This window comes from Delftia acidovorans NBRC 14950 (genome assembly GCF_001598795.1).
Lineage (GTDB): Bacteria > Pseudomonadota > Gammaproteobacteria > Burkholderiales > Burkholderiaceae_C > Comamonas > Comamonas acidovorans.
Genome location: NZ_BCZP01000019.1, coordinates 55,010 through 105,697, shown reverse-complemented (window position 1 = coordinate 105,697; position 50,688 = coordinate 55,010). Strand labels below are relative to the sequence as shown.

The window sequence follows — 50,688 nt, the reverse complement described above, 5'->3', positions numbered from 1 at the left end:
TCCGCTGGCGCCGCTGCAGGAGGGGATTTTGTTCCACCACCTGCTGCAGTCCGAGGGCGATGCCTATGTCACCTCGCACACGCTGTGCTTCGACTCGCGCGAGCGGTTGCAGCGGTTTGCCGAGAGCTTTGACCAGGTGGTCGCGCGGCATGACATCCTGCGCACGGCCGTGTTCTGGGAGGGCCTGGCGACGCCCGTGCAGGTCGTCTGCCGGCAGGCCCGCCTGCCGCTGTCCTGGCTGGAGGAGGGCGGCACGGCGGCATCATCGCAGGACGCGCTGGCCCGGCTGGCCGCCTGCGCACAGGGCTACCGCATCGACCTGCGCAAGGCGCCGCTGATCCACCTGGTGGCAGCGCACGACGCGCCGGGCCAGCGCTGGCTGCTGCAGATCCTGGCCCACCACATGGTGGACGACAACACCACGCTCAAGCAGGTGATCGGCGAGATCGCGCTGATCCAGCAGGGCCGCTCCAGCGCGCTGCCTCGGCCGCTGCCGTTCCGCCGGTTTGTGGCCCAGGCGCGCTCGGGCGAGGGCACGGCCGGGCATGAGGCGTTCTTTCGCGCCATGCTGGGCGATGTGCAGGAGCCCACGGCGCCATTCGGGCTGCTGGATGTCCAGGGCGACGGAGCGCGCACGAACGAGGTCCGGCAGGTGCTTGACGGCGGCCTTGCCGCCCGGTTGCGGCAGCAGTCCCGACGCCACGGCGTCAGCGCCGCAGCGCTGTTCCACCTGGCCTGGGCCCTGGTGCTGGCCAGGACCAGCGGCAGGGACGACGTGGTGTTCGGCACCGTGCTGTTTGGCCGCATGCAGGCGCAGCAGGGTGCGGCCCGCGCGCTGGGCATGTTCATCAATACGCTGCCGCTGCGCGTTCGCCTGGCCGGTTGTGGCGTGGCCCAGGCCCTGCGCCAGACCCAGGCCGCGCTGACGGACCTGCTGCACCACGAGCATGCCAGCCTGTCGATGGCCCAGTCCTGCAGCTGCCTGGCCGGCGGGGCGCCGCTGTTCACGGCCCTGCTCAACTACCGGCACACGGCGCTGCAGGACGCGGACGCTGGCGATGCCTGGACCGGCGTGCAGATACTGCAAAGCCACGAGCGCACCAACTTCCCGTTCGGCCTGTCGGTCAACGACACGGGCGAGGGCTTCACGTTGATTGCGCATGTGATCGATGCGGTGAATGCCCACAGCATGTGCGGCTACATGCACGAGGCGCTGGACGGCCTGGCCGATGCCCTGGCGCGCGACCCCGGCCAGCCCGTGACCGCGATTGCGGTGCTGCCCGCGCATGAACGGGACAGGCTGCTGCAGTGGAGCCTCAATGGCAAGGCCCATCCTGAGGCCCTGCCCGTGCACCGGGAATTCGAGGCCCGCGTGCGGGAGCAGCCCGATGCCGTCTGCCTGGTCCATGGCGACGAGGCGCTGACCTCGGCCCAGCTTAACGCCCGTGCCAACCGGCTGGCCCACCGGCTGATGGCCCTGGGCGTGGGGCCGGACGTGCGCGTGGGCGTTGCGCTGGAGCGCTCGGTGGACATGGTGGCGGGACTGCTGGCGGTGCTCAAGGCCGGCGGCGCCTACGTGCCGCTGGACATGGAGTACCCGGTGGACCGCCTGGCCTACATTGCCCAGGACAGCGGCATTGCCCTGCTGCTGACCGAGCGCAAGGCACGCGAGCGCCTGCCGTTCGCGCAGGCGCTGAACGTGGTCGAGCTCGACGATCTGGACCTGGACGCAGGGCCTGACCACAATCCCGGCGTGGCGGTCCATGGCGACCATCTGGCCTATGTGATCTACACCTCGGGCTCCACCGGCCGGCCCAAGGGGGCGGCCAACCGGCATGCCGCGCTGTCCAATTGCATGGCCTGGATGCAGGACCACTACCGGCTCACGCGGGCCGACGCGGTGCTGCACAAGGCGGCCTTCGGCTTCGATGTCTCGGCCTGGGAAATCTTCTGGCCGCTGACGGCGGGCGTGCGCCTGGTGGTGGCCCGGCCCGGCGACCACCGCGATCCCGAGCGCATCGTCGCGCTGATCCGCCGCCACCAGATCACCACGCTGAACTTCGTGCCGGCCATGCTGCAGGCGTTTCTGGCCCATGAAGGCATCGAGGAGGAGACCCGCCTGCGCTATGTGATCTGCGGCGGCGAGGCCATGCCGGCCGAGACACAGCGCGAGGCCCTGCGCCGCCTGCACGGCGTCAGCCTGCAAAACCTCTACGGCCCGACCGAGGCCGCCATCCACGTGACGCACTGGACCTGCCGCGACGACGGCCGCAGCCCGGTCCCCATCGGCCGCCCCGTCAGTGCGACCAAGGCCCTGGTGCTGGGCCAGGATCTGGGACTGGTTCCCGCAGGCGTGGCCGGCGAACTCTATCTGGGCGGGCAGGCGCTGGCGCAGGGTTACCTGGGCCGGCCCGGCCTGAGCGCCGAGCGCTTCGTCGCCGACCCGTTCGACCAGGGCGGCGGCCGCCTGTACCGCACGGGCGACCTGGTGCGCTGGAACGATGAAGGCCAGCTGGAGTACCTGGGGCGCCTGGACCACCTGGTGAAGATCCGGGGCTTTCGCATCGAGCTGGGCGAGATCGAGGCCCGGCTGCTGGCCCAGCCCCAGGTGCGGGAGTCCGTGGTCGTGGCCCGCAAGGGCCCTGCCGGAATGCACCTGGCGGCCTATGTCTCGGCGCATGAAGGGCTGCAGGTCACGGCGGCCGAACTGCGCGAGCGCCTGGCCCTTGAACTGCCGGACTACATGGTGCCGGCCGCCATCATGGTGCTGGACCGCCTTCCCCTGAATGCCAACGGCAAGGTGGACAGGGCCGCCTTGCCCGAGCCAGAACTGCTGGCCAGCCTGCACTACGAGGCGCCCGTGGGCGACGGCGAGCAGCGTCTGGCCGCACTCTGGAGCGAGGTGCTGGGCGTGGAGCGCGTGGGGCGCCAGGACCATTTCTTTGAGCTGGGCGGGCACTCGCTGCTGGCCCTGAAGCTGCTGGAGCGCATGCGCGCCCAGGGCTGGGTGACGCAGGTGCGCACGCTGTTCCAGCACCCCCGGCTGGCGGATCTGGCGCTGGCGCTGCGCCGCGAGCAGGGCCTGCCCCGGCATGAGGTGCAGGTGCCGCCCAATGGCATCCCCGAAGGCTGCACGGCCATCACGCCCGCCATGCTGACGCTGGCGGCGCTGGACGCGCAGCAGATTGCGCGGGTGCAGGACGCCGTGCCCGGTGGCGCGGCCAACATCCAGGACATCTATCCGCTGGCGCCGCTGCAGGAAGGCATTCTGTTCCACCACACCCTGCACCAGCAGGGCGACGCCTACGCCACGCCCACGCTGCTGGGCTTCGACACGCGCGAGCGGCTGCTGGGCTTTGTGCAGCGGCTCAACCAGGTCATCGCACGCCACGACATCCTGCGCACGGCCGTGCTGTGGGAAGGGCTGGCCGAGCCCGTGCAGGTGGTCTGGCGGCAGGCACAGGTGCTGCTCGACTGGCTGGAGGAGAGCGAAAAGGAGAGTGAAGGGGAGAGCGAAGGGGAGGGTACGGATGTGGTCAGCCGTCTGCAGTCCGTGCTGGACCCGCGCGTGCAGCGCATCGATGTGCGCCGTGCACCCATGATCCGCGTCGTGGCGGCGCAGGATGCGCCCAACGGGCGCTGGCTGCTGCAGCTGCTGACGCATCACCTGGTGCTGGACCACACGACGCTGGAGCGCATCGTCGAGGAGATTGCGCTGATGGCCCAGGGCCGCGAGGCGGAGCTGCCCAGGCCCCTGCCGTTCAGGCGCTTCGTGGCCCAGGCCCGCCTGGGCGTGAGCACCAGCGAGCATGAGGACTTCTTCCGCGCCATGCTCGGCGATGTGGACGAGCCCACGGCGCCGTTTGGCCTGCTGGATGTACAGGGGGACGGCAGTGCGGTGCAAGAGGCCAGGCTGGCCTTGGACGAGCCCCTGGCGCGCAGTGTGCGCCGGCAGGCGCAGCGCCATGGGGTGAGTGCAGCCAGCCTGTTCCACCTGGCCTGGGCGCTGGTGCTGGGCAGGACCACGGGCAAGGATGACGTGGTGTTCGGCACCGTGCTCTTTGGCCGCATGCAGGGCGGGGAGGGCGCGCACAGCGCGCTGGGCATGTTCATCAACACGCTGCCGCTGCGCATACGGCTGGGCGGGCGCAGCGTGCAGGACTGCCTGCATGAGACGCATGCGGGGCTGACGGGGCTGATGCACCACGAGCACGCCACGCTGTCGCTGGCGCAGCGCTGCAGCGCTCTGGCGGGGGGGACGCCGCTGTTCTCGGCCCTGCTCAACTACCGCTACAGCGTGGCGCCGCAGGAGGGGGCCGCAGCGGGCGCGTGGGAGGGCATGACGGCCCTGGGCGGACAGGAGCGCACCAACTACCCCGTGACCGTGTCCATCGACGACCTGGGCGAAGGCTTTGGCATCGTGGCCCAGGCCGATGCTGCTTTGGGGGCTGAACGGCTGTGTGGATACATGGCGGCGGCCGTGGCCTCCCTGGTCCACGCGCTGGAAAGCGAGCCCGGCCTGGAGGCTGCGGCGCTGGACATGCTGGACGGCAAGGAATGGACGCAGCTGCAGGCCTGGAGCCTGGGCGCCCGAACCGAACCAGGGATGCAGCCCGTGCACCAACTGATGGAGCGCCAGGCCCAGGCACGGCCGGATGCCGTGGCGCTGGTCTTTGGCGATCAGGTGCTGAGCTACGACCAGCTCAACCGCCGCGCCAACCAGCTGGCCCACCGGCTGATGGCCCTGGGCGTGAGGCCGGAGACCCGGGTGGGCATCGCCATGGAGCGGTCCATCGAGATGGTGGTGGGCCTGCTGGCCATCATGAAGGCCGGTGGCGCCTATGTGCCCCTGGACCCCGATCACCCGCCCGAACGGCTGGCGCAGATGATCGAAGACGGCGCCGTGCGGCGCCTGCTCACCCACAGCGCGCTGCGCGAGCGCCTGCCCGCAGGCGAGGATCTGCAGTGGCTGGACATCGACCGCATCGATCTGGCCGGTGAATCGCAGCGCAACCCCGTGGTTGCCGTGCATGGGGAGCATCTGGCCTATGTGATTTTCACCTCGGGCTCCACGGGCCGCCCCAAGGGCGCGGCCAACCGGCATGCGGCCCTGCACAACCGGCTGGCCTGGATGCAGCAGGCCTATGCGCTCGATGCCTCGGACGCCGTGCTGCAAAAGACACCGTTCAGCTTCGATGTGTCGGTCTGGGAGTTCTTCTGGCCCCTGATGGTCGGCGCCCGGCTGGTGATGGCCGCGCCTGGCGATCACCGTGACCCCGCAAGGCTGGTGGCGCTGATCACGGGCCATGGCGTCACCACCGTGCACTTCGTGCCTTCCATGCTGCAGGCCTTTGTGGCGCACACGGGCGTTGCGGCATGCACGGGCCTTCGGCGCATCCTGTGCAGCGGCGAGGCCCTGCCGGCCGAGGCGCAGAACGCCGTCTTCAGGCTCCTGCCCGGGGCCGGTCTCTACAACCTCTATGGCCCGACCGAGGCGGCCATCGACGTCACCCATTGGCGCTGCCGCGACGACGGGCGGCGCCAGGTTCCCATCGGCCAGCCCATCAGCGGCATCCGCACCTATGTGCTGGACTGCGCCATGCGGCCGGCGCCACAGGGCGTGGCCGGCGAGCTGTACCTGGGCGGCATGGGTCTGGCGCGCGGCTATCTGAACCGCCCCGCACTGACGGCCGAGCGCTTTGTGGCCGACCCGCTGGACACGCAGGGCGGCCTGCTGTACCGCACGGGCGACCTGGTGCGCTGGAACGGCGAGGGCCAGATCGAGTACCTGGGCCGCCTGGACCACCAGGTGAAGATCCGCGGCCTGCGCATCGAGCTGGGCGAGATCGAGGCCCATCTGCTGGCCCAGCCCGGCGTGCGCGAGGCCGTGGTGGTCGCGGCGCAAGCCACGTCGGGCGCGGCGGGCGCACGCCTTGTCGCCTATGTGGCCGGTCCGGACGCCGATGCGGGGCTGGCCGAAACCTTGCGCCAGGCTTTGGCCGGGCGGCTGCCGGACTATATGCAGCCTTCGGCCATCGTCGTGCTGCCTGCGCTTGCGCTCAATGCCAACGGCAAGGTGGACCGCAAGGCCCTGCCGCAGCCCGAATGGGCACAGCGTGGATACGAGCCGCCGCACAACGGGGTCGAGCAGCAGCTGTCGGCGATATGGGCCGAGCTTCTGGGGCAGGACCGCGTGGGGCGGCGCGACAACTTCTTCGAGCTGGGCGGACACTCGCTGCTGGCCATGGGCATGCTGGAGCGCATGCGCGCGCATGGCCTGTCGGCCTCCGTGCGCAGCCTGTTCCAGCATCCGCAACTGGCGGATTTTGCGGCGCAGCTGATGCAGGCGGGCGTCGCCGCCCAGGTGCAGGTGCCGCCCAACGGCATCCCCGAAGGCTGCACGGCCATCACGCCCGCCATGCTGACGCTGGTGGCACTGGACGCGCAGGAGATTGCACGGGTCGAGGACACCGTGCCCGGTGGCGCGGCCAACATCCAGGACATCTATCCGCTGGCGCCGCTGCAGGAAGGCATTCTGTTCCACCACACCCTGCACCAGCAGGGCGATGCCTATGCCACGCCCACGCTGCTGGGCTTCGACACGCGCGAGCGGCTGCTGGGCTTTGTGCAGCGGCTCAACCAGGTCATCGCACGCCACGACATCCTGCGCACGGCCGTGCTGTGGGAAGGGCTGGCCGAGCCCGTGCAGGTGGTCTGGCGGCAGGCACAGGTGCTGGTCGACTGGCTGGAGCCTGGTGAAAGCGAGGGCGAAGATGATGTAGCCGCCGCGCTGCAGCAGCGGCTGGACCCGCGCGTGCAGCGCATCGATGTGCGCCGCGCGCCCATGATCCGCGCCGTGGCGGCGCAGGATGCGCCCAACGGGCGCTGGCTGCTGCAGCTGCTGACCCATCACCTGGTGCTGGACCACACGACGCTGGAGCGCATCGTCGAGGAGATTGCGCTGATGACACAGGGCCGCGAGGCGGAGCTGCCGAGGCCTTTGCCGTTCAGGCGCTTCGTGGCCCAGGCCCGGCTGGGCGTGAGCACCAGCGAGCATGAGGACTTCTTCCGCGCCATGCTCGGCGATGTGAATGAACCCACGGCGCCGTTTGGCCTGCTGGATGTGCAGGGAGACGGCAGTGCGGTGGAGGAGGCCAGGCTTGGGCTGGATGCACCGCTGTCGCGCGAGCTGCGGCGGCAGGCGCAGCGCCATGGGGTGAGTGCGGCCAGCCTGTTCCACCTGGCCTGGGCGCTGGTGCTGGGCAGGACCACGGGCAAGGATGACGTGGTGTTCGGCACCGTGCTCTTTGGCCGCATGCAGGGCGGGGAGGGCGCGTACAGCGCGCTGGGCATGTTCATCAACACGCTGCCGCTGCGCATACGGCTGGGCGGGCGCAGCGTGCAGGACTGCCTGCAAGAGACGCATGCGGGGCTGACGGGGCTGATGCACCACGAGCACGCCACGCTGTCGCTGGCGCAGCGCTGCAGCGCTCTGGCGGGGGGAACGCCGCTGTTCTCGGCCCTGCTCAACTACCGCTACACCGCAGCGCCGCAGGAGACGGAGGCAGCGGACGCAGCCTCGGGCGCGTGGGAGGGCATGACGGCCCTGGGCGGGGAGGAGCGCACCAACTACCCGGTGGACATGTCCATCGATGACCTGGGCCAGGGCTTCCGCCTGGTCGGGCAGGCCAGCAAGACCGTGGGCGCGCAGCGCCTGTGCGCCTACATGCTGGCCGCAGTGGAAGGCATTGTTGTGGCCCTGGCCGAAACGCCCGCGCTGCCGGCCTGCGATATCGAGCTGCTGGACCGGGATGAATGGGCGCAGCTGACGCAATGGGCGCAATCGGTGCAGTCTGGATGCAACCCGCAGAGCCGCGACGCCCAGCCCCTGGTGCACAGGCTGTTCGAGCACCAGGTGGACGAGCGGCCCCAGGCCACGGCCCTGGTCTTTGGCGACGAATGCATCAGCTATGCGCAGCTCAACCGGCGTGCCAACCGCCTTGCGCACCGCCTGATCGCCGAGGGTGTGGGCGCGGAGGTGCGCGTGGGCATTGCGGTGGAACGCTCGGTGGAGATGGTGGTTGCCGTGCTGGCTGTGCTCAAGTCGGGCGCGGCCTATGTGCCCCTGGACCCCGGCTATCCGGCCGAGCGCCTGGCCCACATGGTCGAGGACAGCGGCATGGCCTGCCTGCTCACGCAGTCTCGCCTGGGGCTGGAGGTGGCCGGTCGCGTGAAGGCGCTGGACCTCGATGCCATCGGCGCGATGCCGGGGCCCGACCACAACCCCGGCGCCGCCGTGCATGGCGAATGCCTGGCCTATGTGATCTACACCTCGGGCTCCACCGGCCGGCCCAAGGGCGTGGGCATTTCCCACCGCTGCCTGGCCGAACAGGCGCAGCTGGCTGTCGGCTTTGCCGCGCTGTCGCCGCAGGACCGCGTGCTGCAGTTCGCCACGCTGAATTTCGATGGCTGTATCGAGCAGCTGTTCGCACCGCTGGTGGCCGGCGCGGCCATGGTGCTGCGCGGGCCCGAACTCTGGGACAGTGCCACCTTCCACAGGGAACTCATGGCCAGGCAGATCAGCGTGGCCGATCTGACCACCGCCTACTGGCTGCTGCTGGTCCAGGATTTCGCGCGCCAGGGCCTGCGCGGGTATGGGCGGCTCAGGCAGGTGCATGTGGGCGGCGAGGCCATGCCGGGCGCCGGCCTGCAGGCCTGGCGCGATGCCGGGCTGGGCCATGTGAGGCTGCTCAATGCCTACGGCCCGACCGAGGCCACCGTCACGGCCTCCCTCTTCGACTGCACGGGCCTGGTGGAAGGCGCCGGCGCGGCGCCGCAGGCGCTGCCGCCACAGGACCTTCCCATAGGGCGGCCCCTGGCGGGCCGGCACATGTGGGTGGTGGACGACCGGATGCGCCCCGTGCCCCTGGGCGTGGCCGGCGAGCTGTGCATAGGCGGCCCCCTGCTGTCGCGTGGCTACCTGAACCGGGCGGGGCTCAGCGCAGAGCGCTTTGTCGCCGACCCCTTCGGCCGCGATGGCGCAAGACTCTATCGCACGGGCGACCTGGTGCGCTGGAATGCGCAGGGCCAGCTGGAGTACCTGGGGCGGGTGGACCACCAGGTCAAGATCCGCGGCCTGCGCATCGAGCTGGGCGAGGTTCAGGCGCAACTGCTGGCGCTGGACGATGTGCGCGAGGCCGTGGTCGTGGCAGGCGAGGGACCGGCGGGCACGCGGCTGCTGGCCTATGTGTCTGCCCGCAGCGGGCGGACCCTGGACGAGCAGGAGATGCGCGAGCGCCTGGCCACGGTACTGCCCGACTACATGGTGCCGGGCGCCATCATGGTGCTGGACCAGTTGCCGCAGAACGCCAACGGCAAGCTGGACCGGCAGGCCCTGCCCGCGTTCGGCATGCCAGCCGCCAGCCAGGCGCCCGAGGGCGAACTGGAGGCGCTGCTGGCCCGTGTCTGGGCCGAGGTGCTGGGCCTGGAGCGGGTGGGGCGCAGCGACAACTTCTTCGCGCTGGGCGGTGATTCCATCCTCAGCCTGCAGATCGTCTCGCGCCTGCGCCGCTTCGGCTGGAAGCTGTCGCCACGGCAGCTGTTCGAGCGGCAAAGCATTGCCGAGCTGGCGCGTGTGGCCGAGCCCGTGCAGGACGAGGCCGTGGAGCAGGACACCCCGGTCCAGGGAAGCGTTCCCCTGCTGCCCATTCAGGCGGAGTTCTTCGAAACGGACGTGCCGCAGCGATCCCACTGGAACCAGGCCCTGCTGCTGCGCAGCACGCAGCCGCTGCAGCCTGCGCCGCTGCGCCAGGCCCTGGCCGACCTGCTGGCCCGGCACGACAGCCTGCGCCTGCGCTTTCGCCCCACGGCGCAGGGCGCCTGGGAGCAGGCCTACGCAAGCCCGTCCGAGGCCGATCTGCAGGCACTGCTGTGGGTGCGCCAGGCACGGGATGCCGGCGCGATCGAGGCCTTGTGCGAACAGGCGCAGCGCAGCCTGGACATCGTCCACGGGCCGCTGCTGCGCGGGCTGTGCATCGAGGTGGGCGACGGCAGCTGGCGCCTGCTGCTGGTGGCCCACCACCTGGTCGTCGATGGGGTCTCCTGGCGCATCCTGCTCGAAGACCTGCGTTCGGCCTATGCCAGCCGGCTGCAGGGCCTGGAGCCCGCCAGGGTCCACAAGACCGCCAGCTACCAGCGCTGGTCGCAGGCGCTGCAGGCCCATGCCGCGCAATGCGGCGGCGAGCTGGCCTTCTGGCAGGCGCTGGCCCAGGTGCCTGCCGTCCTGCCCTGTGCCCGCCCCGAGGGGGCCAACACCCTGGCATGGCAGTCCAGCGTCGAGCTGCGGCTGGACCGCGAGCGCACCGATGCCCTGATCAGCCGCGTGCCGGCCGCCTACAGGACGCAGATCAACGACATCCTGCTGGCCGCCCTGGGGCGCGCCCTGTGCGCGTGGAGCGGGCAGGAGCGCATCCTCGTGGACCTGGAGGGCCATGGCCGCGAGGAGCTGTCGGCCGGCGTGGACGTCTCGCGCACCGTGGGCTGGTTCACCAGCGTGTTCCCGGTGGCGCTCGATGCGGGCACAGGCCCGGGCGACGCGCTCAAGCGCGTCAAGCAAAGCCTGCGCGAGGTGCCGCTGCACGGCCTGGGCCATGGCGTGCTCAAGTACCTGGGCACGGCGCAGCAAAGGCAGGCCATGCGGGCCTTGCCCCAGGCCAGCCTGGTCTTCAACTACCTGGGGCAGTTCGATGCAAGCTTTGACAGCGCGGCTCAATGGTTGCCGGCTGCAGAGGGCAGCGGCATGCCGGCCGACGCCTCGGCGCCGCTGTCGCACGAGTTCACCATCAATGGCCGCGTCTACGACGGCGAGCTGGTGATGACGGCCGCCTTCAGCACGGCCCGCCACGACACCGCCGATGTGCAGGCCTGGATGGGGCGCTACCGGCAGGAGCTGGAAGGCCTGATCGACCACTGCCTGAGCGGCGCGCAGGGGGTGACGCCCTCGGACTTCCCGCTGGCGCGGATCACGCAGGCGCAACTGGACGGCCTGGACCTGCCTGCGGGCAATCTGGCGGACCTCTATCCGCTGTCTCCCATGCAGTCGGGCATGCTGTTCCACAGCCTGTCCGATCCCTCGGGGCTGTCCTATGTCACCCAGCTGCGCATCGGCGCGCATGGCCTGGATGCCGCGCGCTTCCGAAAGGCCTGGCAGGCGGTGCTGGACCGCCATGCCGTGCTGCGCAGCGGCTTCCTGGCCGATGCGTCCCTGCCGCTGCAATGGGTGGCCCGGCAGGTCCTGCTGGACATCACCGAGCATGACTGCCGGCACAGCGAGGATGTGGCGGGGGCCCTGGATGCCCTGGCCGCCGGGCAGTTCGCGGCCTTCGACCTCAGGAAGCCGCCTCTGATGCGGCTGGCCCTGGTCCGCGTGCCCGATGGCAGCCACCACTGCATCTGGACCGCCCACCACCTGCTCACGGACGGATGGAGTTCATCGAGCCTGCTGGGCGAGGTGCTGCGCGACTACAAGGGCATTGCCGTGGAGCCCGTGGACACCAGCTACCGCGACTACATCGCATGGCTGCAAGGCCTGGACCACGGGGCCAGCGAGGCCTACTGGAGGCGCCTGGTGCAGCCGCTGCACGAGCCCACCTTGCTGGTGGATGCGCTTGCCCGGCCTGCTGTCCGGCCTGGTGCCTTGCCTGCAGCCCGGCAGGGGCACCACGAGGCCGGCGCCGCGCTGGATGCCGGTGCCACGCAGCAGCTGGTGGAGTTTGCCCAGCGCGAGCGCGTGACGGCCAACACCCTGGTGCAGGCCGCATGGTCGCTGGTGCTGGCGCGGTACACGGGCCAGGACACGGTGGCCTTCGGGGCCACGGTGGCAGGCCGCCCGCCCGAGCTGGCCGGCGTGGAAAGAATGCAGGGGCTGTTCATCAACACCTTGCCGGTGGTCGTGGCCTGCGACGGCGCGCTGGAGCTGGGCCCCTGGCTGCGCACGCTGCAGGCTCAGAACCTGGCCTCGCGCGAGCATGAGCAGACGTCGCTTTCGGACATCCAGCGCTGGGCGGGCAAGGGCCAGCGCGGCCTGTTCGACAGCATCCTGGTGTTCGAGAACTACCCCATGGATGCCGTGCTGTCCGCGCATGACGACCCGCATCTGCGGTTTGCGGTGACGCATGCCATCGACGTGACCTCCTATCCCATGGACCTGGAGGTGCGGCTGGGCGATGTGCTGTCGCTCAAGATGATCTACCAGCGGAGCAGCTTCGGCGATGACACCGTGCAGGCCCTGCTGCGGCAACTGGTGCAGGTGCTGGAGTCCATGGCGAGCGAGGGCATGCACTGCCTGCGGGACATCGCCTTGCTGCCCGAGCCCGGCCGCGATGGGCCGGCGGGCACAGGCACGGGCACGGGCACGGGCACGGATGCCTGCCGCCCGCCGTTCCTGCCCGTGCATGCCGGCATGGCGCTGCAGGCGCGCCGGGACCCGGGTGCGGTGGCGCTGGTCATGGGCGAGCAAACCATCAGCCATGGCGAGCTGCAGGCGCGCAGCAACCATTTCGCCAACCGCCTGGTGCAGTCCGGCGTGGGGCGCGGCGCCATCGTCGGCATCGCCATGGAGCGTTCGCTGGAAATGGTGATCTGCCTGCTGTCCGTGCTCAAGGCGGGTGCGGCCTACCTGCCCCTGGATCCGGCGTCGCCTGCCGAACGCCAGAGGTTCGTGCTGGCAGACAGCGGTGCCTCCCACCTGATCGCCCACAAGGCGGCGCTGCACAAGCTGGGCACGCCCGCCGTGGCCCATCTGGTGGTGGCCGAGGAGGTGGACTTCACCCAGGCCTGCAACGCGGCGCCAGCCCATGCCGTGCATGAGCGCGACCTGGCCTATGTGATCTACACCTCGGGCTCGACCGGGCAGCCCAAGGGCGTCGTGGTCGAGCACGGGCCGCTGTCCATGCACTGCGCGGCCACGGCCGGGATCTACGGCATGCGGGCGAACTCGCGCGAGCTGCATTTCATGTCCTTCTCCTTCGACGGCGCCCATGAGCGCTGGCTGACGGCGCTGAGCATCGGCGCCGGCCTGGTGCTGCGCGAGCCGCAGATGTGGACGGCGGAGCAGGCCTGCGAGGCCCTGCGCCACCATGGCATCTCCAATGCCGCGTTCCCGCCGGCCTATCTGGCGCAGATCGCGGACTGGGCCGCAGAGCAGTCGCAGGAGCCACCGCCGGTGGAGTTGTATGTCTTCGGTGGCGAGGCCATGCCCAAGGCCGCCTACGACAAGGTGCGCCAGAGCCTGCGCCCGCGCCTGCTCATCAACGGCTATGGCCCCACCGAGACGGTGGTGACGCCGCTGATCTGGAAGGCCGAGGCCAGCGAGACCTTCGACTGCGCCTACGCCCCCATCGGCCGGCCCGTGGGCGAGCGCACGGTGTACATCCTGGACGCCGACCTGCACCGGGTGCCGCACGGCGTGGTGGGCGAGCTGTACATCGGCGGCTATGGCCTGGCGCGCGGCTATCTGTCGCGCCACGGCCTGACGGCCGAGCGCTTCGTCGCCGACCCCTTCGACGGCGGTGGAGGCCGCCTGTATCGCACGGGCGACCTGGTGCGCGAGATGCCGGACGGCAACATCGAGTACATAGGCCGGGCCGACCACCAGGTCAAGATCCGGGGCTTTCGCATCGAGTTGGGCGAAGTCGAGAAGGCCGTCCGGGCCGTGCCCGGCGTGGTCGATGCCGCCGTGCTGGTCCAGGATGCCGGTACAGGCAAGCAGCTGGTGGCCTATGTGGTGGGGGAGGAGGGCACCGCCGCGCAGACCCTGGTCCAGCGCATCCGCCAGCAGACAGGCGAGCACCTGCCCGACTACATGCTGCCGGCCCATACGCTGGTCCTGCCCGCCTTGCCAAGACTGGTCAGCGGCAAGCTTGACCGTGGTGCGCTGCCGCTGCCGCAGGCAGATGCCGGGCGGGTTCACGTGCCACCGTCCACAGCGTCGGCCATGGCGCTGGCCCGCATCTGGCAGGAGGTGCTTGGCGTGGAACGCGTGGGCGAGACCGACAACTTCTTCGAGTTGGGCGGGGACTCCCTGCTCAGCCTCAGGATGCACGCCAAGGTGCGCAAGCTGGGCGATCCGCAGCTGGACTTCAAGCTGCGCGACCTGCTGCAGCGGCCCACCATTGCCGGCCTGCTGGAGCTTCGCTCAGCCGGCGCCGGTGGAGCTGGGGGAGTCGTGGCGCTCAACGCCGTGTGTGAAGCCGCACCACCGCTGTTCTGCGTGCATGCCGGGTTCGGCACGGTATTTGACTACCAGCCGCTGGCGCGGGCCTTGCAGGACCGGCGCACCGTCCACGCCATACCCTGCCGCAGCCTGGGCGATCCCGGCTACCGCGACCGCTCGCTGGAGCAGATGGCCGACGACTACTGCGCGATGGTGAGGCAGGTACAGCCCGCCGGCCCCTACCACCTGCTCGGCTGGTCCCTGGGCGGCAGCCTGGCGGCCCTGATCGCGGCCCGGCTCGAAGCCCAGGGACAGACGGTGGGTTTCCTGGGACTGGTGGACCCGTTCGTGCCTGCTGGCGATGCGGCCGGGTCCTCGTCGTGGTGGGATGACTTCCGGCTCTTTGTCTCGCAGATGCTGCCCTTGGCGCGCATCGAGGACCTTGCGGACATCGATGCATCGGTGCCGCCCCGCGCCGATCTTCTGGCTGCCGCGCTGGGCCGCGAAGCTGCAAGGCAGGGACCGGGAGGGCCCAGCGGCCATGCCTGCATGGACGGCGCCGACCTGGCCCAGGCCTTTCTGACCACCCTGCACCTGAAGCACCTGGCGCTGCAGGCGCAGGCCCTGGCGCCCGTGCAAGCGGCGGCAAGCCTTTGGTGGAGCGATGAAACCGCGGCCGGGCACCGGCTGCGGCTCGCGCAGCAGCTGCGCCAGGAGGGGGTCGATAGGGCCGAAATGGCCGAAAGGGCAGAGGGCGCGGTGATCCGCGCCGACCACTACGCCATCATGAGGAACGAGGGGCTGACGGCTGAAATCCTCGATGCCTTGGCGCTGGAGTACGCGCTGGACTGACGGGAGCCGGGGAGGGGGGGCAGGACGCCCCCGTCCCATCCCGGTTTTTTCGTGAAATAGGGGTTACACCTTGTCTCCATTTTTCTGCGCAGAACGTCTTTGGAATGCACAACAACCAGCGCCGAGGTCCGCGTCCGGTTGGTAACCAGTCTCATTCAAAGCCTTTGGAAATTCTTCAACCATGCGTTCCTTGCCCCGTCAACATCTGCTGAGCCTGGCCCTTGCCACGGCCTTTGGTTCCGTTTCGTTCTGGAGCACCGAGGCGGTGGCCCAGGCCACAGGGCAGGAGGCTGCCCAAGTGTTCGATATCCATGTGCCGGCCCAGGCCCTGGCTTCGGCCATCAACGAGCTGTCCCGCCAGACGGGAACCCAGATGTTTGCCGCAGGCGACCTGGTTGCCGGGCTCAGTTCCCGCGCCGTCAACGGCCGCCTGACATCGGAGCAGGCCTTGCGGGAGCTGCTGGCCGGCACGTTCCTGGAAGCCACCAGGACGAACAACGGAGGCTTCGCCATCCGCCGTCCCGCGGTCTCCGGCGCGACCTTGCCGACCATCAACGTCACGGACAGCGAAACCGCAGCCGGCCCCGTGCAGGGCTATGTCGCCCGGCGCAGCTCAACGGGCACGAAGACCGATACGCCCATCCTGGAGACACCGCAGTCCATCACGGTCATCGGTGCCCAGGAGATCGAGACGCTGAAGTCGCAAAGCCTGCAGGATGCGCTGGGCTACGCCGCCGGCGTCACCCGCGCCGAGGGCCTGGACCGTACCTCGGACAGCCTGTATCTGCGCGGATTCCGCACCACGGGCATGTACCGGGACGGCAGCCTGTTCACGGCCAACATCTACGACGGACGGCAGGAGCCCTACGGCCTGGAGCGCATCGAGCTGCTCAAGGGCGCCTCTTCGGTGATTTTTGGCTCGGTCTCCCCGGGCGGCGTGGTCAACACCGTGAGCAAGCGGCCCACCACGGAAAAAATCCGGGAACTGAACATCGACGCCGGAAGCTTCGGGCGCAGGCAGGTGTCGGGTGATTTTGCGGGCGCCCTGGACGACGAGGGCAAATGGTCCTACCGGCTGGTGGCGCTCAAGCGCGACAGCGACAGCTTCATCGACCGTGTCCCCGATGACAGAACCTATGTCGCCCCATCGCTCAAGTGGCAGCCCGATGCGAACACTTCGCTGACACTGTTGGCCGAGGTCCAGAAGGACCGCACCACCTACGTCTACGGACTGCCCGCCTACGGCACCCTGCTGCCCAACATCAATGGACAGATTCCCCGCAACCGCTTCATCGGAGAGGCGGGGCGGGACAAATTCGATCTGGACCGCTACTCCATCGGCTATCTCTTCGAACATGCCTTTTCCGAGAAGCTCAAGCTCAGGAACAGCATGCGCTACTACAACGCAAAGAGCAGCTACTTCAGCACGGACGGCTGGGGCCTGTCCGCCGACCAGCGCTCGGTGGTGGAGCGCTACTTCCAGCCGCGCTGGGACCGTTCGTCGGCCTTCGTGACCGATACCTCGCTGCAGTACCAGCTGGACCAGGGCCGCATCAAGCACACCATGCTGGTGGGCTTCGACTACGCCCTGCCAAAGCACGAGACCGAGCGCTATGAACAGCAGGCCGCCGACCTCGATGTCTTCAACCCGGTCTACGGCAAGCCGGTGGGGCCTGTCTCCCCCTACTACCGCTCGTCCTGGAAGAACGACTACAAGCGGCTTGGCATCTATGCGCAGGACCAGATCAAGATCGATGACAAGTGGGTGGTTCTGCTGGGCGGCCGCTATGACAAGGTCCGCTTCAACGAGACGAACTTCTTCACCGGGGACGTGAGCGCGGCCAATGAGAAAAGCTCGGCCTTCACGGGCCGGCTGGGCGTGGTCTATCTCGCCGCCAATGGCCTTGCCCCCTTCTTCAGCTACAGCGAGTCCTTCGAGCCCACCCAGGGCCAGGACCGCCTTGGATCGCGGTTCAAGCCCACGACGGGGCAGCAGTACGAGGCCGGTGTCCGCTACCAGCCCAGCGGCTCCCGGGCCATGATTTCGGCAGCGGTCTTCCAGCTCACCCGCCAGAACCTGCTCGTGCCCGATCCCCAGGACGCCAGCAGGGCGTTCAACATACAGGCCGGGGAAGTCCGTTCCCGTGGCTTCGAGCTGGAGGCGCGAAGCTCCATCGGCCGCAATGTGAACATCATTGCCGCCTATGCCTACACGGATGCGCGCACCACGCAGGCAAGCCCCCTGCAGCCGGACGAGCTGGGCAAGCGCTCCATCGGCGTGCCCTACAACCAGATATCGCTGTGGGGCGACTACAGCTTTGGAGACTTCGGGCTTGCCGGCCTCAAGGTGGGCATGGGTGCCAGGTACCTGGGTCAGACACGCGGCCTGGCCTATGGCGTTCCCGTCTCGCTGCCGGCGTTCACCCTGGTGGATGCCATGGTCAGCTACACCACCGGACCCTGGCGCTTCGCCCTGAACCTCACCAATCTGACCGACAAGACCTATATCGCCAGCTGCTCCTACGGCTGCTTCTATGGCGAGCCCCGCAAGGTGATCGGCACGGCCACCTATCGCTGGTAAGCGGGCATGGGCCATGGGCCACGGCTGGAGCGATCCGGCCGTGGCCTTTTCTTTGTCGGGGAACCGAAGGCGCCGTTCAGAGCGCCTGCAACTGCACGCCGCCACCGGCCTGCAGGCGCACCCTCAGCGGCAGGATGGACGGCAGCACGGCCAGCAGGCCGGCCGAGTCATTGGCGCGAAAGCGCCCGGTCAGGCGCAGCGCGGCCACGCGCGCATCGGCGGCTTCGATGGGCTGGGTGCGGTAGGCGTTGACCGTGGCAAGGGCCTCGGCCAGCGGGGTGTTCTCGAAGACCAGCCAGCCTTCGCGCCAGGCGGACAGCGTGGCGGCATCGGCCTGGCGCACGGCCTCGGCCTGGCCGTTGCGGATGTCCACGATCTGGCCGGGCAGCAGGTCCAGCGTTGCCGCCGCCGGGCCCGTCGCATCCTGCGCATCCCTGCCCAGCACGCGGACCCTGACATGGCCATGCTCCACTCCCACGGTGACGGGGCCGCCGCGGTCGCGCACGGTGAAGACCGTGCCCACGACCTCGATGCGCGCCTCGCGCGTGATGACCTCGAAGGGCCGGTCGGGATCGGGGGCCACGTCGAATCGCACTTCGCCCCGGGCCATGGACACGCTGCGGCGCTGGCGGTAGAGCGTCACGGCAATGGCGCTCTGGGGCGCCAGTTCCACCAGGCTGGCCTGCAGCGGCAGCTTGCCGTCGGCCAGAGTGATCTTGAGGATTTGCGAGTTGCGCGTGGCGTAGGCCGAGGTGTGGATGGGCTGCTGCCAGTACCAGTAGGCGCCCCGGCCCGCCAGCGCGCCTGTGCCCAGCAGCCCGGCGAAGGACAGCAGCAGCTTGCGGCGCCGGACGGTCTGGGTGGAGCGCGAGGCCCGGTCGGCCAGCAGGGCGGTTTCCTGGAACTGCTCGCGCAGGCCGCCGGACATGCCGCCCAGCAGGTTCCAGCGCAGGTGCGCCTCGCGTGCGGCGGCATCGTGCCGGGCTGATTTCCCGCGCCATTCGCCCAGGGTCAGGCGGGCCTGGTCGGCCACCGGGTCGGGAGCGATTTCGCTTTGAACGATCAGCGTCAGCGCATGCTCGACCATGCGCTCGCTAGGTGCACTTGCCATGGAAAGGGGGAGTCAGGATGCGTCGTCGGTCAGTGTACTGTTGTCGAAATCCATGGCGCTGCCCAGCGCATGGTCCTCGATCAGTTCGGAGCGCAGCTGGGCCAGCACGCGCGAGCAGTCCAGCGTGGCGCGCACCATGTGCTTGGCGACGGCCATTTCGGTGATGTTGAGCTGGTCGGCGATTTCCGCGCGCGTGTAGCCATGGGCGCGAAAGAGGATGAAGACTTCGCGCCGGCGCGGCGGCAGGCCTTCCAGCGCCTGGACGACGCGGTTCAGGATCTGGCGCTGGGCGGCCAGGGTTTCGCTGGAGGGCGCACTGTGCTGCACCACCATTTGCTGGCGCGTCCATTCCTGGGCGGTCTTGCGCTTGCGCGCATCGTCGATGCACAGATTGCGTGCCACGCGAAACAGCAGGGCGCGTGGGGATTCGATGCCGGCGTCGGGCAGGGTTTCGGCCTTCTTGCCGCTGCGCAGGCCCAGGGCGTGCACATAGACCCGCTCGAAGCTCGATTGCGCGATGTCGGCCGCATAGTGCGGATCTCGGAGATCGCGCGTGAGCTGGCGGCGCAGATCGCCATAGTGAGCCACGAGTTCCTGGATCAGGTCACGCATCCGGATACCTGCCTTTCCGCAAGGGCGATGGGTTGGAACCCCTGGGTCCGTACAGAGAAGGGCCTACCGGATGCTGCAACCCCGGCCAGGGCCGGGGCGGTGCAGCAGCGGGTATGGGATTCAGCGGCGCAGGTGATTCAAGTTCAAATGCAAATGGTTTGCATTCAAATTATGGCATGGGAGATCCCTGCGCCATCATGCCCTGTGCGATCTTTCAATCCTGCAGCGCCAGCTGTTCTGTGCGCGCAACATCGGGTCTTTGGGCTTGCGCTGCCAGCAGGGCTTCACCGATTTCGCCGGTGCGCACCGAAGTGACGGACAGCAGGGTGTCGCTGAGGCCGTGGGAGCCCTCGCAGGCGCCCTGCAGGAAGATGGCGGGGCGAAAGTCCGGCGTGGTGTGCACCTGGTAGTCGCGGCTCACGGAGAAGTCGCCCAGGTAGGGGGCCAGCGGGTCCAGCAGGGTCTTGTGGTGCTCGCGCGCATAGCCGGTGGCCAGCACCACCACGTCGTAGCGCGATGCATGGTCGATGCCGCTGTTGAGATCGCGCAGGCCCAGGTGGATGCCGTCGCCGGCGGCGCGCACTTCCTGCACCTCGTGGCGGCGCAGGAAGCGGTGGCGCGTGTCGCCGACGACCTTCTGTTCATAGAACACCTTGAAGATGCTCTCGATCAGTTCCAGGTCGGGACAGGCGTAGTTGGTGTGCCAGAACTCGCGCAGCAGGGCGCCGCGCTCGTCGTGCGGGCGGCTGTAGACATGGTCCACGAAGTCGGCGTTGAAGATTTCGTTGACGAAGGGGCTGTCGTCCGAGGGGCGGATGGAGCGGGCGCGCATGACCAGGTCGATCTCGGCCGTGGCGTAGCGGCCGTGCAGGTCCATGAAGATTTCGGCGGCGCTCTGGCCCGCGCCCACGACGGCGATGCGCAGCGGCCTGGCATGCTCGGCAATGCTGCGCAGGTAGGCGCTGGAGTGGAAGACGCGCGCGTCGCCGCGCAGGGCCTTGAACTGCTCGGGAATGCTGGGCGTGCCGCCGATGCTCATGACCAGGTTCTGGCCCAGGCGCTCATGCACGTTGCCGGCCGCATCGCGCGAGCGCACGCGCAGCAGCTCCACCTTGCCGTCGCGTTTTTCAGGCAGCACCTCGATGACTTCCTGGCCGTAGACGCAGCGGTCCTCGAACTTGGAGGCGGCCCAGGCCAGGTAGTCGTTGAACTCGTGGCGGCTGGGAAAGAAGGTCTTGAGGTTGATGAAGTCCTGCAGCCGGCCCTTCTCGTGCAGGTAGTTGATGAAGGTGAAGCGGCTGGTGGGGTTGCGCAGCGTGGCCAGGTCCTTGAGGAAGGACACCTGCATGTGGGCCTGCTCCAGCAGCATGTCCCGGTGCCAGGCGAAGCGCGGCTGCTTTTCGATGAAGACGGGGTGCATGGCCCGCGCGGTGGTTTCGCGCTCCTTGAGGGCGATGGCCAGGGCAATGTTGGAGGGGCCGAAGCCGATGCCGATCAGCGGGTGGGTTTGCATGGAAGGTCCTTTCATTGGGTCGATGCGTCCAGTGCGTCCGGCGCGGCTGCGTCGGGCTGCGGTATCCACAAGGCGTCTGCGAAAAAGCGTTCCCTGAGCAGGACTCCCAGCACGGCGCGCTTGTGCGGGAAGTCGAATTCCTTGACCAGCGCATAGCCGCAGCGCGGCAGGCTTTTGCGCATCTTTCGGTTGTCGGCGCGCGGCTCCACGACGATGCGCTGCGTGCGGCAGTCGTCCAGAAAGAGGTAGTGCGACAGCGAGGGCAGCCATGCCGTCAGGTAGGGCTGGCCGCGAAACCGCGCCTCGCCCACCAGCGCATGCCAGCCCCGGTCATGGTCGCCCGCGTCATAGAAGGGGGCGATGCGGTCTTCCTTGGCCCAGTAGGCCTCGAAGTAGCCGAAGGGCTCGCCGTCGAAGCAGCCGATGAGGCCGAGCGCATGCGGGTCGCCGGCCATGCGCTGCAGGTAGGCGCGGTGGTGGGCAAGGTCGCCGCTTTCCTCCCAGAAATGCGCGACGACCGGGTCGTTCATCCAGCGGTGGATGAGGGGCAGGTCGGCCTCGGGCTCCACGGTGCGAAAGCTCAGCGTGCGGCCCAGCCAGGGGATGAAGCGGCGGTAGACCTCGCCGCGCGGCTTGTGCAGGCGCACGGGGTGGCGCCGGCCTTCGCTGATCGTGTAGTGCAGCGCATAGGGTGGGCGCGGGCGGGGCAGCCACAGGGGCTGCTGCCACAGCACGCTTCTTGCCACGCACGGGGCCTGGCCCGGCTGCACTGTGGCAATGCTGTCGCGCAGGCCGGGCGGCAGCCGGGGCAGGGACAGTTCGATGGCTTGCACATCGGGATGCAGGCCGAAACCGGCCTGCAGCGCGGCCAGCAGTTCATCCGCTTCGGGCATGCCCGAGCAGGGCCCCAGCCATTGCAGCTGCATCAGGCCTGGCGCGGCCGTGGGCGACAGGTTCCAGAGACTGGGCTTGCCGGGCCTGCCGGCATCCACGGACCCCGAACGTTCCAGGCGCAGCCGCTGTCCATCGCCGAAGACGCTGATCGTCTCGGCGCCTGCATGCGCAAGATAGCTGGCGCCGGAGGCGTCTGGTGACGGTGTAGCGGTGGCTTCGACTGGACGCACGTGGACTCTTTCAGATGGAGTGCCCCGCGTGCGGGACACGGATGGGGGCAAGGGCACAAGGGGCGCAAGGGACGCAAGGAACGCAAGGAACGCAAGGAACGCAAGGCAGCCTCATGACCGGGATGACGCGCAGGCGCGGCAAATGTTCATGCCAGGGCCGTTCATGCCAGGGCCGGGCTGCGGGCCGCCTGGAAGGCATGGGCCAGTGCCTTGCAGAGCCTGTCGCGCAGCACCTCGGTCTCTTCGGTGAGGGCGCCCAGCCGCGCAAAGTCATGGACCATGCCGGCGTAGATCTGCAGGTCCACGGCCACGCCGGCGGCCTGCAGCCGCTCGGCATAGCGCTTTCCTTCGTCGATCAGCGGGTCGTACTCGGCCAGCACCATCAGCGTGGGGGCCAGCCGGCCCAGGTCGGATGCCTGCAGGGGGGCAAAGCGCCAGTCCTGCCGGTCCGCATCGCTGCGCAGGTATTGGCCGAACATCCAGGCCAGGGTGTCACCTTCCAGCAGATGGCCGGTGGCCAGGCGCGCATGCGAGTCGCTGTCCTGCTGCGCTGCCGTGCAGGGGTAGAGCAGCAACTGCAGCAAGGGCTGGGGCATGCCCGCGTCGCGTGCGGCGATGCACAGGGCCGTGGCCAGCGTGCCCCCGACGCTGTCGCCGCCAATGGCCAGGCGCTGCGCGTCCAGGCCATGGCGGCCGCCGTGCTCCAGCAGCCAGGCCAGGGCGTCCTGTGCGTCGAGGAAGGCTGTGGGAAAGCGGTGCTCTGGCGCCAGCCGGTAGTCGATGGCCAGCACATTGCAGGGCGTGCCCAGCGCCAGGCTGCGGCACAGGCTGTCATGCGAGTCGAGCCCGCCCAGCACGTAGCCGCCGCCGTGAAGGAACAGCAGGCAGGGCGCGGCTGTGTGTTCAGGGGCTGCGCGGTAGAGCCGGGCACGGATACGCGCGCCGTCGCGCGTGGGCAGATCCAGGTCCTCGGTGGGCAGATCGTCGCCCGGCAGGTCCAGCGCCAGCGTGGCGTTGTCGTAGGCGGCGCGCGCCTGCGCTGCCGTCATCTGGCTCATGCGCGGGCGGCTGGATGCCTGGGCGTTGGCGAGTTCAAGAAATGCTTGCAGGTCGGGGTGGAGAGCCATGGCGTCCTTCGGGTGTGCGGCAGACAAGGCAGGGCGGGCCGGTGCAGGGCATGGCGCCCGCGCTGCCCCTTCTTCGTGATGACGCAGGGCGGCGGAATTTGTTCATCGCCTGGGCGGTGAACATTTTTGGCGCACGCACGTCTTGCAGGGAGTAGGGAGCGCTCGCCGTGCGCCGCGCTCCAGGAAACGCCGGGCCGCGCCGGCATTGCAAGGTCATGCGCCCACGGGCGCCAGAGGAATCCCTTATGGAAAACGCCAGCCGACCGCCCTCCGAGGTACTGCGCCTGCTCAGGCCCTTCCTGCCGTGGATGGCGCTGTCCGTGGTCACGGGCATTTGCGCGGGTGGGGCCACGGTGGCGCTGCTGGCGACCATCAACCAGGTGCTCAACCGTCCCGGTGGGCTGGCGGGCGGGCTGCTGCTGACCTTCATCGCCCTGTGTGCCACCGTGCTGGTGTGCCGGGCCACGTCCGACATGTCGGGCAATTTCGTGGGGCAGCGCCTGGTGGCCCAACTGCGCAAGGAACTGGCCAGCAAGATCCTGGCCGCGCCCATCGATGCGCTGGAACGCTACCGCACGCACCGCCTCATGCCCGTGCTCACGCAGGATGTGGACATGATCAGCGACGTGGCCTTCGTGCTGGCCTCCAACGTGATCGCCCTGGCCATTGCGCTGGGCTGCCTGGCCTATCTGGCCCTGCTGTCGCCGCCGCTGTTTGCCATGCTGGTGGTGGCGCTGGTGCTGGGCGTGAGCCTGCAGGCGCTGGCGCAGTCACGCGGCGTGGCGGGGTTCTGGAAGGCGCGCGATCACGAGGAAGTGCTGCACAAGGCCTACCGCGCCATCAGCGAAGGCGCCAAGGAGCTGCGCATGCACCGCGCGCGCCGGGGCCGCATCTTCGACGGGCAGATTGGCTCCACCGTGGATGCCATCCGCCGCATCAACAGCCGCGCCATCAACACCTATGTGCTGGCCTCGGCCTTCGGTTCGGCGCTGTTCTTTCTGTTGATCGCCCTCATCCTGGGCTGGGCCGCGCTGCGCACCACCGAGCCCGTGGTGCTCAGCGGCTTCGTGCTGGTGCTGCTGTTCCTCAAGGGCCCCATGGACCAGATCGCAGGCGCGCTGCCCAACCTGGGCCGTGCCAAGGTGGCGCTGCAGCGCATTGCCGATCTGTCGGCGCGCTTTGCCAACCCCGAGCCGCACCTGCACCTGGACAGCCCGCCCGGCGAGGTCCGCCTGGACCACGGCCTGGAGCTGCGGGGCGTGCGCTATGCCTTCGATGCGCCCGAAGGCGGCAAGGCCTTCGAGATCGGCCCCATCGACCTGAAGCTGGGCAAGGGCGAACTGGTCTTTGTGGTGGGTGACAACGGCTCGGGCAAGACCACGCTGATCAAGCTGCTGCTGGGCCTGTACGCGCCCCAGCAGGGCGAGATACTGCATGACGGCCAGCCGGTCACGGCCCTGGCGCGCGACGACTACCGCCAGCTGTTCACCACGGTGTTCTCGGACTTCTACCTGTTCGAGGACCTGGTGGCCGGCGGCGAAGAGGGCCAGGCCGCCGCGCTGCCCGAGGCCGCACTGCCCTACCTGCAGCGGCTGGAGATCGCCCACAAGGTCAGCGTGCGCAACGGCAGCTTCAGCACCATCGACCTGTCCACCGGCCAGCGCAAGCGCCTGGCCCTGGTCCACGCCTATCTGGAGGGCCGGCCCGTGCTGGTCTTCGACGAATGGGCGGCCGACCAGGATCCGAGCTTCCGCCACCTGTTCTACACCGAGCTGCTGCCCGAGCTGCGCGCCAGGGGCCACCTGCTGGTGGTCATCTCCCATGACGATCGCTACTTCCACCTGGCGGACCGCATCGTGCGCATGGAGGCAGGCCGCATGGTCCAGCCGCAAGAAGGGGCGCAGCCGGTGGCGGCTGCATCGGCCAGTCCCGCCAGTCAAGGCGCGCTGGCCGACATCTGAATTCCTGCTGAATCCACGAACATGGCAAAGACAAAACTCGTCTACATCTGGTCCCTGAGAAACGCCGCCGCCGACCAGGCCGGCCAGCACATCGCCTACAAGGGCGCAACGCGCTACATGAAGTCGCCGCTCGAATACCTGGGCGAGCTGCTGGACACCACCCCGCTGGGCGATATCTACAGCCTGGAGGCCGTGATCCACGACGACGACGAGGCCTCGCCGCGCGACCGCGAAAAGATCGGCGACTACGGCTTCAGCTACCAGCCTGGCGGCCGCTGGTTCTATCCGCCGGACCTGCGCATCCAGGGGCGCAGGGTCAATGACCTGCTCATGGCCGTGCCGTCTTCCTACCGGCGCCTGCCGCTGAACGATCCGCAGCGCGCCGCGGGCAAACAGATGTTCGAGGCGCAACTGCAGGACAGGCTGGTGCAACTCGGTGCCGAGCGGGTGGTGCTGGACGGCCTGCTCGTCATCCTGGACCGGCTCGTGCGGCCCGGGGCCCTGTTCCACCGCAGGATCGCCAACATCCACCCCGGCATCACGCGCCTGGAGTCGCCCTATGAACGCCGGGGCGCCTGTGCCACGCTGGACGCGCTGCATGGCGCGCAGGGCTACAAGATCGTGGACTGGAAGACCATGGAACAGCGCCCGGTCCCGCCCCTGTTCAAGACCGGCGCATCCTTTCACTACGTGGACAACGGCATCGACTCCGGCGAAGTCATCGCCGACGTGCTGGGCACCGACATTGATCCCCAAGACACGATTCTTGAGCTGCGCTGGAACAACTTCCAGCACAGCCTGTTCCCTGCATTGCGCAAGGGGCTGGAGATGATGGCCAAAGAGCCTGCACGCACCATGGCCTGACAACGCGCGTATCTCCAAAAACGGCGCGGCCCAACGCGAGGGACACCGAGCAAGGGCCTATGCCGGCCGCGCCGCCCCGCCGCTAGGGTGTCGTCCCCCTCCCGCGCGAAGCGCGTAGAGAGGGGGAAGCGGCGCAGCCGCTCAGGGGGGGCTTCACCTCGGCGCCAGACGAATGGCCCCATCCAGCCGGATCACCTCGCCATTGAGCATGTCGTTGTCCAGAATGTGGCGCACCAGCTTGGCATAGTCCTGGGGCGTGCCCAGGCGGCTGGGGAAGGGCACGCCGGCGGCCAGCGCGTCCTGCACTTCCTGCGGCATGCCGAACAGCATGGGCGTGCCGAAGATGCCGGGGGCAATCGTCATGTTGCGGATGCCGTTGCGCGCCAGGTCGCGCGCAATGGGCAGCGTCATGCCGACCACGCCGCCCTTGGACGCCGCATACGCCGCCTGGCCGATCTGGCCGTCGTAGGCCGCCACGCTGGCCGTGGAGATCAGCACGCCGCGCTCGCCCGTGCTCTCGGGCTCGTTGGCCGACATGGCGGTGGCGGCCAGGCGGATCATGTTGAAGCTGCCGATCAGGTTGACCGTGATGGTCTTGGAGAACAGCGCCAGGTTGTGCGCGCCGTTCTTGCCCACGGTCTTCTCGGCGGGCGCAATGCCTGCGCAGTTGACCAGGCCTGCCAGCTTGCCCAGGCTCACGGCCTTGTCCACCACAGCCTGGCCATCGGCTTCCTGGCTCACGTCGCATTTGACGAAGACGCCACCGATCTCGCGCGCCACGGCCTCGCCCTTGTCCGCCTGCATGTCGGCAATCACCACCTTGCCGCCCTCGGCCGCCAGCATGCGCGCCGTGCCTTCGCCCAGCCCGGAGGCGCCGCCCGTGACGATGAATACCCGGTCCTTGATCTGCATGGAATGTCTCCTTGGTTATCTGACGTTGACGTAAACGTAACTCTCAAATTATGCATGCAGCCCCGGCCGCAGCCATGTCGCGCCCAAGAAAAAGCCCGGCAGTGCCGGGCTGGTGATGGGCGCGATGGGGGTTACTGGAACCCGGCACGGTCCAGCATTTGCTGGACCTTGGTCATGTTCTTGCCCACGGCCGTGATCGGGATGGTCTCGCTCTTGAAGGGCTTGCCGCCGGTCATCTCCTTGAGGGCAGGGTTGTCCAGTTCCACGCCCTTGGCTGCGGGCCACTCGTTGTTGCCGTTGGCAAAGTAGTTCTGGGCGGCGGGGCTGGCCAGGTACTCCAGGAACTTGACGGCGTTGTCCTTGTTCTTGGCATGGCGTGCCACGGCGCCGCCCGCGATGTTCAGGTGCGTGCCCCAGCTGGACTGGTTGGGGAAGACCACGCCGATCTTGCCGACCACGGCCTGGTCCTCAGGCTTGCCCGAGCGCATCATGCGCGCCAGGTAGTAGCTGTTGGTCACGCCGATGGTGCATTCGCCCGAGGCCACGGCCTTGATCTGGTCGGTGTCGCCACCCTTGGGCGGGCGGGCCAGGTTGGCCTTCATGCCCTGGATCCAGCCTTCGGCCTTCTGGTCGCCCATGTGCTCGACCACGGTGCCGAACAGGCTCAGGTTGTAGGGATGCGAGCCCGAGCGGATGCACAGCTGGCCCTTGAACTTGGGGTCGGCCAGCGATTCGTAGTTCTGCACGTCGGCAGGCTGGACCTTGGCCTTGTTGTAGACGATGACGCGGGCACGTGTGGACAGGCCGAACCAGCTGATGCCATCGGCCGTGGGCTGGGCGCGCAGGTTGGAGGGGATGGCGTCTTCCAGCAGCTTGGAGTGGATGGGCTGGAACAGGCCATCGACCTCGCCGCGGTACAGGCGTGCGGCATCGACCAGCAGGATCACGTCGGCCGGCGAGGCCTGGCCCTCGGCCTTCAGGCGCGCAATGATGCCGGCGTCGTCGCCGTCCACGCGGTTGATCTTGATGCCGGTGGCCTTGGTGAAGCCGTTGTACAGCTCCTCGTCCGTGGAGTAGTGGCGCGCGGAATAGAGGTTGACGACCTGGGAGTCGGCAATGGCTGTGCCGGCAGCCACCAGGGCGCAAGCGGCAAACAGGGCTTTCAGGGATTTCGACATGAAGACAGGCCTCTCTTTGTTGGCAAAGCGCGATGATAGGTCAAACGCGAATTGTTCTTAATAAAGGGTGGGGCCCGTCTAAGGGCTTGTGCGCGGTGGTCCCTGGTGGGCCGCGAGCCATGGCGCGCGAAAAAAAACCCAGTCCAAAGACTGGGTTTGAAAGGATCCAGAAACGGGGGTTTCAAGAGGATCCAAGGAGACAACTGGTCAGGTCTTTCGACCCGGGATGCGTGCAATTATGCGGGTAATCACTGATTCTTGCACGCAGCCCCGTTGTAAGACAGCGTGATCAACGCTTGCGGGTCTGGGCCGACTGGACGGCTTCGTTGGCGGTGTTGGTCACGGCCGTGAAGTTGGCTTCCGCCAGGTCCGAAGCCTGCTTGACGGCCTTTTGCACCGACTCGAAGGCATTGTTGGCAGCCGACACGGCGCTCTTCATCACGGCAACGGCGGTTTCGGAACCGGCGGGTGCGTTCTTGGCCGTGGTGTCCACCAGGGCGCTGAAGTTCTTTTGCAGGTCGGAAGCCTGGCTTTCGAAGGTCTTGGCCAGTTCGGCGCCGGTGCCGCTGGCGATGTCGTACAGGTGACGGCTGTAGGCAGCGGTCTTTTCAGCCAGGGGCTGGAACAGGTTGGCCTGCAGCGACAGCAGTTCCTGTGCGTCCTTGACGCTCAGGACAGCCTGGGTGTGCTGGGCAGCTTCGGTCAGTGCGGCGCGCGAGGCGGTCACATTCAGTTCCACCAGCTTTTCAACGCCTTCGAAGGCCTTGCTCGTCAGGCCGAACAGGGTTTCCAGGTTGGCCTTTTGTGCGCTCAGGATTTGGTCAGGGGTCAAGCTCATGTCAGTCTCCAGAAAAACGGACCACAGGGGTCTCGGGTTACGGGGAATTGCCTGCGCTGACCTGACTGAGTGTCATGTTGCAGTGCAGCATGGGTCTTATTGTAGGGATTGCAAAAAAGGAATCAAGTACCTGATGCTGCGGTGCAGCAAAAAAATTCGGAAAGCTGTGGGTTTTTTGTAAGTCTTTGATTTTGAATTGGTTTTATGTCGGTTTGACGACATTTTTCAGTTTGCATGCTTACTCGCTTGGCGAGTGATTGGCAGCAGTGCGCGTCGTGATGGCGACAGTGTCCGGGGACAGGGCGCATTCGGCCGGCGGCACAATGGCCGCCATGAATGAATCGCCCCCGAGCCGCCCCGCGCCGCAGCCCCGTTCGGCCTATGCGGCATTCCGACGCATCAGCACGCGCTGGTCGGACAACGATGTCTACGGGCACGTCAACAACGTTGTCTATTACAGCTGGTTCGATACGGCGGTGAATGCCCATCTGATAGAGCAGGGCGCGCTGGACATTCATGCGGGCGAGACGATAGGACTGGTCATAGAGACCCAATGCAATTACTTCGCCCCGCTGGCCTTTCCGCAGGAGGTGGAGGCCGGCATCCGCGTGGCCCGCATCGGCGGCTCCAGCGTGCGCTACGAGGTGGGGCTGTTTGCACAGGGTGAGCCGCTGTCGGCCGCAGCCGGGCATTTCGTCCATGTCTATGTGGACCGGCAGACGCGCCGGCCTGCCCAGATTCCGCAGGCGCTGCGCCGGGTGCTGGAGCCGTTGCTGCGCGGTTGATGGCGTTCGGGGCGCATGCAAGGCGCCCGCTCGCAGCGCGGCGGCGTGTGGATGGCCTACACTCGAAAGCTGTCTGCCATCTGACCGCTTGGGCGCTTACCGCCCGGCTCTGTCCATGATCATCACCAGCCTGCTCGATACCGACCTGTACAAATTCACGATGATGCAGGTGGTGCTGCACCAGTTTCCCGGGGCACAGGTCGAGTACCGTTTCAAGTGCCGCAATCCCGGCGTGCAGCTTGCGCCCTATGTGAACGAGATCCGGGCCGAGATCCGCTCGCTGTGCAGCCTGCGGTTCCAGGATGCAGAGCTGGCCTACCTGAGCTCGCTGCGCTTCATCAAGAGCGATTTCGTCGATTTCCTGAGCCTGTTCCACCTCAACGAGAAGTGCGTCACGGTGCAGGCGCTGCCCAATGGCGAGATCGACATCACCATCCGCGGGCCCTGGCTGCACACCATCTTGTTCGAGATTCCCGTGCTTGCCATCGTCAACGAGGTGTACTTCCGCAACACCCAGCCGGTGCCCGATTTTCCCGAGGGCCGGCACCGGCTGGATGCCAAGATCGCGCTGCTGCAGCAGCCGGGCCTGGAGCAGCTCAAGATTGCCGACTACGGCACGCGCCGCCGCTTTTCGCGGGCCTGGCATGAAGAGGTGCTGCGTGTGCTGTGCGCACGCCTGGGCCGGCCCGGCGCATCCGCGGAGTCCGAGGGGCAGTTCGCGGGCACCAGCAACGTGCTGTATGCCATGAAGCTGGGCGTGCGGCCCCTGGGCACGCTGGCCCATGAATACCTGCAGGCCTGCCAGTCCCTGGGCCCGCGCCTGCGCGACAGCCAGATCTTCGGCTTCGAGTCCTGGGCGCGCGAGTACCGGGGCGACCTGGGCATTGCGCTGTCGGATGTCTACGGCATGTCGGCCTTCCTGCGCGATTTCGACCTGTACTTCTGCAAGCTCTTCGATGGCGCGCGCCATGACAGCGGGGACCCGTTCGAGTGGGGCGAGCGGCTGCTGGCCCACTACCGCGCCAACCGCATCGACCCGCTGACCAAGACGCTGATCTTCAGCGATGGCCTGACGGTGCCGCGCACCATCGAGCTGTTCCAGCGCTTCCACGGGCGCTGCCAGCTGGCCTTTGGCATCGGCACCAACCTGACCAATGACCTGGGCGACGCGCCCGACCATGTGCCGCTGCAGATCGTCATCAAGATGACGCGCTGCAACGGCCAGCCCGTGGCCAAGCTCTCGGACACGCCGGGCAAGAGCATGTGCGACGACGAGAAATACCTGGCCTATCTGCGCCAGGTGTTCGAGATCGCGGCGCCCGCGGCACAGACTTGATCGCTGCGCGGCCCGCTGCCAGGAGCGGACAGTGAAGACAGAACAAAGAGGAGACGGGACCATGAAGGCCTTGCGTGGATTGTTGGTGCTGCTCGTCGCCTGCGTGCCCTCCTGGGCCCTGGCGGCCGAGATCGATGGCGGCCAGCTGTCGGTGCTCTGGGGCGTGCCCTTTGCGGGCATGCTGTTGTCGATTGCCCTGGTGCCGCTGGCGGCGCCGCATTTCTGGCACCGGCATTTCGGCAAGTTGACGGCGGCCTGGGCGCTGGCCTTCCTGCTGCCCTTTGCAGCGGTGTTCGGTGCGGGTGCGGCCCTGGCCAACCTGGTGCATGCGCTGCTGGCCGAGTACCTGCCCTTCGTGATCCTGCTGACGGCGCTGTACACGGTGTCTGGCGGCATCTATGTGCGCGGCAATCTCAAGGGCTCGCCGGGGCTGAACACGGCCATCCTGGCCATCGGCGCCGTGCTGGCCAGCTTCATGGGAACCACGGGCGCATCGATGCTGCTGATCCGGCCGCTGCTGCGCGCCAACGACAACCGCAGGCACCAGGTGCATGTGGTGGTGTTCTTCATCTTCATCGTCTCCAATGCCGGAGGCTCGCTGACGCCGCTGGGCGACCCGCCGCTGTTCCTGGGCTTTCTCAAGGGCGTGGACTTCTTCTGGACGGTGCGCCACATCTTCACCGAGACCCTGTTCCTGGTCGGCGTGCTGCTGGCGCTGTTCTACGCGATCGACACCTGGCTGCTGCGCAAGGCCGGCGAGGCGGACCTGCCCGATCCCACGCCCAGCATCGACGCCTCGGGCCGCGCCAGCCGCCTGGGCTTCGATGGCAGCGTGAACTTCGCGTTGCTGCTGGCCGTGGTGGCCCTGGTGCTGATGAGCGGCCTGTGGCGCACCGATGCGGGGCTGGTGCTGGCCGGCACGCATGTGGGCCTGCCGGGGCTGGTGCGCGATGCGGGCCTGATCGTGGTGGCGCTGCTGTCCCTGCGGCTCACGCCGCGCAGCGTGCACCAGGCCAACGAATTCGGCTGGGGGCCGATGCAGGAAGTGGCCAAGCTGTTCGCGGGCATCTTCTTGACCATCATCCCCGTGATCGCCATGCTCAAGGCGGGCACGGGCGGGCCGTTCGGCGCCATCGTGGGCGCCGTCACGCGCGCCGACGGCACGCCCGATCCGCTGATGTACTTCTGGGCCACGGGCCTGCTGTCCTCCTTCCTCGACAACGCACCGACCTACCTGGTGTTCTTCAATACCGCAGGGGGCGACGCCGCGCAGCTGATGACCACGATGGCCTCCACGCTGGCGGCCATCTCCGCGGGCGCGGTGTTCATGGGTGCCAACACCTATATCGGCAACGCGCCCAATCTGATGGTCAAGGCCATTGCCGAGGAGCGCGGCGTGAAGATGCCCAGCTTCTTCGGCTACATGGCCTGGTCGCTGGGCATTCTGGTGCCGCTGTTCGTATTGATGAGCTTCATCTGGTTCCGCTGAAGAACCGCCTCCCGCCAAGACAAGGAAAGAGACAGACATGGCAAGCAAACCCCGCATCCTGATCGCCCGCGCCATCCCGCCCGAGGTGGTGCGCAAGCTGGAGCAGCACTTCGAGGTCGAGTCCAACCAGGACGACGTGGTCTGGAGCCCGCAGGAGCTGGCCGCGCATCTGCAGGACAAGGACGGTGTGCTGACCACGGGCTCGCAGACCATCGATGCGGCACTGCTGGCGGCCTGCCCGCGCCTGAAGGTCGTGGCCAACATGGCCGTGGGCTACAACAACTTCGACGTGCCCGCGATGACGGCAGCGGGCGTGCAGGGCACGAACGCGCCCGACGTGCTGACCGAGACCACGGCCGACTTCGGCTTCGCCCTGCTCATGGCCACGGCCCGCCGCGTGACCGAGAGCGAGCACTACCTGCGCGCCGGAAAGTGGAACTCCTGGCGCTACGACCTGTTCGCCGGCTCGGAAGTGCACGGCAGCACGCTGGGCATCATCGGCATGGGCCGCATCGGCCAGGGCATTGCCCGGCGCGGTGCGCATGGCTTCGGCATGAAGGTGGTCTATCACAACCGCTCGCGACTGTCGCCCGAGCTGGAAGCCGAATGCAAGGCCGGCTACGTGGGCAAGGACGAACTGCTGGCCATGGCCGACCATGTGGTGCTGGTGCTGCCCTACACCAAGGAAAACCACCACACCATAGGCGCGGCCGAGATCGCCAGGATGAAGCCCACGGCCACGCTGATCAACATCGCGCGCGGCGGCATCGTCGATGACGCGGCGCTGGCCAGGGCGCTGCGCGACAGGACCATTGCCGCCGCCGGCCTGGACGTGTTCGAGGGCGAGCCCTCGGTCCATCCCGACCTGTTGACCGTGCCCAATGTCGTGCTGACCCCGCACATCGCCAGCGCCACCATGGGCACGCGCAGCGCCATGGCCGAGCTGGCAGCCGACAACCTGATCGACTTTCTGAGCGGCAAGGGCCCGCGCACGCCCGTCAACCAGCCCGAGGCGGCGGCCGCAGGCGCGCGCGCCAAGGCCTGAGTGCCGTATCCCGACAATCGCGGGAAGGCTGGCCCTGGCCGCTTCCCGCTGCATGGAGCTGAAGCAAGATCTTGACCCAGATATCCGGAGTGTGGTGGGCGGCATGGGCCGTGCTGCTGTTGGGGCAGGCGGCCGTGATCTGGCTGCTGTGCAGGCGCTCGGCGCAGCGCGATGACGGGGTGGCGCCGCAGCAGTTGCTGCAGGCGCTGCAGATGCTGGATGTGCGGCTGCAGCAGCTCGAGCGTGGCGCCCAGGCCACGCAGATGGCCGTGGCCAAGAGCGACGGCGGGCTGGACCGCGTGTCGCAGCAACTGCAGGCCCATCTGGCCCAGGCCCAGCTCGATGCACAGGCCGCGCGGCGCGAGCAGGGCGAGGCGCTGGCAGCCTTTCGCATGGAACTGGGCCGGCTCACCGTGCGGCTGGCCGCCGACAGCGCCCAGGCCCGCGAGGCCCAGGGCGAAAGCACGCAGCGCTTCAACGCCCATGTGCAGGAGCGCTTCGAGGCGCTGGCGCAGACCACGCGCAGCACGCTGGACTCCCTCAAGAACGACATCCAGCAGCAGCTGGGCGGGCTGGCGCAATCCAGCCAGGTCCATGCCGAGCAGCTGCGCGGCACGCTCAACGAGCGCCTGGCCACCATCCAGTCGGACAACGCGGCGCGGCTGGAGGAGATGCGGCGCACGGTGGACGAGAAGCTGCATGCCACGCTGGAGCAGCGCCTGGGCGAATCGTTCAAGCTGGTCAGCGACCGGCTGGAGCAGGTGCACAAGGGCCTGGGCGAGATGCAGACACTGGCCGGCAGCGTGGGCGACCTCAAGCGCGTGATGACCAATGTGAAGACGCGCGGCACCTGGGGCGAGCTGCAGCTGGGCGCCATCATCGAGAACGTGCTCACGCCCGAGCAATACGCGCGCAACGTCAAGACCGTGCCCGGCAGCGACGACATGGTGGAGTTCGCCATCCGCCTGCCCGGGCGCAGCGACGAGACGCCGGTCTGGCTGCCCATCGACGCCAAGTACCCGGTGGAGCAATACCAGCGTCTGCTGGATGCCCAGGATGCGGCCGACAAGGCCGCAATTGCCTCGGCCGGCAATGCCTTCGAGGCATCGATCAAGTTCGAGGCCCGCAAGATCCATGGCAAGTATGTGAGCCCGCCCCACACCACGGACTTTGCCGTGCTCTACCTGCCCACGGAAGGCCTGTTTGCCGAGGTCATGCGCCGCCCCGGCCTGGTCGAGGCCGTGCAAAACGGCTGCCGCGTGATGGTCACCGGCCCGGCCAACCTGGCTGCCATGCTCAGCAGCCTGCAGATGGGCTTCAAGACGCTGGCCATCGAAAAGCGCTCCTCCGAGGTCTGGGCCGTGCTGGGACAGGTCAAGACCGAGTTCGCCAAGTTCGGCGAAGTGGTGGATGCCACGCGCAAATCCATCGATGCCGCCGCCAAGCGCTTCGAGCAGGTGGGTGTTCGCACGCGCGCCATCCAGCGGCAATTGCGCGATGTGCAGGAGCTGCCCGCGCCGGCCTCGAGCGCAGGGCTGCCCGGTCTGCCGGACGACAAGGACACGGCGGCAGGCATGGAGCCAGGGTCGGAGCAGGACTGAGATGAATCTGGCGCTGTTCAAAGTCATCATGGCCCAGGTCAGCGTGCACGCCACCATGGCCGGCATGCGGCTGGCCGCGCCTTTGCTGGCGCTGCAGCAGGGCTACAGCGCGGCGGCCGTGGGGATCTTGCTGGCGCTGTTTGCGCTGACCCAGGTGTTCCTGGCGCTGCCGGCCGGGCGCTTTGCGGACAAGCATGGTTTTCGCAAGCCGTTTTTCCTGTCCATGCTGGCGGCCAGCGGCGGCTGCGCGCTGGCGCTGGCGTTTCCGGTCTATCCCGTGCTGTGCCTGGTGGCGCTGCTGACGGGCGGTGCCAGCGGCGCGGTGGTGATTGCCGTGCAGCGCCATGCGGGGCGGGTCACCCACGATGCGTTGGCGCTCAAGAAGGTGTTCAGCTGGCTGGCCATAGGGCCGGCCATCTCCAACTTCATCGGGCCCTTCAGCACCGGGCTGCTGATCGATCACGCGAATTTTGGCGGCGAGGGCAGCACCATGGGCTACCGCGTCGCCTTCGGCCTGCTGGCCCTGGTGCCCGTGCTGGCCTGGAGCTGGGTGCGCCACACGCAGGAGCTGCCGCCCGTGCGCGCGCCCATCGGCGGCCCCAAGCAGCATGCCTGGGACCTGCTGCGCGACCGCAACTTCCGCAACCTGCTGCTGGTCAACTGGCTGCAGTCGGCATGCTGGGATGTGCACACCTTCGTGCTGCCGCTGCTGGGCCATGAGAAGGGGTTGAGCGCCTCGGTCATCGGCACGCTGCTGGGCATTTTTGCCGTGGCGGCCGCCGCCATCCGCCTGGCCATGCCGCTGGTGGCCGAGCGCCTGCGCGAAGGCGCCGTGATCTCCGGCGCCATGGCCATCACCGCCTTCGTCTTTGCGCTGTACCCCTTCATGGACTCGGCACTGACCATGGGCGTGTGCTCGGTGCTGCTGGGCTTTTCGCTGGGCTCGGTGCAGCCCATGGTCATGAGCATGCTGCACCAGATCACGCCCGAGCACCGCCATGGCGAGGCGCTGGGCCTGCGGCTCATGGCCATCAATGCCTCCAGCGTGGCCATGCCCGTACTGTTCGGTTCGGCGGGGGCGCTGATCGGCGTGTCTGCGCTGTTCTGGGTGGTGGGCGCGGCCGTGGCCTCGGGCATCCGCACGGCCTGGTTCATGGGGCTGCCGCCGCGCAAGCCGGAATGAAAAAGGCGACCTGCGCCTTGGTGCGCAGATCGCCTTGCGATGCGGTGGCGGCCTGCCGGCCGCTGCGGCTTACCAGCCGCCAGCGTGGAACTGCTTGATCAGCGCCCAGGCCTCCACCGGATCATCGGTATAGCGGAACAGCTGCAGGTCCTTGGGCGAGATCGTGCCTTCCTCGATCATCAGATCGATGTTGAGCAGCCGCTTCCAGAACTCGGTGCCGAACAGGATCACGGGCACGGAATGCGTCTTGCCGGTCTGCATCAGGGTCAGCACCTCGAACAGCTCGTCCAGCGTTCCGAAGCCGCCGGGGAAGGCCACCAGGGCCTTGGCGCGCATCATGAAATGCATCTTGCGCAGGGCAAAGTAGTGGAACTTGAAGCTCAGGTCCGGCGAGATGAAGCGGTTGCCGTTTTGCTCGTGCGGCAGCTCGATGTTCAGGCCGATGCTGGGTGCGCCCACATCATGGGCGCCACGGTTGGCCGCCTCCATGATGCCGGGGCCGCCGCCGGTGCAGATATAGAGGCGCTCCTCGGGCGGCTGGTTCAGGCTGTCGGCGGCCACGATGCGCGTGAAGGCGCGGGCCTGCTCGTAGCGGTGGGCGTTGCGCACGGCGCGCTCGGCCACTGCAATGCGCTGGGCATCGCCGCTGGCCTGCGCGTCGGCCAGTTGCTGCTCGGCCTGCTCCAGGTCCACGAAGCGCGCGCTGCCATAGACCACGACGGTGTTTTCTATGCCGCGTTCGATCTGGGCCAGGTCGGGCTTGAGCAGCTCCAGCTGCATGCGGATGCCGCGGGTCTCGCGGCGGAACATGAATTCCGGGTCCGCGAAGGCGAGGCGATTGGAATTCTGCTGCAATGCCATGCCGTTGTGCGCCTGGTTGTGAAGGGCCGACCAGCCGTTGGCCAGATCGGTATCGGTCAGGGGGGAAGAGATTTGCATGAACCCTCGTACACAGAAAAACCCAGGGCGGCCACGCCTGTGGCCGTTCCATCAAATGCGTTGCCAGCGCAGATGATGACTGCACTATACGCTCACAAACTCATAGCCGCGGGGCTCGCGTATCCGTTGCTTTGCGCATTGACGGGGCCGGTGGCAGATTCGTATGCTGAGCAGTTGGGCAGGGCCTTGGCCTGGGCCCGCCACCAGCAATGGGCGGGCATTTTCAGGCGCCGCAAGCGATTTCAGACGTCCGGGTGCTCGGCCGGTTCGTTGCGCACGACGGTGCTCAGCGGCGGCGGCACGTCCTGGCCCGCACGGCGCGCGCGGAACAGGGCTGCGCGCATCAGGAAGATGGTGGTGATGGGCACGGTCACGGAAATGAAGACCGCAATCAGCAGCGCATGCACGGCCAGGCTCTGGCCGCTGACGGAAAAGTAGATCCAGGTGGCATGCATGATCAGCCAGCAGCCCATGGTGGCGATGATGGAGGGCGCATGCACGCGCTCGAAATAGCTGCCCAGCCGCCACAGTCCCATGGAGCCCAGGAAGGCGATGATGGCGCCGCCCAGCGCCAGCGCGGCAACCAGGATCTGGCACCACAGCGGCAGTGTGGTCTCCGGCGTCATTCGATCACCTCGCCGCGCAGCAGGAACTTGGCCATGGCGGTGGAGCCCACGCAGCCGAACAGCGCGACCAGCAAGGCCGCCTCGAAGTAGCTTGTGCTGTCGTAGATGATGCCCATGAGCAGCATGGCCAGCATGCCGTTGAGGTACATGCAGTCCAGCGCCAGCACGCGGTCCTGGGCGTGCGGGCCCTTGAGCAGGCGCAGCACGGCGCAGCCCATGGCCGCGACCAGCAGGCCCAGCGCGAACATCAAAGTCCAGTGGAACCAGGGCATCATTCGAAAATCTCCATCAGGGGGCGCTCGTAGCAACGCTTGACGTGCTGGACGATCTCCTCGGGATCATCGACCTCCAGCACATGCAGCATGAGCTGCGAGCGGTCGCGCGAGATCTCGGCCCAGGCCGTGCCGGGCGTGATGCACACGATCATGGCGAGCACGGCCAGGCCGTTGGGGTCGCGCAGTTCCAGCGGGATGCGCACGAAGTTGGCCGGGTGCTTGCGCATGCCCGGAAACAGCATGAACCGCACGACGTTGAAGTTGGACAACGAGGTGTCCCAGACCACGCGCAGCGCCAGGCGCAGGATGGTCAGCGGATGGCGCACCCGCACGGGCAAGGGGCGCAGGCCGCGCAGCAGCAGCGGCAGCAGCAGGCCCAGCAATGCGCCGAGCAGGATCTGTCCACTGCTGAACGAACGGTTGAGCAGCAGCCACAGCAGGAACAGCGCCACCGACAGCAGCGGCGCGGGCAGCAAGGTTTTCATCATCGGGAATCCTCCTTGCCTGCCGTCGTGCCTGCATCGCCTATGCCTGCGGGTATGGGCGCGCCACTGGCCTGGGCCGCGGCGCGTGCCGCGCCTTCAGGGCCGGCTTCCAGGCGGGCCTTCTTTTCTGCAGGGCTGGGCTCGGGCTGCGTGCCCATGACGGAGCGCACATAGACATCGGGTGCCAGCAGCGCATCGGCTGCGCGCTGGGTGTAGCCCATCAGCTCGCCGCCGCGCATCGTCAGTGCCACGCAGCAGGCCAGCAGCAAGGCGATGGGCAGGCCTTCGACCACGCGCAGCGAGGGGGAGTTCTGCTCCTCGGTCGCCCAGAAGTGGCGTATGCCGGCGCGCACCAGCGACAGCAGGGCCAGCAGCCCGGTGATGATCATCAGCGCCACCAGCACCCAGCCGGCCCAGCCGGCCTGGAAGCCGCTGGAGTTGCCCAGGCCCAGCGGGTTGAGCAGGGCAGACAGCATGGCGAACTTGCCCACGAAGCCCGACAGCGGGGGCAGGCCGGTAACCACCAGGGTGGCCAGCATGAAGCTCAGGCCGATGAAGGCGGCTGCGGCGGGAATGGCGCGGCCGATCAGCACCTCTTCGGATTCGTCAAGGTTGAATCCCTCGGTGGGAAGCAGCTCGGCGTTGAGGAAGGGCGCCTCATCGTCTTCATAGGGCTCGCCCGCGTCGTCGTCCACGCGCCAGCGGTCCACCACGTCGGCAATCAGGAAGAGCGCGCTCACGGCCAGGGTGGAGCTGGGCAGGTAGTACAGCAGCCCCGCCGTCAGCGCGTTCTGGCCAAAGCCCGTGGCAGCCAGCAGGGTGCCCGACGAGAGGATGGCCGCAAAGCCCGCGATATGCGTCAGGCGCTGCGAGCCCAGCATGCCCAGGCCGCCGAAGGCCATGGTCAGCATGCCGCCGACGATCAGCCAGGTGCTGCCGAACAGGGCGGAGGAGCCGGCCTCGGAGCTGAACAGCAGCGTCCACAGCCGCAGCACCACGTAGACGCCCACCTTGGTCATGAGCGCGAACACGGCACCGACGGGCGCGGTGGCCGCGCTGTAGGCCGGCACCAGCCAGAAGTTCAGCGGCCACATGGCCGCCTTGGTCAGGAAGGCGATGCCCAGGATGGCCGCTGCCGAATGCAGCAGCCCGCGGTCGGCACTGCTGATCTGGGGAATGGCGCGCGCCAGGTCGGCCATGTTCAGCGTGCCGGTCAGGCCGTAGAGCATGGACACGCCGATGAGGAACAGCGACGAGGCGGCCAGGTTGATGGCGATGTAGTGCAGGCCCGCCTGGATGCGTGCCCGGCCCGAGCCATGCAGCAGCAGGCCGTAGGAGGCCGCGAGCATGATCTCGAAGAACACGAACAGGTTGAACAGGTCCGCCGTGAGGAAGGCGCCGCTCAGGCCCATCAGCTGGAACTGGAACAGCGAGTGAAAGTGCATCCCCGCGCGGTGCCAGCGGGCGCTGGAGAAGATCAGCGAGGCCAGGGCCACCGTGTAGGTCAGCACCAGCATCATGCCGGTCAGGCGGTCCAGCGCCAGCGAGATGCCGAAGGGCATGGGCCAGTTGCCCGGCATGTAGACGCCCAGGTTGACGGGTGCGCCGGCCTGGTCGGTCCACAGCATCAGCAGCACGGCCACGCCCAGGCCCAGCACGGTGGACACCAGGCCAAGGGCGAACTTCACGCGCTGGCGCTCCTCGCGCAGCAGCAGCATCAGCGCTGCCGAGAGCATGGGCAGCACGATGGGCGCCAGCATCAGGTGCGGCATGAGACGGGCGGTCAGCTCGTTCATGGCATCTCCTGCTCGGTGCGGGAATGGGCTCCGTCCACATGGTCGGTGGCGGTGGTGCCGCGCGAGGCCAGCAGCACCACCAGGAACAGCGCCGTCATGGCAAAGCCGATCACGATGGCCGTGAGCACCAGCGCCTGGGGCATGGGGTCTGCGTAGTGCGCGAGATCCTGCGGTACGCCGGCCCGCAGCACGGGCTCCTTGTCAATGGCCAGGCCCTGGCGACCCATGCTGAAGATGAACAGGTTGACCGCATACGACAGCAGGGCCAGCCCCATGATGACCTGGTAGGTCCGTGGGCGCAGCAGCAGCCACACGCCCGAGCCGGTCAGTACGCCGATGGCAATGGCAAGCACGACTTCCATCAGAAACCTCCTCGCGCCAGGGCTGCGGCGGTGGCCTGCTGCACGGCGGCTTCGGCCTCCTCGGCCTGTTGTTGCTGCTCCTCCAGCAGGCGGGCGTGGTAGCGGTGGCTGCGCACCGATTGGTGGGCGATGGCCGTCAGAATGAGCATGGTCGCGCCCACCACCAGTGAGAACACACCGATGTCGAAGAACAGGGCGCTGGCGAGATGCACGTCGCCGACGACTGGCAGGGTCATATGGAAGGTGTGGCTGGTGAGGAAGGGATAGCCGGCCACGATGGAGCCCATGCCGGTACCCAGTGCGAACAGCAGGCCGACACCGATCCATCGGCGCGGGAAGATCGGCAAGTGGGCCTCGACCCACTGCGTGCCGGAGATGATGTACTGCATCAGCAAGGCGACCGAGAACACCAGGCCGGCGACGAAGCCGCCTCCGGGTTCGTTGTGGCCGCGCATGAAGATGTAGACCGAGACCAGGGCCGCGAAAGGCAGCAGCAGGCGGACCAGCACGGCGGGCACCATCAGGTAGCCCACGGCCGTATCGCCGGCATTGCGCGGATTGAACAGATCGGTCTGCAGGTCGCCTGGCACGTAGCGCTGCTGTTCCGGCAGGTCCAGCGTCTCGCGGGCCGGGCGAAAGCGCCGCAGCAGGGCATAGACCACCAGGGCCACGATGCCCAGCACCACGATTTCGCCGAAGGTGTCGAAGCCACGGAAGTCCACCAGCATGACGTTGACCACATTGGTGCCGCCGCCGTCGCTGAGCGCATGTTCCAGGAAGAAGGTGGAGGCGCCGTCATAGAAGGGGCGGCTCATCATGGCGAAGGCCAGCCAGGCCATGCCGCCCCCGGCCACCAGCGACAGCAGCAGGTCGCGCATGCGGCGCGAGCGCGCACGCAGCTCGGCGGACAGCACGGGAATGTGCAGGCTCTTGTCGCGCTTGGGCATCCAGCGCAGGCCCAGCAGCATCAGCACCGTGGTGGCGACCTCGACCACCAGCTGGGTCAGCGCCAGATCGGGCGCCGAGAACCACAGGAAGGTCAGGCAGGTGCACAGGCCGGCACCGCCCAGCATGATCAGCGCGGTCAGCCGGTGGTACTTGGCCTTCCAGGCCGTGCCCAGGGCGCAGAGAATGCCCACCGACCACAGCAGCACGAAGGCGGGCGACAGCGGCAGCATGCCCCGATCGCCCAGCTTGATGCCCTGCAGCCACAGCGGCAGAACGCCCGCCAGTACGGCGGTGCAGACCAGCCACAGCATCTGCCACTGCAGGCGCATGGTGGACAGGCGCCGGCGCGACCAGCGGCCCAGCAGGGACAGGCGGGCCAGCAGGTTCTCGAAGATGCGCTGGCCGCTGAGCGTGCCCACCAGCGGTGCGGTATCGATATGGCCGGCCTGGCGCTGCCAGCGCAGCAGCATGTACAGCAGGATGCCGCCAATCAGGGCGACCAGGCTCATGATCAAGGGCATGTTCCAGCCGTGCCAGATGGCCAGGCTGTACTCGGGCAGATCGCCGCCGACCACGGGCGTGGCGGCCGCTGCAAGGAAGCTGCCCACCGCCCATGCCGGCAGCATGCCCACCACCAGGCAGGCCAGCACCAGCAGCTCGACGGGCACGCGCATCCAGTGCGGCGGCTCGTGCGGCTCGTGCGGCAGGTCGGTGGCCTTGGGGCCGAAGAAGACGTCGATGGTGAATCGCAGCGAATAGGCCACGCTGAACATGCCCGCCACCGTGGCGGCCACGGGCAGGGCCGTGCGCACCCAGGGGGCAGCGTCCAGGTAGACGGTCTCGGCGAAGAACATTTCCTTGGACAGGAAGCCGTTGAGCAGCGGCACGCCCGCCATGGCCGCACTGGCCACGCAGGCCAGCGTGGCAGTGATGGGCATCATGTGCCGCAGGCCCGAGAGACGGCGGATGTCGCGCGTGCCGCTTTCATGGTCAACGATGCCTGCGGCCATGAACAGCGAGGCCTTGAAGGTCGCGTGGTTCATGATGTGGAACACCGCAGCCACGGCGGCCAGCTTGCTGTTGAGGCCCAGCAGCAGCGTGATCAGACCCAGGTGGGAAATCGTCGAATAGGCCAGCAATCCCTTGAGATCGTGCTGGAACATGGCCAGATAGCCACCGATGAGCAGCGTTGCCGCGCCGGCTCCGCCCACCAGCCAGAACCAGGCATCGGTGTCACCCAGCACGGGCCACATGCGCGCCAGCAGGAAGACCCCCGCCTTGACCATGGTGGCGGAGTGCAGGTAGGCCGACACCGGCGTGGGCGCGGCCATGGCGTGCGGCAGCCAGAAGTGGAAGGGGAATTGCGCGCTCTTGGTCAGTGCGCCCAGCAGGATCAGCACCAGGGCGACCAGATACAGCTGGTGGTCGCGCACCTGCTGGCCGGCGATGAGCACGTTGTCCAGGTCATAGCTGCCCACGATGTGGCCCAGCACCAGCATGCCGGCCAGCATGGCCAAGCCGCCCGTTCCCGTCACCGTCAGCGCCATGCGCGCGCCCCGGCGCGCGTCCTTGCGATGGTGCCAGTATCCGATCAGAAGAAAGGAGAAGAGGCTGGTCAGCTCCCAGAAGAAGGCAATCTGAATGATGTTGCCCGACAGCACCACGCCCGCCATCGCGCCCATGAAGGCCAGAAAAAACGAGAAAAAGCGCGGCACGGGATCGGCCGGCGACATGTAGTAGCGCGCATAAAGCACCACCAGCGAACCGATGCCCAGCACCAGCATGCAGAACATCCAGGCAAAGCCGTCCATGCGGATCACCAGATTCAGCCCCAGTGCCGGCAGCCACTCGATCTCCTGGCGCAGCACCTCCCCATCGGCGATCTGGGGGAACAGCAATGCCGTCTGGATGGCGCAGCCGAGGGCGATGACGCCGGCCAGCGTTGACTCCGTATTGCGCGCATTGGCGGGCAGCATTGCGGCAATCAGGCTGCCGATGAAGGGTAGGAGGATGAGGGTGATCAGGGGCATGGGCGGTTCATTTTACGGGCAAGGTTTTTTGCTTCGCTATGAAAACCTGAGCATGTTTCAGGCTATGGCCGCGCATACCCCGAGGTTAGTACGCATGAAAAACCCGCCGAAGCGGGTTGGATAGAGACAGTTGGCGTACTCAGGAGGCCGCGCCGGCCTTGGCCGGCGTGGCCGGTTTGGCGGCCTGGTCCTTGGTCGGCTTGGTGCCTTTGGCTGCCGTGTCCTTGGTATCCTTGGCATCCTTGGCCGCCGTATCCTTTGCAGCGGGCTTGGCTCCCTGGCCCTTGTAGCTGGTGCCATTGACCGTCAGGCCGTCACCCGAGAACTTGGCGGCGGTCGGTTCGCCCACGCCTTTGACGCGGGCAATGAAATCGGGCCAGTCCTTGAAGGCGGAGGATTTGCGCTCCTCGAGAATGCGTGCCGACATGGCCGGGCCAATGCCCTTGATGGATGTCAGTTCGGCTTCATTCGCCTTGTTGACCTCCACGGCAGCCAGGGCCATCACGGACCACAGCAGTGCAATGAAGCCAGCCATCAGTTTTCTGAACATACAAACCTCCTGATCCCAAAATGTTGAGGGCCGCAACATTGCGACCCAGAGGCATCTTATGCAGGGCCTTGGCGTGCGGCTAGGCGGTGAAGGGGGCCAGCAGGCCCGTGCAGGCATGGCCGAACGTGTGCAAAGTCAATGGCCATGCGCCTGCCAAGGCGGTTTCTAGGAATACTCTGAAAATACACCGTCCATGCGGTGTTTGCCAATGGGGGTGACGCGATGCAGGGGGTGGAGCTGCCTCTCGCGCCTGCCCCGCATCACAGCTCCTCGACGCGCCGGGCCGGATAGCTGTCCCAGCTCTGGCAGCCGGGGCAATGCCAGAAATGCTGGCGTGCCTCGAAGCCGCAGGCCGCGCAGCGGTAGCGGGTCAGCGGCTTGGCCGCGTGGTCCAGCGCGCGTTGCACGGCCGGGTGGTATTGCTCCTCGGCCAGTTTCTCCCCTGCCAGCCACTGCGCGGCAGCCACCAGGGAGGGCTCCCTGTCCAGATGCTGGACCAGGCGTGCGCGTCCCGGTGCCTTGGTTTCACCATCGTTGCTCTGTTCTTCAATCTGAGCGTCCAGCGCGACCAGGGCCTGCAGCAGATCCAGCGAGGGTGCCTGCTCGTACTGCTGGCTGAGCAGTTGGTGGATGTGCTGGCGCTGGCCCGTGGCGGCGGCAATGTCCACCAGCAGCTGAGCCGCCAGCGGCAGCGAGGCTGGAGACTGCTCGGCCAGGCTTTCCAACGTGTGCAGGGCCTGGGCCGATTGCCCCATGCGGTGCTGCAGCTGCGCGTGCTCCAGGCGCGGGCGTGCGGCCTGTGGGGCGGTGGTGATGGCCTGCTGCAGCCGCTGCAGTGCCTCGGCCTGCTGGCCCTGGGTCAACAGGGCCTGGGCGTCTTCGCAGAGGTAGTGGGCCAGGCGGCCGCTGAAGTCGCCCTGGTTGGCTTCCTGCATGCGGCGCGCAATGGCGGCGGCCTGTGTCCAGTCGCGCGAGCGTTCGTAGATGGCCAGCAGAGCCAGGCGGGCTTCGGCCTCGAAGGCCGTGCCTTCCAGGCGGCGCAGCGCGTCCTCGGCGCGGTCGAGCAGGCCTGCCTTCAGAAAGTCCTGGGCCAGCGCGTGCTGGGCGCGGTCGCGGTCCACACGGCTGAGGTCGCCGCGCGACAGCAGGTGTTCGTGCACGCGCACGGCGCGGTTGTATTCGCCACGGCGGCGGAAGAGGTTGCCCAGCGCGAAGTGCAGCTCCGAAGTGTCGGGGTCGTTCTGCACGGCTTCGATGAAGGCGTCGATGGCCTTGTCCTGCTGCTCGTTGAGCAGGAAGTTCAGACCCTTGAAATAGGCCTTGGGCGCCTGGCGGTTTTCGGCGCGAATCTGCCTCAGGTCCCAGCGCGAGGCCAGCCAGCCCAGCACGAAGGCGACGGGCAGGCCCAGCAGTATCCAGCTCAGATCAAATTCCATGCACGTCGCCTGGCAGGATGGGGGATGGGGCGGGCTTGGGCACCGTGGCCGCTGCCGGTGCCTCGGCTGCGGCAGGCACCGTGGCCTGGGTCGAGCGCGCGGCGTTGCGGTGCTTGAGCCAGCGCGGCACCATGCCCAGAACGCCCACGATCAGGCCCAGGGCGAAGGCGGCCAGCACCACCAGTACCAGCGGCGCAGTCCAGGAGGTGCCGAAGAAGAAGTGCACCGTCGCGTCCTGCTGGTTGTTCAGGGCGAAAGCGAACAGCGTAAAAAAAATGGCCGCCTTGAGCAGCCACAGGAAGTACTTCATGTGTTCCCTTGTGTGACGGGAACGATTCTAGAGCCTGGCGGAGAGGGCGGCTGCGGCGCGCGCAGCCGGTCAGCCCGCTTTCAGGCGGCAGGGCCGGTGCCTGTGCCGGAGCCTGTGTTGTCTGTATCGATGGCTGCACCGGGGCGCAGGTCCACGGCTTCGCGCAGGGCCTTGCCGGGCTTGAAGTGCGGCACGCGCTTGGACGGAATGTGGACGGCCTCGCCACTGCGGGGATTGCGGCCCATGCGGGGCGGGCGATGGTTGACCGAGAAACTGCCAAAGCCGCGGATTTCGATGCGATGGCCTCGCACCAGGGCATCGCTGACGGCGTCAAGAATCGTCTTGACGGCCTGCTCGGCATCGCGCTGGCTCAGTTGGCCAAAGCGGGCGGCGAGTTCTTCGACGAGATCGGATCGGGTCATCAAGGATAGGAATCAGGGGTTGAAATGGCGACGGGCGCCCGGAGGCGCCCGTCGCATCCGACCTTCAGCGGTCAGCAGACTGGCTGCTGATTACTTGTCGGAGTTGTCCAGCTTGGCGCGCAGCAGGGCGCCCAGGCTGGTCGTGCCGGCGTTTTCCTTGGCCGACTGAGCGGACAGGGAAGCCATGGCTTCTTGCTGGTCGACCTGGTCCTTGGCCTTGATCGACAGCTGGATGTTGCGGGTCTTGCGATCCACATTGACCACCACGGCGGTGATCTCGTCGCCTTCCTTCAGCACCGAGCGGGCATCTTCCACGCGGTCCACGGCGATTTCCGAAGCACGCAGGTAACCGATGATGTCTTCGCCCAGGTCGATTTCAGCACCACGTGCGTCCACCGTCTTGACCTTGCCCGACACGATCTGGCCCTTGTCGTTCACGGTCACGAAGGTCGTGAAGGGATCGCTGTCCAGCTGCTTGATGCCCAGGGAGATGCGCTCGCGCTCGACGTCCACGGCCAGCACGATGGCTTCGACTTCCTGGCCCTTCTTGTAGTTGCGCACGGCGGCTTCGCCGGGCTCGTTCCAGGACAGGTCGGACAGGTGCACCAGGCCGTCGATACCGGCAGCCAGACCCACGAACACGCCGAAGTCGGTGATCGACTTGATCGGGCCCTTGACGCGGTCGCCGCGCTTGGTGTTCTGCGCGAACTCTTGCCAGGGGTTGGCCTTGCACTGCTTCATGCCCAGCGAGATGCGACGCTTGTCTTCGTCGATCTCCAGCACCATGACTTCGACTTCGTCACCCAGGGTAACGAGCTTGGTCGGAGCAATGTTCTTGTTGGTCCAGTCCATTTCGGAGACGTGCACCAGGCCTTCGATGCCGGGTTCCAGCTCGACGAACGCGCCGTAGTCGGCAATGTTCGTGACCTTGCCGAACAGGCGGGTGCTCGAGGGGTAGCGGCGCGAAACGCCCATCCACGGGTCGTCGCCCATTTGCTTCAGACCCAGCGAGACACGGTTCTTCTCGGTGTCGAACTTGAGGATCTTGGCGGTGATTTCCTGGCCAGCCTGCACGACTTCCGAGGGATGACGCACGCGGCGCCATGCCATGTCGGTGATGTGCAGCAGGCCGTCGATGCCGCCCAGGTCCACGAACGCACCGTATTCGGTGATGTTCTTGACCACGCCTTGAACGATGGCGCCTTCCTTCAGCGTTTCCATCAGCTTGGCGCGCTCTTCGCCCATCGAGGCTTCGACCACGGCGCGGCGGCTCAGCACCACGTTGTTGCGCTTGCGGTCCAGCTTGATGACCTTGAACTCCATCGTCTTGTTTTCGTACGGAGTCAGGTCCTTGATCGGACGGGTGTCGATCAGCGAACCGGGCAGGAAGGCGCGGATGCCGTTGACCAGCACCGTCAGGCCGCCCTTGACCTTGCCGGAGGTCGTGCCGGTCACGAATTCGCCCGATTCCAGGGCCTTTTCCAGGGCCAGCCACGAGGCCAGGCGCTTGGCGGTGTCGCGCGACAGGATGGTGTCGCCGTAGCCGTTTTCGATCGAGCCGATGGCGACCGACACAAAGTCGCCCACCTGGACTTCGATTTCTCCCTGGTCGTTCTTGAATTCGTCGATTGGCACGTAGGCTTCCGACTTCAGGCCAGCGTTCACGACGACGAAGTTGTGCTCGACGCGCACGACTTCAGCGGTGATGACCTCGCCAGGACGCATTTCCGTGCGTTGCAGCGATTCTTCAAACAGGGAGGCAAAAGATTCAGACATGTATTTCCTTGCCCGCAAACAGGTTTCCGCCGGCACTATTGCCAGGCGTTTCTAGGACTGTTTGCGGAGGTGTTGTGGGTTCAACCACGGTGTTGGAGTCTATGGACCTCGGGCCGTACATGGGGCGGTGCCGCCATGTCTGGGCCCGGAGGGCGGGTTTGCCGACGTGCGGCGCAACTGGCAATCAGTCGCGGCCGAACGGCTGGCGTTCCTGCCACCACGAAAGCACCTGTTCTGCCACCTCTTCGATGGAGAGTTCGGAGCTGTCAAGCAGCATGGAATCCTGGGCGGGCTTGAGCGGTGCGACGCTGCGGTTCATGTCCCGCGCATCGCGTGCTTCAAGGTCAGCCCGAAGGGCGCTTATGTTAGCGGCAATTCCTTTGGAAATCAACTGCTTATGCCGGCGCTCGGCGCGACAGGCGGCGGAGGCCGACAAATAGACCTTGAGGGGAGCATGGGGAAAGATCACCGTGCCCATGTCGCGGCCATCGGCAACCAGCCCCGGAAGCTGCTGGAAGGACAGCTGCAGGTCCACCAGCGCGTCGCGCACGGCAGGCAGGGCCGAGACACGCGAGGCGTTCATGCCCGACTCCTCGCTGCGCAGGATGAGGGTGACATCCTCGTCATCCAGCCAGATGCGCTGCTCGGCGTCAAAGCGCACGGGCAGCTCGCGCGCCAGCACGGCGATCTGCTGGGCGTGCGGTTCGTCCAGCACCAGGCCGGCGCGCGATGCGGCCAGCCCCGTGAGCCGGTACAGCGCGCCCGAGTCCAGCAGGTGGTAGCCAAGAGCCTGGGCGACCTCGGCGGCAATCGTGCCCTTGCCCGAGGCCGTGGGGCCATCGATGCAGATCACGGGAATGCGCGCGCGGGCCGTCTCGCAGACCGAGAACAGGGCCTCGAAGTAGTCGGGGAAGGTCTTGGCGACGCACTTGGGGTCTTCGATGCGCACGGGCAGGGCGGCCGGGTTGAAGGCCGCCAGCGAGAAGCACATGGCCACGCGGTGGTCGTCATAGGTGTGGATGCTGGCCGCACGCCATGCGGCGGTGGACGCGGGCGGCGTGATGCGGATGTAGTCCGCGCCCTCCTCGACATCGGCGCCCAGCTTGCGCAGCTCCTTGGTCATGGCCGCGATGCGGTCGGTTTCCTTGACACGCCAGCTTGCGATATTGCGCAGCGTGGTCGTGCCATCGGCATACAGGGCCATGACGGCCAGCGTCATGGCGGCATCGGGGATGTGGTTGCAGTCCAGGTCGATTGCCTTGAGCGGCCATGCGCCACGGCGGATGCGCAGCCAGTTGGGGCCGCCTTCCACCTCGGCGCCCATGGCGCGCGCGGCCTCGACAAAGCGGATATCGCCCTGGATGGAGTCCAGTCCCACGCCGAGGATGCGGATGCCTTCGGCGCTGTCCGAGGCGATGGCGCCCAGTGCGATGAAGTAGCTGGCCGACGAGGCGTCTGCCTCGACATGGATCTCGCCCGGCGAGCTGTAGCGGCTGCCGGCCGGGATGGTGAAGCGCTGCCAGTTCTCGTTGTGCACGGCAATGCCGAAGCGGGTCAGCAATTCCAGCGTGATGTGGATGTAGGGCTTGGAGATCAGCTCGCCCACGACTTCGATCGTGATGTCACGCGTGTTGGCCAGCAGCGGCAGCGCCATCAGCAGCGAGGTCAGGAACTGGCTGGAGACATCGCCACGCACTTGGATGGGGCTGTGCGGCAGCTGCGAGAAATCGGGCTGGCGGATGTGCAGCGGAGGAAAGCCCTCGTTGCCCAGATAGTCGATGCGGCAGCCGAGCTGGCGCAGCGCATCGACCAGATCGCCGATGGGGCGCTCATGCATGCGCGGCACGCCGCTGAGCTTGAAGTCGCCGCCCAGCACGGACAGGGCTGCCGTCAGCGGCCGCATGGCCGTACCGGCGTTGCCCATGAACAGTTCGGCACTGGCGCCAGAGGGCAGGACGCCGCCCAGGCCGGTGATGCGCACAGGCTGGCCGAGGGTGATGGTTGCGGGCTCCACCGTGCAGCCCAGTTGCTGCAGGGCCCGGAGCATGACGCGCGTGTCGTCCGAGTCGAGCAGGTCGTGGACCACGGTCGTGCCCTGGCTCAGTGCCGCGAGCAGCAGCACGCGGTTCGAGATGCTCTTGGAGCCCGGCAGGCTCACCGTGCCCTGCGCGCGGGAAAGAGGGGGGATATCGAGAAAGGCGGTACTGAACATGGCAATTCGAAGGCAAACAGGCTGTCGGGAGGCATTGCGGCCGCGCTGGCCGCAATGCACAGGAGCGCTTTGGGTGCGCCGGGCTTGCGTCTGGCGCTTGCCCTGCGTTGCGCGTCAGCGGCGCGGAGCGCCCATGCGCCAGTGGGCGCGCGCGGCACTGGCCAGGGTCAGGCGGTCTTCAAGACCTTGTCCGTCAC

At 67.6% G+C, this 50,688-nt stretch carries 32 protein-coding genes (1 of these 32 running past the window's edge); 10 read left to right on the top strand and 22 right to left on the bottom strand.

All coding sequences use genetic code 11. The annotated features are described in order from the left end of the window. Together DA1_RS21685 and DA1_RS21680 are read left to right on the top strand one after the other, a co-directional pair. Nucleotides 1-15,064, top strand: a 15,064-nt coding sequence (locus DA1_RS21685; protein WP_062794160.1) for a non-ribosomal peptide synthetase, incomplete at its 5' end; no start/stop codon positions are given. Between the two features lie 181 nt (nt 15,065-15,245). Beyond that, the gene (locus tag DA1_RS21680) at nt 15,246-17,645 is read left to right on the top strand and encodes a TonB-dependent siderophore receptor (protein WP_034394969.1); all 2,400 of its coding nucleotides are present in this window, start codon (nt 15,246-15,248) and stop codon (nt 17,643-17,645) included. A 76-nt stretch (nt 17,646-17,721) separates the two neighbouring features. Here the strand turns inward: DA1_RS21680 and DA1_RS31485 are convergent, their stop codons facing one another. From DA1_RS31485 to DA1_RS21655, 5 genes are all read right to left on the bottom strand, one after another. Next, complete coding sequence (locus DA1_RS31485) at nt 17,722-18,756, bottom strand: FecR family protein (protein ID WP_034394972.1); 1,035 nt, start codon at nt 18,754-18,756, stop codon at nt 17,722-17,724. Nucleotides 18,757-18,768: 12 nt separating this feature from the next. Further along, nucleotides 18,769-19,368 carry an RNA polymerase sigma factor gene (locus DA1_RS21670; protein WP_012206549.1) on the bottom strand — a complete coding sequence of 200 codons (600 nt, stop codon included), beginning with the start codon at nt 19,366-19,368 and terminating at the stop codon, nt 18,769-18,771. Nucleotides 19,369-19,582: 214 nt separating this feature from the next. After that, nucleotides 19,583-20,881 carry a lysine N(6)-hydroxylase/L-ornithine N(5)-oxygenase family protein gene (locus DA1_RS21665; RefSeq protein WP_034394975.1) on the bottom strand — a complete coding sequence of 433 codons (1,299 nt, stop codon included), beginning with the start codon at nt 20,879-20,881 and terminating at the stop codon, nt 19,583-19,585. 11 nt (nt 20,882-20,892) lie between these two features. Continuing rightward, a complete protein-coding gene (locus tag DA1_RS21660; RefSeq protein WP_034394978.1) occupies nt 20,893-22,005 on the bottom strand; it encodes a GNAT family N-acetyltransferase in 1,113 nt (370 codons plus the stop codon). Nucleotides 22,006-22,166: 161 nt separating this feature from the next. Continuing rightward, on the bottom strand, nt 22,167-23,132 hold the full coding sequence (locus DA1_RS21655; protein ID WP_034394981.1) for an alpha/beta hydrolase: 966 nt from the start codon (nt 23,130-23,132) through the stop codon (nt 22,167-22,169). A gap of 245 nt (nt 23,133-23,377) precedes the next feature. Here DA1_RS21655 and DA1_RS21650 point away from each other — a divergent pair, with 245 nt between their 5' ends. Continuing rightward, nucleotides 23,378-25,093 carry a cyclic peptide export ABC transporter gene (locus DA1_RS21650; protein WP_034394983.1) on the top strand — a complete coding sequence of 572 codons (1,716 nt, stop codon included), beginning with the start codon at nt 23,378-23,380 and terminating at the stop codon, nt 25,091-25,093. A 21-nt stretch (nt 25,094-25,114) separates the two neighbouring features. Further along, nucleotides 25,115-25,957: a formyl transferase gene (locus tag DA1_RS21645; RefSeq protein WP_034394986.1), complete on the top strand. Its 843-nt coding sequence runs from the start codon at nt 25,115-25,117 to the stop codon at nt 25,955-25,957. Between the two features lie 153 nt (nt 25,958-26,110). On the opposite strand, the gene DA1_RS21640 is transcribed toward DA1_RS21645, so the two are convergent. The 3 genes from DA1_RS21640 to DA1_RS21630 all read right to left on the bottom strand — a co-directional run bounded on the left by DA1_RS21640 (nt 26,111) and on the right by DA1_RS21630 (nt 28,885). Continuing rightward, a complete protein-coding gene (locus DA1_RS21640) occupies nt 26,111-26,869 on the bottom strand; it encodes a 3-hydroxyacyl-CoA dehydrogenase (RefSeq protein WP_034394989.1) in 759 nt (252 codons plus the stop codon). Between the two features lie 131 nt (nt 26,870-27,000). Further along, a complete protein-coding gene (locus tag DA1_RS21635; protein ID WP_012206542.1) occupies nt 27,001-28,047 on the bottom strand; it encodes a Fe(3+) ABC transporter substrate-binding protein in 1,047 nt (348 codons plus the stop codon). Nucleotides 28,048-28,336: 289 nt separating this feature from the next. Further along, nucleotides 28,337-28,885, bottom strand: coding sequence for a phasin family protein (locus DA1_RS21630; RefSeq protein WP_013801612.1), 549 nt, complete (start codon nt 28,883-28,885; stop codon nt 28,337-28,339). Between the two features lie 323 nt (nt 28,886-29,208). Between DA1_RS21630 and DA1_RS21625 the strand changes: the two genes are divergently transcribed. From DA1_RS21625 to DA1_RS21600, 6 genes are all read left to right on the top strand, one after another. Beyond that, nucleotides 29,209-29,670: an acyl-CoA thioesterase gene (locus DA1_RS21625; protein WP_034394994.1), complete on the top strand. Its 462-nt coding sequence runs from the start codon at nt 29,209-29,211 to the stop codon at nt 29,668-29,670. Nucleotides 29,671-29,785: 115 nt separating this feature from the next. Further along, a complete protein-coding gene (pncB, locus tag DA1_RS21620) occupies nt 29,786-31,006 on the top strand; it encodes a nicotinate phosphoribosyltransferase (protein ID WP_034394996.1) in 1,221 nt (406 codons plus the stop codon). Nucleotides 31,007-31,067: 61 nt separating this feature from the next. Continuing rightward, entirely contained in the window at nt 31,068-32,495 is a 1,428-nt protein-coding gene (locus DA1_RS21615; RefSeq protein ID WP_013801615.1) for a sodium:proton antiporter, read from the top strand. Between the two features lie 37 nt (nt 32,496-32,532). Next, nucleotides 32,533-33,540: a 2-hydroxyacid dehydrogenase gene (locus DA1_RS21610; RefSeq protein ID WP_034394999.1), complete on the top strand. Its 1,008-nt coding sequence runs from the start codon at nt 32,533-32,535 to the stop codon at nt 33,538-33,540. A 110-nt stretch (nt 33,541-33,650) separates the two neighbouring features. Next, on the top strand, nt 33,651-35,141 hold the full coding sequence (locus DA1_RS21605) for a DNA recombination protein RmuC (RefSeq protein WP_034398730.1): 1,491 nt from the start codon (nt 33,651-33,653) through the stop codon (nt 35,139-35,141). 1 nt (nt 35,142) lies between these two features. After that, nucleotides 35,143-36,324: an MFS transporter gene (locus tag DA1_RS21600; RefSeq protein WP_013801618.1), complete on the top strand. Its 1,182-nt coding sequence runs from the start codon at nt 35,143-35,145 to the stop codon at nt 36,322-36,324. A 69-nt stretch (nt 36,325-36,393) separates the two neighbouring features. On the opposite strand, the gene DA1_RS21595 is transcribed toward DA1_RS21600, so the two are convergent. The 14 genes from DA1_RS21595 to DA1_RS21530 form a co-directional block, all read right to left on the bottom strand. Beyond that, the gene (locus tag DA1_RS21595; RefSeq protein ID WP_013801619.1) at nt 36,394-37,263 is read right to left on the bottom strand and encodes an LOG family protein; all 870 of its coding nucleotides are present in this window, start codon (nt 37,261-37,263) and stop codon (nt 36,394-36,396) included. Nucleotides 37,264-37,505: 242 nt separating this feature from the next. Then, nucleotides 37,506-37,889, bottom strand: coding sequence for a monovalent cation/H(+) antiporter subunit G (locus DA1_RS21590; protein ID WP_012206533.1), 384 nt, complete (start codon nt 37,887-37,889; stop codon nt 37,506-37,508). Then, complete coding sequence (locus tag DA1_RS21585; RefSeq protein WP_012206532.1) at nt 37,886-38,164, bottom strand: K+/H+ antiporter subunit F; 279 nt, start codon at nt 38,162-38,164, stop codon at nt 37,886-37,888. The genes DA1_RS21590 and DA1_RS21585 overlap by 4 nt, the downstream gene beginning before the upstream one ends. Further along, complete coding sequence (locus tag DA1_RS21580) at nt 38,161-38,652, bottom strand: Na+/H+ antiporter subunit E (protein ID WP_013801620.1); 492 nt, start codon at nt 38,650-38,652, stop codon at nt 38,161-38,163. The genes DA1_RS21585 and DA1_RS21580 overlap by 4 nt, the downstream gene beginning before the upstream one ends. Continuing rightward, a complete protein-coding gene (locus DA1_RS21575) occupies nt 38,649-40,445 on the bottom strand; it encodes a monovalent cation/H+ antiporter subunit D (protein ID WP_012206530.1) in 1,797 nt (598 codons plus the stop codon). The genes DA1_RS21580 and DA1_RS21575 overlap by 4 nt, the downstream gene beginning before the upstream one ends. Further along, complete coding sequence (locus DA1_RS21570; protein WP_012206529.1) at nt 40,442-40,807, bottom strand: Na+/H+ antiporter subunit C; 366 nt, start codon at nt 40,805-40,807, stop codon at nt 40,442-40,444. Before DA1_RS21570 ends, DA1_RS21575 begins: the two co-directional genes overlap by 4 nt. Then, nucleotides 40,807-43,785: a monovalent cation/H+ antiporter subunit A gene (locus tag DA1_RS21565; RefSeq protein ID WP_034395005.1), complete on the bottom strand. Its 2,979-nt coding sequence runs from the start codon at nt 43,783-43,785 to the stop codon at nt 40,807-40,809. Before DA1_RS21565 ends, DA1_RS21570 begins: the two co-directional genes overlap by 1 nt. Nucleotides 43,786-43,924: 139 nt before the next feature. Continuing rightward, on the bottom strand, nt 43,925-44,335 hold the full coding sequence (locus DA1_RS21560) for a ComEA family DNA-binding protein (RefSeq protein WP_034395008.1): 411 nt from the start codon (nt 44,333-44,335) through the stop codon (nt 43,925-43,927). 260 nt (nt 44,336-44,595) lie between these two features. Next, a complete protein-coding gene (gene lapB, locus DA1_RS21555) occupies nt 44,596-45,771 on the bottom strand; it encodes a lipopolysaccharide assembly protein LapB (protein ID WP_034395011.1) in 1,176 nt (391 codons plus the stop codon). Next, entirely contained in the window at nt 45,761-46,081 is a 321-nt protein-coding gene (locus DA1_RS21550) for a LapA family protein (protein ID WP_034395014.1), read from the bottom strand. Before DA1_RS21550 ends, lapB begins: the two co-directional genes overlap by 11 nt. Before the next feature lie 80 nt (nt 46,082-46,161). After that, nucleotides 46,162-46,503, bottom strand: coding sequence for an integration host factor subunit beta (locus tag DA1_RS21545; RefSeq protein WP_013801626.1), 342 nt, complete (start codon nt 46,501-46,503; stop codon nt 46,162-46,164). A gap of 90 nt (nt 46,504-46,593) precedes the next feature. Further along, nucleotides 46,594-48,297: a 30S ribosomal protein S1 gene (rpsA, locus tag DA1_RS21540; RefSeq protein WP_288124655.1), complete on the bottom strand. Its 1,704-nt coding sequence runs from the start codon at nt 48,295-48,297 to the stop codon at nt 46,594-46,596. A 166-nt stretch (nt 48,298-48,463) separates the two neighbouring features. After that, nucleotides 48,464-50,491 (bottom strand): bifunctional 3-phosphoshikimate 1-carboxyvinyltransferase/cytidylate kinase, encoded by a 2,028-nt coding sequence (locus DA1_RS21535; RefSeq protein ID WP_034395018.1) that lies wholly within the window; start codon nt 50,489-50,491, stop codon nt 48,464-48,466. Between the two features lie 114 nt (nt 50,492-50,605). Beyond that, nucleotides 50,606-50,688: the final stretch of a prephenate dehydrogenase gene (locus DA1_RS21530; protein WP_034398732.1), read on the bottom strand. Its footprint extends 796 nt past the window's final position; 83 of the gene's 879 nt are visible here — the last part of the coding sequence; its start codon lies off the right edge, out of view — the gene reads right to left on this strand; its stop codon occupies nt 50,606-50,608.

What these genes read in the sequence shown, in the direction of transcription:
- DA1_RS31485 (WP_034394972.1), bottom strand. Translation starts at nt 18,756, where the DNA reads ATGGCAAGTGCACCTAGCGAGCGCATGGTCGAGCATGCGCTGACGCTG.
- DA1_RS21545 (WP_013801626.1), bottom strand. Translation starts at nt 46,503, where the DNA reads ATGACCCGATCCGATCTCGTCGAAGAACTCGCCGCCCGCTTTGGCCAA.
- DA1_RS21570 (WP_012206529.1), bottom strand. Translation starts at nt 40,807, where the DNA reads ATGGAAGTCGTGCTTGCCATTGCCATCGGCGTACTGACCGGCTCGGGC.
- DA1_RS21585 (WP_012206532.1), bottom strand. Translation starts at nt 38,164, where the DNA reads ATGATGCCCTGGTTCCACTGGACTTTGATGTTCGCGCTGGGCCTGCTG.
- DA1_RS21600 (WP_013801618.1), top strand. Translation starts at nt 35,143, where the DNA reads ATGAATCTGGCGCTGTTCAAAGTCATCATGGCCCAGGTCAGCGTGCAC.
- DA1_RS21665 (WP_034394975.1), bottom strand. Translation starts at nt 20,881, where the DNA reads ATGCAAACCCACCCGCTGATCGGCATCGGCTTCGGCCCCTCCAACATT.
- DA1_RS21630 (WP_013801612.1), bottom strand. Translation starts at nt 28,885, where the DNA reads ATGAGCTTGACCCCTGACCAAATCCTGAGCGCACAAAAGGCCAACCTG.
- DA1_RS21615 (WP_013801615.1), top strand. Translation starts at nt 31,068, where the DNA reads ATGAAGGCCTTGCGTGGATTGTTGGTGCTGCTCGTCGCCTGCGTGCCC.
- DA1_RS21575 (WP_012206530.1), bottom strand. Translation starts at nt 40,445, where the DNA reads ATGAACGAGCTGACCGCCCGTCTCATGCCGCACCTGATGCTGGCGCCC.
- DA1_RS21655 (WP_034394981.1), bottom strand. Translation starts at nt 23,132, where the DNA reads ATGGCTCTCCACCCCGACCTGCAAGCATTTCTTGAACTCGCCAACGCC.
- DA1_RS21645 (WP_034394986.1), top strand. Translation starts at nt 25,115, where the DNA reads ATGGCAAAGACAAAACTCGTCTACATCTGGTCCCTGAGAAACGCCGCC.
- DA1_RS21650 (WP_034394983.1), top strand. Translation starts at nt 23,378, where the DNA reads ATGGAAAACGCCAGCCGACCGCCCTCCGAGGTACTGCGCCTGCTCAGG.
- DA1_RS21550 (WP_034395014.1), bottom strand. Translation starts at nt 46,081, where the DNA reads ATGAAGTACTTCCTGTGGCTGCTCAAGGCGGCCATTTTTTTTACGCTG.
- DA1_RS21680 (WP_034394969.1), top strand. Translation starts at nt 15,246, where the DNA reads ATGCGTTCCTTGCCCCGTCAACATCTGCTGAGCCTGGCCCTTGCCACG.
- DA1_RS21595 (WP_013801619.1), bottom strand. Translation starts at nt 37,263, where the DNA reads ATGCAAATCTCTTCCCCCCTGACCGATACCGATCTGGCCAACGGCTGG.
- DA1_RS21560 (WP_034395008.1), bottom strand. Translation starts at nt 44,335, where the DNA reads ATGTTCAGAAAACTGATGGCTGGCTTCATTGCACTGCTGTGGTCCGTG.
- DA1_RS21640 (WP_034394989.1), bottom strand. Translation starts at nt 26,869, where the DNA reads ATGCAGATCAAGGACCGGGTATTCATCGTCACGGGCGGCGCCTCCGGG.
- DA1_RS21610 (WP_034394999.1), top strand. Translation starts at nt 32,533, where the DNA reads ATGGCAAGCAAACCCCGCATCCTGATCGCCCGCGCCATCCCGCCCGAG.
- DA1_RS21670 (WP_012206549.1), bottom strand. Translation starts at nt 19,368, where the DNA reads ATGCGTGACCTGATCCAGGAACTCGTGGCTCACTATGGCGATCTGCGC.
- DA1_RS21580 (WP_013801620.1), bottom strand. Translation starts at nt 38,652, where the DNA reads ATGATGAAAACCTTGCTGCCCGCGCCGCTGCTGTCGGTGGCGCTGTTC.
- pncB (WP_034394996.1), top strand. Translation starts at nt 29,786, where the DNA reads ATGATCATCACCAGCCTGCTCGATACCGACCTGTACAAATTCACGATG.
- lapB (WP_034395011.1), bottom strand. Translation starts at nt 45,771, where the DNA reads ATGGAATTTGATCTGAGCTGGATACTGCTGGGCCTGCCCGTCGCCTTC.
- DA1_RS21590 (WP_012206533.1), bottom strand. Translation starts at nt 37,889, where the DNA reads ATGACGCCGGAGACCACACTGCCGCTGTGGTGCCAGATCCTGGTTGCC.
- DA1_RS21565 (WP_034395005.1), bottom strand. Translation starts at nt 43,785, where the DNA reads ATGCCCCTGATCACCCTCATCCTCCTACCCTTCATCGGCAGCCTGATT.
- DA1_RS21625 (WP_034394994.1), top strand. Translation starts at nt 29,209, where the DNA reads ATGGCCGCCATGAATGAATCGCCCCCGAGCCGCCCCGCGCCGCAGCCC.
- DA1_RS21535 (WP_034395018.1), bottom strand. Translation starts at nt 50,491, where the DNA reads ATGTTCAGTACCGCCTTTCTCGATATCCCCCCTCTTTCCCGCGCGCAG.
- DA1_RS21635 (WP_012206542.1), bottom strand. Translation starts at nt 28,047, where the DNA reads ATGTCGAAATCCCTGAAAGCCCTGTTTGCCGCTTGCGCCCTGGTGGCT.